Here is a 57671-nt window from a genome sequence, read left to right as displayed (position 1 = left end):
TGGCGTCTTTATCGTTGGCGGTGGTCAGAAAGCGATAGCAACTCAAGGTGTGGTTATTACTCATGGTTTGTTGCAGCAGCATGGCGATCGCCCACATCACAAACAGAGACGGCATCCTGATCTGTTCACCATAAATTGGCGTGGTGTACGCAAATACTTCGCTTGGTGAGTCAAAGCGTTGCAGTGCGGTATAGCCGATCACTAGAGTAATGGCGATCAGCAAAATTAATTGAATCACATTCGTCACAGACACTGTCCACGCGCCGCCACTCACGGCGATCAAAGTGACGATCACCCCCATAGCGAGAATGGTGGTCGACATCTCAATGGCAAAAACGGCAGAGAAAAAAGACGCCAATCCGTTCATCCAAATAGCACAGGCGATCAAAGTCAGTGGAAAGCTTAACCATGTAAATAGCTGTTCTGATGTGTGGCCAAACCGCACTCGAATCACTTCCATGGCGGTTTCTACGCGCAACCTTCGATAGCGACGCGCAAAAACCGCCGCCGCGACGAAAAATCCCAACGCATTTCCCCAAAAGATAAACATCACGCTGATGCCATCTTCATACGCTTTGGCTGCGGCACCCGTAAACGTCCACGCTGAAAATTGCGTCATGAATGCAGTCGCGCCAGCCATCCACCACATCATGGTTCCTCCACCCTGAAGGAAGTCATTTGACGAGGTGGAAAAGCGGCGAAATAGCCACGCAGCGATCCCAATAAAGAGCAGATAGATCATTACGATCATCGAATCCAATAAAGTCATGTGTCATAGCTCACGAAAAAATTAAAACACCGGTTTAAAGATCACAAAAATACCGATAAGAACTTTATCAGTACGTAATAATGAATATATTAAAACAAGATTTATTATAAAATAAAATGGTGTTTCAAAATGAAAGTTAGATACCTTACTTCTGCACTCTTACTTGCAATGACTTCTGGTTTAGCGGCTGCCGCATCGGTGGATATTCGTCATGAATATGTGCCTGATCGTGATGGTGACGAACATCGAGATCGTATTTACGTTTCTCACCGTTTTGACAACCAAATCGGTTTTAGCGTGGAAGCAAAATGGAACTACAAAGATGGTCACATGGGCAATGCAGGCCATGAAACTGGCGTGAGCTACCGTTGGAAAGCGACCGACAATTTCTCTCTAACGCCGGGCATTAACATTGATGCCAGCCCATCGGGTGCGTCAGTGTTCAAGTACAACTTGACGGGCGCGTACAAAATCAATGACGAGTGGGATGTCGCTGCGCGTATTCGTCATGGGTACAAAAACACGGACGACTCGCGTTACAACCAGCTCAACCTTTACGCAAACCGTAAGTTTGAATGGGGCAAGCTTGGCGTAGAAGCGGAGTACAAAGATATTCATGGTGGTGAAGGTGGCTGGAAAGACAAAGGTCATGATCAGCTGATCGACTTTAAAGGCGAATACACCAAGTTAGAAAGTGGTGTGATTCCATTCTTCGCTATCGCGGCGATCACGCACAAGGGTGACGGCTCAGAGTTTAAAGATGAATATGTTCCTCGTTTCCGTGTCGGTTTGAAATACAACTTCTAACAAGGAAAAGTGACCATGAAAAAACACACTTTAGCCTTGTGTCTGGCGGCCATATTGGCCCCAGCCGCACACGCTGCTGAGATTAAGGTCGAAGACCTGACTTGGAAAGCGATCACTTTTGGTCAATCGACCGACATGAACTTTGGCTCAACCATTTTGCCGGAAAAAGTCGGCGTGAACCAAGTGACGGTCAATGGTGATGTTGTCGCGGCTGGCAAGTTAGCGTCCACATTTACCATTGAAAGCCGCGGCGGCAAGTTAGCTAACTCGCATGAAGGACTCACCTTTTACTACACCGAGCTACCAACTGATGTGAACTTTACCCTCAGTGCCGATGTGGTGCTTGAACAGCTTGGCCCGGAAACAGGCGCGACACCCAACCGCCAAGAAGGCGCAGGTTTGATGGTGCGCGACATTCTAGGTGCCGAGCGTTTAGTGCCGCAACCTGAGGGCCATGAAGAGTTTCCGTCTGCATCGAACATGGTGATGAACCTAATGCGTTCTCACACCCGCACGAACGATGGCATGACCAACATCAACGCATCGTTTCGTGAAGGCGTTTATCAACCTTGGGGAACACCGGGTAACCGTTTAAGCCGTGTCGATTATGTGGAAGGGGTGCCTTATGGCACGGCTGAAACCTACCGCATGACGCTGACACGCACCAATGATGGTTTCAAAGTCAGCTACCGTAATGGCGAAAAATTCGTTGAGCAAGCGGTAAAAGGCGCGAATGCCAATATCGTTGAAATGCAAAACTCAGACTCGCAATACGTCGGCTTCTTTGCGTCACGCAATGCAAAAATGACGGTGAGCAATGTCGATTTGCAGCTTGCTGCGGCGGATACCGTGGACGCTCCAAAATACGCGGCCAAGCAGGGAGAATTGGTATTCCAAATTGCTTCTTCACCTCGCTCTGCAACCAAAGAGTATCCGGTTCAAGCTCGTGCCAACTACTCGGGCGAATTTGAAGTTCTGCACAATGGCAAAGTGGTAGCGAAGCAAACCGTGACGGCGGGCGAGCTGTTCAGCCAGTGGCTGACACTTGATAGCGGCGCGAATCAAATGGAAGTGAGATTCACCGCCATTGACGGCCCAAACAAAGAGACACAAGCGCACCGTTACAGCGTTGACGTTGTTTCTCTGCCAGACCCAATGACGCTGTATGTTGCACCAAACGGCAGCGACAAAGGCAACGGATCTCAAGCACAACCGCTTGATTTAGCTACCGCAGTAGAACTGCTTCCTGCTGGTGGCACCATCATTTTGAAAGATGGCGACTACCAAGGGATGGAAATCCCACTGACGGCGAGTGGCAGTGCCGACAAGCTCAAGCACCTACGTGCGGAAGGAGACAATGTTCGCTTTGTTTCGGAACTTCGTCACGAGGCAAATTACTGGCATTACCAAGGTATTGAAGTTGCGGGTGCGCAGTTCATTGTTCATGGTAGCCACAACACCTTCGAAAAAATGGTGACACACGGCGCGCCAGATACTGGTTTCGTGATCACCTCTCCTGAAAACATTGGCCGCGCACTGTGGGCAAGTTACAACCAAGTGATTGAAAGCGAAAGCTACAACAACATGGATCCTTCGCAGATCAACGCAGACGGTTTTGCGGCCAAGATGCGCATCGGCGATGGCAACACCTTCATCCGTTGTTTGTCTCACCACAACATTGATGACGGTTGGGACTTGTTCAACAAAGTGGAAGATGGCGCAAACGGTGCGGTGACCATTTTGGATTCCATCTCGTTCAGCAACGGTCGCACACTCGATGTTGCCAACAAGGGTGGCACGATTGGTAACGGCTTCAAGCTAGGCGGCGAGGGGATTCCGGTCCCACATGTGGTGAAAAACAGCTTGTCTTTCAATAACAATATGGACGGATTTACGGACAACTTTAACCCTGGTGCACTGGTATTGAGCGACAACGTGTCGATTGATAACAAGCGCTTCAACTACTTGTTTCGTAAGAGCCCATATTCTGGCGAGATTGAGCAAGGCACGTTCACCAATAACCGCTCTTACCGATTCCACGTCAGCAGCAAATATGACGACGTGATCAACAGTGCGAAATCGACTGGCAATGCGTTGGTCGAAAATGGCACGACTTACACCAGTGATGGCAAAGCGGTCGACAGCAAAACGCTCGCGCCATTAAAGCAAGCGTCGGTGATTGATACCCAGCAAGCCATTCCGGGTAAGCAAGAGGCGATGCAGCTTAAGCAACTTATTCACTAACGAGTAACTACGGGCTCTCAGGAGCCCTTTTTTTCGTCAAAACTCACCTTACAACGGTCGCATTTTTACGCTTTTCGACTTGTCAGTGACAATCTCTTTTTGGTTCTAAGATTAACTAAGGGAATGCAGCAACGACGAGTATGGATCCGCAGTTATTTACAAGACGCTCACTATTGATCTTCATCACGTTTGAGCGCAAAAAATAAAAAATGAACCGTTGTTTTGATTTTTGTCTCAGTTAGTTTTGTTTTTTGAAAATATAATTTATCTAAATTAAAACAGCGTTTCGAGGTTTCTATTATGGAATACGATTACTTAGTAATAGCAGGCTACTTTGCCCTGATGGTGGCAATCAGCTTGCTGTTCAAAAAAATGGCAAGCAATAGTACCAGCGACTATTTCCGCGGGGGCGGTAAGATGCTTTGGTGGATGGTTGGTGCCACAGCATTTATGACTCAGTTCTCTGCATGGACGTTTACCGGTGCAGCGGGTAAAGCGTTTAACGATGGCTTCGCAGTATTGGCTGTGTTTGTTGGCAACATGGTGGCGTACGTTTTCGCTTACTTCTACTTTGCTCGCCGCTTCCGCCAAATGCGTGTCGATACACCAACTGAAGGGGTAAAACGCCGCTTTGGTAACACTAACGAGCAGTTTTTCACTTGGGTAATCATTCCGTTAAGTGTGATTAACGCGGGTGTTTGGCTAAATGGTTTGGGTGTGTTTGCTTCTGCGGTATTTAATGCCGACATCGTGACTACCATTTGGGTGACTGGCCTTGCGGTATTGGCTATCTCATTGCTGAGTGGTGCGTGGGGCGTAGTGGCGTCGGACTTTATTCAAACGCTGGTTGTTGCGGTTATCTCCATTGCTTGTGCGGCAGTTGCATTGTACGTCGTTGGTGGCCCTGGCGAGATCGTTGAGAACTTCCCTGGTGGCTTCATCATGGGCCCAGATATGAACTACCCACTACTGTTAGTTTGTACGTTCATCTTCTTCGTAGTGAAACAGCTGCAAAGTATCAACAACATGCAGGAGTCTTACCGTTTCCTTAACGCGAAAGATTCGAAAAACGCAAGTAAAGCTGCGCTGATGGCGCTTGTGATGATGCTATTTGGCGCGGTAATTTGGTTCATCCCACCTTGGGCTTCAGCAATCTTGTACCCAGATGCAGCAACGCAATACTCATCATTGGGTGCGAAAGCAAGCGATGCGGTTTACCTTGTCTTCGCTCGTGAAACAATGCCTCTAGGCACCGTTGGTCTGCTCATGGCAGGTCTGTTTGCGGCGACCATGTCTTCGATGGACTCTGCACTAAACCGTAACTCAGGTATTTTCGTTCGCAGCTTCTACTCAAACATCGTGCGTAAAGGCCAAGCTTCGGATAAAGAGCTACTGCGTGCTGGTCAAATCGCATGTTTGGTGAACGGCATCCTCGTTATCATGATGGCTCAGTTCTTCAACTCACTGAAGCACCTAAGCTTGTTTGACCTAATGATGCAAGTGGCGACGCTACTTCAATCACCAATCCTAGTTCCGTTGTTCCTTGGCATCATCATTCGCAGAACGCCGAAATGGGCACCATGGGCAACAGTTGTGGTTGGTATGTTTGTCTCTTGGTCAGTGGTGAAAATCTTCACTCCAGAATTTGTTGGTAGCTGGTTCGGTATGGATGAGCTAACACGCCGCGAAGCCGGTGAAATGCGCACAATGATCACCATTGCTGCTCACCTTGTCTTTACTGCTGGTTTCTTCTGCCTATCGACTTTGTTCTACAAAGAAGAAACAGACACGCACAAAGAGACAACGGCGGAATTCTTTAAAGATGTGGACACCGAGTGTGTTGCAGAAGAAGGCCAAGACATTGTTGACCGCATGCAACGCGCGAAATTGGGTACGCTGGTTATCTACATGGCCGCAGGTTTAACACTGATGGTGTTGATTCCAAACCCACTATGGGGCCGCTTATTGTTCCTTGCTTGTGCAGCGTCAGTCTTTGCTGTGGGCTACGGCTTGAAGAAGAGTGCCAAGCTAGACACGCAGCCCTCTAAAGTAGCCGCGACAACGACCCAATAATCTGAATTTTTGTTTTGGCTGCCCTCGCTTGGGCAGCCCTTTTGTGGAGATATATTATGGCTAAAGGTGATGTGATTACTCTCAACTTCGAAACGTTTGTTGATAGTGATACCCAAGTGAAAGTGACGCGATTAACGCCAACGGACGTGATTTGTCACCGTAACTACTTTTACCAGAAGTGCTTTACTCAGGATGGAAAAAAGCTGCTGTTTGCAGGTGATTTCGACGGAAATCGCAACTATTACCTGCTTAACCTTGAAACGCAACAAGCAGTCCAACTGACGGAAGGTAAAGGTGACAACACCTTTGGCGGTTTCATTTCGACGGATGAGCGTGCATTTTTCTACGTGAAAAACGAACTGAATTTGATGAAAGTCGATTTAGAAACGCTGGAAGAACAAGTCATTTATACGGTCGATGAAGAGTGGAAAGGCTACGGTACTTGGGTGGCAAATTCTGACTGTACCAAGTTAGTCGGCATCGAGATTTTAAAACGTGATTGGCAACCGCTGACTTCGTGGGAAAAGTTTGCCGAGTTCTACCACACCAATCCAACTTGTCGCCTAATTAAAGTGGATATCGAAACCGGTGAGTTGGAGGTGATCCATCAAGACACTGCGTGGCTGGGTCACCCAATTTACCGTCCGTTTGATGACTCAACGGTTGGTTTCTGTCATGAAGGTCCGCATGATTTGGTGGATGCGCGCATGTGGCTGGTCAATGAAGATGGCAGCAACGTTCGTAAAATCAAAGAGCACGGAGAAGGTGAATCGTGCACGCACGAGTTCTGGATTCCAGATGGCAGCGCAATGGCGTACGTTTCTTACTTCAAAGGTCAAACTGATCGCGTGATTTACAAAGCCAACCCAGAGACATTAGAGAATGAAGAAGTGATGGTGATGCCACCTTGTTCTCACCTTATGAGTAACTTCGATGGTTCTTTGATGGTTGGTGATGGTTGCGATGCGCCAGTTGATGTTGCAGACGCGGACAGCTACAACATCGAAAATGACCCGTTCTTGTATGTATTGAACACAAAAGCGAAATCGGCGCAAAAACTGTGTAAGCACAGCACATCTTGGGATGTGTTGGATGGCGATCGCCAAATTACTCACCCGCATCCGTCATTCACACCGAACGATGATGGTGTGTTGTTTACCAGTGACTTTGAAGGCGTTCCTGCGATTTACATTGCGGACGTGCCGGAGTCTTACAAACACTGATTACGTCAAACATGATGATGAAAAACGCCCGGTGATGCCGGGCGTTTTTATTAGGATGAGAGCTGGAATCGAAAAGACATGAACCACTATTGGTTGGATTCCGCGTCTTCACGTTTAATCACTTTGTGCCCATCTTCAGACACGCCTTGCTTCCAATAGCTGCTGATGTAGATATTCTCGCGATCGACTTCTTTCTCATTGCGGAAATATTGGCGCAGTGCACGCATTGAATCGAACTCACACGCACACCATATCGAAGCGTTACCATCTAACCACTTGAGTTCGCGAACGCCATCAGCCAAGGCTTGCCCTTCGGTCAGCCAAATCAACTCCATGCCTGCTGGCGCGTGTAGGGGTTGGATGTCGGCTGGAGACATCACGCTGATCACTGCATAGCCTTTGGCCTCTTCTGGCAACGTACGAATTTTCGCAGAAAGCGCTGGAAGTGCCGTCATATCGGCAGCCATGAAGAACCAATCCGCCTCAGTATTTAAGTTGGAGATGCTACCCGGCCCCACGATGCTGATCGTGTCGCCTTTTTGCGCGGCCATTGCCCAATGTGCGGCAAATCCGCATTGCAGATCTTGCGTTACGTGTCGGACGAAATCCACTTCGATTGAGCTGGTTTCTGGATGAAAGCGTCGAATTGTGTAGGTGCGCATTATTGGTCGGTCGTCTTCTGACAGGATGCTCAGATCCGCGCCGCCCATATCGTTAAACAGTAATTTGATGTAACTGCCTTCGCAGTCACGAGGAAAGTGGCTCAGCGCCTCACCTTGCAAGGTAATGCGCTGCATGTTTGGAGTGATGGTTTCTGTGTCTGTGACAACAAGCATTTTAGGTTGAGGCTTCTTTTTCATTGTTACTTTACTCGATAATTATTCTCTTTCTCATTTAAAGGTTATCAAGTTCCCTAACAAGAGGGTAGCGTCTTTAAACAAATTTACACTGTGAATTAACGCCAAAGCCTCAAGAAAAATATTACCTTTATCCTTTCTCTAACCGCGTAAAGTGAGTCGTTTTTTAACCATAGATGGACTTATATCATTGGAATCGTAGACAAAAGCAACAGAGCGGCCATGCTGTAGTTGAACCCCTTAACGCGTTTATCGGTGGTCAACCAACGCTGCAATTGCATGCCTGCCGCCGTCCAAAATGTCACCGATGGCAAGTTGGCTAAACAGAAGATACCGGCGATAAAAGTCAGTTCAAGCCAAGAACCGCCGCTGGTGTATACCGTAATCGCCGTCAACGCCATCGACCAACCTTTTGGGTTCACCCACTGGAATGCGACAGCCCCTAAAAAAGACATCGGGCGAAAATCGTGTTTTGCTTCGGTTTTGTCGCTGGTGGCGATTTTGTACGTCAAGTACAGCAAATAACTCAAGCTCAATACTTTCAAAATGGAGTGGGTGAGCGGGTAGGCATGGAACAGGCTCATCAAGCCAATGCCCACCAAAATTAACATGGCACCAAAGCCGAAGGTAATGCCCAACATGTGTGGGATAGTGCGTTTAAAGCCGACATTTGCCCCTGAGGTCATCAACATAATGTTATTGGGACCCGGCGTAAAAGTGGAGACAAAAGCGAACAACGCCAAAGCGCCCAGTTGATGATATTCCATAGATTGTTCCTTGAATCAGTTCTCGATAAGTTGAGAACAACTATAAGTAGAACTGAGGTCAATATTGTGCTTTTATTTGATGATTAGAAACTAAATAAGCAATGAAACATCATCATGGATAGATTTGACGAAAGAATATTGCAAGTGATCAAACGAGACGGAAGAATCTCCAATGTGGAGCTGTCGGAACGCGTTGGTTTATCTCCATCTGCAACCTTACGCCGAGTGCAAGATTTAGAGCGTAAAGGCGTGATCAAAGGCTACCGAGCAGTACTGGATAATCAGCAACTTGGCGTGGGTTTTGTTGCTTATGTGTCGATTGGTTTGGCCTCGCACTCTAAGCAGGCACAGCTGGGTTTCGAAGAGCATGTGCGTTTTGTAAACGAGGTGGTGGAATGTCACAACATCACTGGCGCGAACGAGTATTTGCTGCGTGTGGAAACGCAAGATCTCGCCGCTTATAAAGCGTTTCACGCTGATGTGTTGGGTGAGTGCGAACACGTCAAGTCGATCACAACCATGGTGGTGATGGACACACCAAAAGACGAGCGCTAGCCAAACGAGAGTGACAGTTTTTGTGGCACACGAATTTGAAGTGACTCGAAAGAGTCAGTCGAGTATGAGAATGGTTCACAACAAATGCTGGAAAGCAGATGGCACTCTTACAATTTCCATATTTATTCTCACCTTCTAAATAATCCCATCCTGCTAGTTTTGCTTAAACCGCTTGTGTTTCAGAGCGGCGAGTCAGCAAAATTAAGGATGAACGATGAAATCACATGTAACACTTCCTCTTTTGAGCTTAAGCGCTGTTGCCGCATTGAGCTCATTTAACGTCAACGCCCATGGCTGGGTAGAGTTTCCAAGTGCTCGTCAAAATACGTGTTATTTAGACGGTGGCTTTTGGACCAACGAGATCCCTAACCAAGCGTGTAAAGCGGCTTTTGATGAATCTGGCGCGTACCCGTTTGTGCAACGCAGCGAAATCGCGGCGAACGTACCAAACTACCGCGACATGGCACACGTTCAGGCGGTGGTTCGTGACGGTGAACTGTGTTCTGCCGGCGATGCCGCTAAGAAAGGCTTGAACATTCCTTCTCCAAACTGGCAGCGCACCAATGTTACACCAGATGCAAACAACCAGATTGAATTGGTGTTTTACGGCAAAGCGCCGCACAACCCATCGTACTGGGAATTCTATCTCACCAAGCCAACTTATGATGATTCAAAGCCTCTTACTTGGAGTGATTTAGAGCTGATCGACACCGCAGGTGATGTGTATGTTGATGCGGAAAAACGCTACCGTATTCAGGTGACTTTCCCTGCTGATCGTTCCGGTGATGCGGTGCTTTATACTCGTTGGCAGCGCATTGATGTCGCTGGGGAAGGTTTCTACAACTGTAGTGACATTACGTTAAACGGAACGGGCACGACGCCACCGACTGACCCTGTTGATCCAACCGAACCGGGCAACAATCTGACATCTCTAGGCTACTTTGTTCAGCAAGGTTTTGGGCCAGTAGAGTCTGGCGATACGGTGCGTTTCCGTACGTTTAATGCGACGGGGAATGAAATTGTCGATATTTCACTACCAATCAACGCAAACAATACGGCGACTTGGGCGGCAGAAATTGCGGATCAATTTAACGCGCAGCAAACGGGCGATTGGTATGTGGGCATTTGGCATCAAGAGATGAACCACTACATGTTCGATAGTAAGAACGTGAATGCAAACCAAGTATTAGCGCCAAGTGCAGACTTCAGTTATGCGTTGTCACTGATCAAAGCGGATGTACCGCCACCAGTTGAACCAACCAACTTGTGGGACAAGACGGCCGTTTACAACCAAGGTGATGTGGTGACGCACAACGGCAAAGAATGGACTGCCCAGTGGTGGACGTCTGGTGAGGAACCAGGCACAACGGGTCAATGGGGTGTATGGCGTTAAGCCAGTTATTTGGGCCCTGAACAGTAAAACCCTTCTCATGTGAGAAGGGTTTGTTTTTTCAGTCTAAAACGACCACTTTGGTTGAGTGGTTGTCTTGAAAATCAGAGCACATATCGTTATTCGCTTGCTCTCCACTCGCTCCAGTTGAGCATCGCGTAGTCTGCCAGTTTTAGCATCGGAATGTCTTCGTGTGTATCACCGTAGGCATAAACAGACGCAAACTCGTCGAGCGAAAACGCCGCCTTAACGCGTGAGACTTTTCTTTCTAAACTGCAATCACCTTGCTGGTAAAAGCCACTCAGTTTTGGCTGTTCTGAGATCAGTTCACTGCACAGCAAGTGGTAACCGTTCGCCTCACACCAAGGCTTGAGATACGCATTGAGTGATGCCGACACCACCACAATGGTATCGCCTCTGTGTTGATGCCACGCCAACCTTTCCATCGCTTCTGGCCGTAAGTACAGCGGGATCACTTCGTGGGCAAACTGAGCGCCAATCGCTTCAATTTGCTGCGTTTCTTTCCCTGAAAATGCAATAAAACTGCTGAGTGGGCGCATAACACGAGCGGGTAACACTCCGAGTTTGTACAGCGCATAAAATGGCATGATAGCGACCTTTCCTACTCGTTTGCGCAGGCCATAAGCAGAATAGTGGAGGAAAAGGCTAAACATATCCTCTCGGGTGATGGTGCCATCAAAATCAAACAGTGCCAGTGACGGCTTAGTAGTATCGAGCAAATTCAGCGCCTATTTTTTGGTTTAAGATCGTTTTGTGTTTATTGATAAAACACCGCCAACCAGATGGTTTCTTGCGTTGGGTCAGTCCAGCTCACTTTGTGTTTGGTATGAGCTGGAATCGTAACGTGATCGCCTGTCTCAAGTCGTTGCACTACACCTGATTCAAAAGTCAGCTCTCCTGCTCCTTTAAGAACCAATACCCATTCATGTTCTTCTTGATCGTACCAGCCACTTTCGGGCGAGGTTTGCCCCGTTGAGACAATGCGTTCTATACGCAGGTTTTTGTGGGTCAGCAGGTTTTCGAACACTTCCTCGTCGAGGTTATTCGGTAAGTCTTCAAACAGGTTCATGGCCTTTCCTTAGAGAATGATCAGTCCAAAAGGCGCAAGCAATTGCTCTTGTTGCCAATCACAAATTTTAACACCAAACAGAGAAACGCGGCGAACATCCAGCCCGTCCAGTTCGACATGAGTCAGATCACACTGCTCAACGTTAAAGGTTCCCCATTGTTCTGGCGAGAATTCGCAGCGAGATAAATCCGAGCCTTTGAGAGTTGCCCCTGCGAGGTTCGCACCGTTCCAACGGTTTTCAAAGAGGTCACATTTTTCTAGTAACACTCGCTCGAAGTTACAGTAGGTGAGGTTGCAGCCAGTAATAAAAGCAGAACAGAAAAACATGGTGTTACTGACGCGATTAGCAAAGTTCGCACCTTGGAAGTTTGCCCCTTTGAGATCGCACTTACGCAGCTCCAAGCCCATACAATTTGCGCCGTTAAACAGGCTCATCGCCAACATACAGTTCGTGAAGCTGGCATCTTTTAAGTTCGCGAAGCGAAAACTACACCCTTCTAGCGCTTTGGATTCGATAAAGCGACAGTCGATGAACTTAGCATCGCGCAGATCGGCATGGTCGAAACTGCACATATAAAAGTGGCAGTTTTTAAAGGTGGCATTCTGAAAATCGTGATGAGAAAAGTTTTCTCGTTCAAAAATGAGATCGGTTTTTAACATGTCTTCTCCTTAGCTGCGAGCAGACTAGCACTCCAAGTGACTGATTTTCCAGAAAAATAACTTCTTGTATTTCAGTGTTTTACAAACCCCTCAAATCGCAATTTTAAGGGGTCAAATGAGCGTTTTAAGTGGGTTGTTTTTTGAAAATAGAAGACGTAGAAGAAGAAAAAAGTTTTTGCTGGCTACGAGCCTTAGCGAGAGGATTCGTGTTTTTGAGTAAGCATGGCTTCTCACACGCACAGTTTGCATTACAGGATTGTATCCGATTTGCATAATTTGTTGATCGCTATGGCGTTTCTCTATACAAAAAAACTATATTTTTCACAAATTGATTTCCATCAAAATAGTAGGGTTTCTATGTGCTAGATTGCGCGCAGCTCAAAAAAATATAGATGCCCGTGTGCTTCAAGGCGCTGAGTTTACTTGAAATCTAAGGCCAGTCAGCAGGCACACCTTTGGGTACGACATAACGAAGCCCTACAAAAGGAAATAAAAAATGAAAAAAACAATCTGCAGTCTAGCAGTGGTTGCTGCCCTCGTGTCACCAAGTGTTTTCGCTCATAAACAAGGTGACTTCGTTCTTCGTGTTGGTGCGGCGTCTGTCGTTCCAAATGACAGCAGCGATAAGATTCTTGGTTCTCAAGAAGAATTGAAAGTGGATTCAAATACGCAGCTTGGTTTGACGTTTGGCTACATGTTCACAGACAACATCAGCCTAGAGCTTCTAGCAGCAACACCATTCAGTCACGATATTTCAACAGACTTGTTAGGTCTTGGTGATATCGCGGACACCAAACACCTTCCACCAACGCTTATGGTTCAGTACTACTTTGGCGAGCCACAAAGTAAGTTCCGTCCATACGTTGGTGCAGGTCTCAACTACACCATCTTTTTTGATGAAGGCTTTAACAACAAAGCGAAAAACGTGGGCTTAACTGATCTTAAGCTAGACGATTCATTTGGTTTAGCAGCAAACGTAGGCGTGGACTACATGATCAACGATCAATGGTTCCTTAACGCATCTGCGTGGTATGCAAACATTGAAACAGAAGCAACATACAAATTTGGTGGAGCGAAGCAAAAAACCGACGTCAAAATTAACCCTTGGGTATTTATGATCAGCGGCGGTTACAAGTTCTAAGAAAAGCGGTAGTTACACACATTACACGCGCATTACAATTATTGGCATGACTTTAGGGGCGGTTACGGGGACTGCCCCTTTTTTTATCTGCATTTCCGTGTGTATTAGATTGCACACGATTCAAGCAATAGTTCAAGGTTTAAAACTGGATCTTAACCTTGCAGATCATTTTATTGTTCCAAGATCGAAAAGTCCTACACTGGTCACATAATTGAACAAGTGGACAATATAAATGAGCGGCGACATCGCGAAGCATTCTTCCGCCAGATCTAAGCTGGTAAAAACTCTTTTCTTCACTCTCTGTGTTATCGCATTTGGTGCGATGTATTGGTCTTGGCAGTATTCAGACAGTCACCCAAGCACAGAAGATGCCTATGTTAGGGCAAAAATTTTGTCGGTAGCGCCTCAGGTAAAAGGCCAAGTGGTTTCTGTGGATGTCAAAGACTTCCAATCTGTTAACAAAGGTGACCTACTGCTGAAGATAGATTCACGCCCATATTTGTTGGCAGTGAAGCAAGCAAAAGCGGCATACCAATTGGCGGTCCAGCAACATGACGTAGCCGATAAGCAGGTAACTGAAGCTGTTGCGGGCTTAGATGCGGCGCGCTCTAACCTGACAGAAGCGCAAGTAGAGTACAAACGTACGGATTCTCTAGTGAAACGCAAACTGGCGTCAGACCAAGATTTAGATACGGCGAAAAACAAACTAGCCAATGCTCAAGCGAGCCTAGAGCAAGCGCGCGCGACGGTAGAAAAAGCCATTGCGAACCGTGGTGAAGAAGGCGCAGAGGCTGCGGTTGTTCAACAAGCGGCGGCACAGTTAGCGCAAGCGGAGCTGAACTTGAGTTACACTGACATTACGTCACCAGTGGATGGCATTGCCGGTGAAATCAATACGCACGTAGGCTCGGTCGTTAGCGTGGGTCAAACGCTGTTCCCTGTGATTTTAAAAGACAGCTATTGGGTACGCGCGAATTTTAAAGAAACCGATCTTACTCATATTAAACCTGGCATGCATGCGGATGTGGTGATTGATATGTACCCAGACGTGGTGTGGAAAGCAACGGTAGAGCAGCTGTCGCCTGCGAGTGGTACATCGTTCTCCTTGATGCCACCAGAAAACGCAACGGGTAACTGGGTTAAAATCAAACAACGTTTCCCTGTACGTTTGGCATTAGAAGTACCGGCCGATGCGCCGCAACTTCGCGTGGGTGCGAGCTCAGAAGTCACCATTGATTTGCAAAGTAGCGTGCAATGAACCATCAAATTACGGCAGACAAACGGGGGATTGCCACCGTCGCCGTGATGCTTTCTGCCATCATGGTGTTAATCGATATGACCGTTGCGAACGTGTCGCTATCGCACATGATGGGCGCGTTGGGCGCAACGGCAGACCAAATTACTTGGGTGCTGACGGGTTACAGCATGGCGGAAGCGATCTTCATTCCGATGACCAGTTTCTGGGTGTCGCGCTTTGGTGAACGCAAAGTCATGCTGGTTGCTGTGATCGGTTTTGTGATTGCCAGTGCGCTTTGTGGGCAAGCACAGTCTCTTGAAGAGATGGTGCTATTTCGCATTATTCAAGGCGCTTTCGGCGCGTCGGTGATTCCATTGGCGCAGTCGACGTTAGTGCAGATTTATCCGTACGAACAAAAAGGCAAAGCGATGGCGATTTTCTCCATCGGCATTTTGCTTGGTCCTATTTTGGGCCCAGTCGTGGGCGGAGTTATCACCGACAACATCAATTGGCGCTGGATTTTTTACATCAACTTGCCATTCGGTTTGATTTGTACCTCTTTGATTTATCGCTATATCCACATCGACAACAAATCCAAACCTAACTTTGACTGGTGGATCATCGGTTACATGGCGTTAGGTGTGGGCGCGTTGCAGTTTGTGTTGGATAAAGGTAACGAAGAAGACTGGCTCAACTCACGCATGATCCAGACCGCGATATTACTCGCTGTCATGGGGTCGGTGATGTGGATTTATCGCAGCTGGAAAACCAAAAGCCCAATAGCGCCATTATGGCTGCTTAAAGACCGAAATCTTATGGTCTCGTCGTTGATGATTGCCGTGGTGTCGATGGCGATGTTTGGCCTGACGACTCAACAACCGATGCTGTTGGAAAGCTTGCTGGATTATCCGGTCTCAACCACTGGCTTATTAATGGCACCACGTGGGTTGGCGTCAGCGGCGATGTTGATTTTGGTGATTAAGCTCAATCCGCAATTCGATCCCAGAATCAAAATAGTCTTTGGCTTGAGCTGCATCGGGATTGGTAGTTATTTGATGACGCAATACTCACTGCAGATCGATACATTTTGGATTGTGATGCCGAGTATGATTCAGGGCATGGGGCTTGGTTTAACCTTCTCGACTCTGTCCACCTTGGCGTATTTAACGATTCCGAAAGAGCAATCTGTCGCGGCGGCAAGTATTTACAATCTGTTCCGTACGATTGGTAGTTCGTTTGGTATCTCTATCGCCACCACGTTCCAATATCGTGATAGTCAGCAGCAATGGCATGCGCTGGGAGAGGGTATTAATCCTTATAATCCTAACTTGCATTACTGGGCGGCCAATCAGGGGCTTTCCATTACCGACCCGGTTGCGTTAGACCAATACCAGCAGATGTTGCAGCAGCAATCGCAAATGGTCGCGTTTGTGCACACCTTCCAGCTTGTGGGAGTGATGTTCGTGATCATGATGCCGATGCTGGTTTTCATCCGGTCGCGTGAATAACAACAAGTTCCGGTGAACCGTGTAAGAGAACGCCTCTCAAGTTGTGTCAGCTTGAGAGGCGTTTTTTATTGGACGGTGTCAGTGAAAGAAGGACGTTTACTCAAACGTCACTTCGTCAAAATGCGGATTGGCTTTGAGCGCGCGCATTGCGACTAATTGTTCAGTCGGGAAGGCGGTGTGCTCACCATCCATATCTAAAAACAAGCACTCTTGTCGCTGCATGTCGTAGCCTGTGTCGAACGCGTTGCCCTGATGAGTTTCACCATTTTTTAGTGTGATCTCGATAGGGAGCTTAAACATACAGGCGATTTCAATAAAATCGTATTGGCTGCAAGTCACCATAGTTTTCTCCTTTCAAACCGACGCAGTATTCAGAAGGTTTGAGAACCGTATCCTTAAATAGAAGACGTTTGATTGAAACTGAATCTTCATCTTACACCTCATTTTGGTCACGAAATAGACATACACGCACGTTTTAATAAACCTACTGTTGAGCGTTCGCAAGCGAGACAAAACTACGATATGTCTGAGACGATACTTAAGCGCACATACCTAACGAGTGAACAAAAGACACAAAAGCCAAGTTCACTGATTCCGCCTCAAACCTACCATGCGCAGTTGGCGCACCGTATTCACTACTCGCCTCAATTTGAAAACGGCCGCGTTAAAAACGAGATGCCAAATGTCCCTAGTCCGCAATCATTCTGGCAGGTGTGTTGGAGTTATCTTGGTGGTAGAACGCCGTTGAGTCCTAACGAACATCTGCCACATTCCCCAATTCAACCTACGCAGTTTGCGCAGCGAAGTGAATCGATGCGCCTTACTTGGCTGGGCCATTCCACTATGCTGGTGGAGGTCGATGGCATTCGAATTCTGACCGATCCGGTATTTGATTACGCTTCTCCGTTCATCGCAAAAGCGTGGTTTGAACGCAATATTCCCAATACCCATGCCAGAGATTGTTTGCCGATTCCTGAAATCATCGTGATTTCGCACGATCATTACGACCATTTAGAAGCATCGACCATACGTTTCTACGCCGATAAACCCGTGACGTTTTATGTACCCTTAGGGGTTGGCAAGCATCTGATAAAGTGGGGCGTTTGCGCAGACAACATCGTGGAATTCGATTGGTGGGATAGCGTGCACTATGCTGGAATCGAATTGATTTGTACGCCTGCTAACCATAATTCGGGTCGTACTTATTTCGATAAAAACGCGACCCTGTGGGCTTCTTGGGTCATCAAAGGCAAAGAAGAGACGCTCTATTTTAGTGGTGATTCAGCTTACGATTCGCACTTTTCCGAGATCGCACAGCGATGTGGACCAATCGACATTGCCTGTTTGGAAGTGGCTGCCGATGTGAAAGGCCAAGGTTATCCGGTCGAAAACTGGGGGCACATGCAGGCTCATCATACCGTGCAAGCGTTTCACGATTTAAATGCGAAAAAACTGTTGCCAGTACATTGGGCTACATACGAGCTGTTTACTCACCGTTGGGACGAACCGATTTCAGATTTGCTTGCCCATTGTCAAAAAGAACATATAACGCTGCTGACGCCAATGCCGGGGGAGAGTTTTTACGTTCATCAAGAACATATAAATAAACAGTGGTGGCGAGAAAAAGAAATATGTGAGCCAGCTAGAATTTTGACTTAATAATATGATCTTACTTCAATAATTATTTTAGAAATTAACTTTGTTATTTTCAGAATATAACAAGGTTTTTACTGGTCATTGAAATTAAAAATTTCCATAGATTCACTTTCCAATTGTGATCTCACGCTTTTATAAATCGATTGGTGTCATTTTTTGATACTTTTCATCTGAAAATTTGCGCTCTTATCAGAAAAGTTTTAGTAAAAATCTTTGCCATCTTAATTTTACTCTTCAAAACAATTATACTGACTATTATCTTGATAAGCCCATAGAGCAATGGCTATAACTTGTTCTTGATGGGTAAAATGTATCCAGTTAAAGAAAAGTAAAAAAATCTAATGGATAAGACATGTTTTACGCCAACAAGATAGAATATTGAGACCAAAATCACAAGAGTAGGACTCTCTTGAATTTATCATCATGGATGCTGAATAAATAAAATACAGGCATTGTTAGATGAATAATTCTGCAACGTATTTACTTGCTGCTTTACGAGAAAAAATAAAAGAAAAAGGCATTGGATATTCCGAGCTTTCTATTGGACTTGGAATCCCGCTTTCTACCATAAAAAGGCAGCTTCACAATACGTCTCTTGGTTTAGATAAAATCTTGTTGTACGCCACGCACCTTGATACGGATTTGGTTGAGTTATCCATGCGAGGTAAGCAGCTGCAGCAAGAGAGTGAACAGTTTATCACCGACACCAACAGTGAGATTTTCCATCAATATCCTCACTTATTTGATTTTCTTTATCTTTTGCGTCGACCTGAGTGGTCTTTAGAAGAGATCGCACGGAGATACCAGCTGAGTGATACTTCCGTTGCGCTCTATTTACGCGCGCTAGAAATGATGGATTACATTGAACTGAAAGGGGATAAACACTATCAATTTAAAGATACAGGCCGCTTTATTTTTGAAGAAGGTTCAAATTTAGACACGCTATTTGCACAGCGCTTTCGTGAAGAAGTGTTTAGCCACGATATTCGGCCTCCAATTTGTGTTGGACGCATTGCGATTACCGAAGAACAAGAAGAAAAACTGGCAAATGAAGTGTACAACAAATTAATTGAGTTTGATGTTCAAAATAAAACCAGTGAAAACAGTCAACGACTAAAAAATGTTTTACTCACTTTTACGCCTGGTAATCAGATATTTTTGGCTGACACAATTCCGAATATTAATGGCGATTTATTAAAAGCCATCACTGTCGCTAAAGAAAAATAAAAGAATAATTATTGGAAGCTCGTGCTGATTTAGTGCGAGCCGGGCTTCTACACACTAAAAACACTCATTTATATAAATGAGAATATAAAAATAACGTAAATAATAGGGAAAAAGTATGTTTAAAAAGAGCACACTTGCCATTCTGATCGGGGCTACTATTTCGCTTGTTGGATGTGGTTCCAATGATAAAACTGAAATCCGTTTGCCACAGGCGCCAACTTCAGAATTTACTAACGTGATTGATCGTACTGGTAATCCAACTTACCTGCGTGATTACGACAGTTATTCGAACCTGAAGTACAACGCACTCACGGACAACGGCGCGTGGCATGGCCATTTGCTACCTGAAGATGCGGCGGGTTATGGCGCTTTCGGCGGTATTATGCAAGTGACGCAAGAGTATGCGCATTTTATGTCTGGCCAAACGTTCGACAAGCTCACGTTGACCGACAAAGTGAGTGGCCAAACTTACGATTTATCGAACGCAGAAGCGAAAGTCTATTCTATTCCAGGTGCGTTAGTGCAGGTGTTGGACTTGGGCGATATTCACGTGCAAATGGTGCTGCGCTTCGTGACTGACCGTTCTTCGCTGGTGGAAACGCTCATCACTAACAAAACTGATCGTGATATGAACTTGGCGTTGGAGTGGGACGGCGAGTTGGTGAAATACGCGCTGTCGACGCGCAAAGACCAAACCGTGGCGCAGTACTACCCAGATTACAAGCGCCAGATTTCGACCATTGAGAACGGCATTAAAATTAACTTTAGCGAGATGAAAGGCAACTGGGCGATCCGTAATGACCGCGATGCCGAGTTCCGCATTACTCGTTCTCTACCGACGAAGACGTTCACCAACGAAACCTCATTCAGTTCTACCGCGGAGATGAGCCTACCAGCTGAGCAAACATCGGCGGTTTATACGGCGTATTCTAACCTGCACAATGCGAAAGAAGTGCAGTCAGAATCGTTGAAATTGCAAGATGTGTTGGCGAATCCAACTCAATACATGGAAGCGTCGAAAGCGCGTTGGGACGGCTATTTAGCGAATGGCCTTATCAACAAAGAAGCGACAGCAGACCAAGCTCGCGTAGCGGTAAAAGCGATGGAGACCCTAAACGGTAACTGGCGCTCTGCGGCGGGCGACATTGAACAAGCGACAGTCACGCCATCGGTCACTGCGCGTTGGTTCTCTGGTAACTTAACGTGGCCGTGGGATTCGTGGAAACAAGCGTACGCGATGGCGCATTTCAACCCAGATGTTGCGATGGACAACATTCGCACGGTATTCCAAGAGCAAGTTCAAGCTGATGACAAGATTCGTCCGCAAGACAAAGGCTACTTGCTGGATGTATTGACGTACACCAAACCTGTTAGTCGTGGTGGTGCTGGCTCTGAAAACTGGAACGAACGCAATACGAAACCATCGTTGGCGGCATGGTCTGTGATGGAGGTGTATCACGCTCTCGTGAACCAGTTTGATCGCCCAGAAGACGCGCAAAAATTCATTGATGAAATGTATCCGAAGTTGGTGGCATACCATGATTGGTGGCTATCCAACCGCGACCACAACCAAAATGGTGTGCCTGAATACGGCGCGGCAGTGGACCCAGCACACAACACGGAAGAAGGCGTGATGTACGTTTGGGTAGAAACGCGTGATCCTAACTTCACGACCATTATTCCTGCAGAAGACATCATCGAGCAAAACGGCAATTCTTATAAAGTAAAAGGCATGGCGTCTTACAATAAGATTCTCGATGAAGTGGATTACATGACGATTCACGTCGGCGCACAAGAAGCGGCGGGCTGGGAATCGGGCATGGATAACGCGGCTCGTTTTGGCTTTATCTACAACATCCACAATATGAATTCGCAAGCTGAAGACATCAGCAATCCAGACAGAAATGTGGATCAACTTGGTCGCTACGCGGCAAGTGCGTACGGCTTTGATAACAGCATCAAGCTGGAAGGCGAAGAGTGGGTGTACAGTAATACGTCAGCGGAAAACTTAGCGAAACTCGATCTTGCGAAGAAAGATTGGGAAGTTCGTTTTGCAGAAAACCGCACCAACAATAACGCAGCGGACGGCGAGCTGCTTGGCTTCTCTATGCTGCAAGAATCGGTGGATCAAGCCTCTTACATGTACTCAGACAACAAATACTTAGCGGAAATGGCGAAGTTGGTGTCCGATGGCGTAGAAGGTAAAGACCGCGCGCAAGAATTCCTGAACGGTGCCGAGAAAATCAAAACGTACATTAACCAATGTATGTTTGATGAAAGCACAGGATTCTTCTACGACATTCACTTAAATGTGGCTGAAGATGGCACTACTCCTGCGCCTCTTGCAAATGGCTGTGCGGGTTTGCCGATTGTAGAGCGTGGACGTGGCCCTGAGGGTTGGTCGCCGCTGTTTAATGGTGCAGCAACGCAAGAGCATGCCGATAAAGTGATCGCGGTGATGCGTGATCAAGACGAGTTCAACACGCCAGATAAATTCCAAGGAACGGGAGTGCCTTTGCCGACCGCATCGCAAACCAACCCTGCTTACGGTAAAGATGTGTACTGGCGTGGTCGCGTGTGGCTAGACCAAGTGTACTTTGGCTTCCGTGCAATGGAAAACTACGGCTACAAAGAAGAAGCGATTGCAATGGCGAATGAACTGTTTAACAACGCAGAAGGTATGACGGGTGACATGCCAATCCGTGAAAACTACAACCCAGAGACGGGCGCGGTACAAGGTGCGTCGAACTTCTCTTGGTCTGCGGCGCATTTGTACATGATGTACAACGGATTCTTCAAAAACTAGATCGCACATATTAGGCGCTTTGGATGACCCCCTAGCATGCGTAGCGCTTAACGAACGATAATTCATTGATAAATAAGATAAACCGGACTGTATTGGCAGTCCGGTTTTTTTATGTCTCTTGTCACACAGATTTTAGTGCTGGGTCAGGGCGCGTTGCCAAATCGAAAGCATCTCTTCACTAAACAAGTAAAAGCGCATGTCGAGTGCCGCGTATTCCGGTCTTTGGCAAACGGCCATCGCGACTTCTGCTGCTTCTTGAGGTGGGTAACCATACACTCCGCAAGAAATCGCAGGCAGTGCCACACTTTGGCAATGGTTGGCGAGCGCGAGATCCAGCGAACGTTGATATGCAGATTCCAACACCGCTTTTGGATCGGCGAATTTATCGTAAATCGGGCCAACGGCATGAATGACGTAACGCGCGTTTAAATTGCCAGCCTCAGTAATGCGTGCATCACCAAATGGGCAGCGAATACCGTCAACATCATCAACGGCATAACACGCATTGATAAGCGCAGGCCCTGCTGCGCGATGAATGGCACCATCGACGCCACCTCCGCCGAGCATTCTCGGGTTTGCTGCATTCACGATGGCATCGACATGTGCGGTGGTGATGTCGCCTTGGACTAACGAGATCGCGTTCATTTTTTTGAGCCTTCTACAATGGTGAGAAACAAATGGTCAGTAACACAGTTAAGTGTAGCTTACTCATCAATCACTTGAGGTTTTAACTCGACGACATTTCCTTCCGGATCATGAATATAGAGTGAGCGACCGAACCCCTGTGCGCCGTAGCGCTTCGCAAACTCTTCGGTTTCAATGCCGTTCGAACGCAGATATTCCAGTATTTCATTTTCGCAAAAAGGCGCTAGTTGCACGCAAAAATGGTCAATATTACGACCATTTTGAACTGGTGGCTTTCCGCCAAGTTGCCCTAACTCGCTGTCCACCGTCACCACATCAATCAATGCGTTACCAGCCCTAAGCTGGGTTAAACCAAGCTCCATTACTTCGCGCTCGACTGGGCAACCCAAAATATCTCGATAGAAATGCAACATGGCGTCGAGGTTGCACGTTCTTAACACGACATGATCAAGGGCTTGGATTGCGATTGGGTTGTTGGTGGGCATGCTTCACTCCTTTTGTGCGGTTATGGAAAAGTATACGACCTGAACGTCCATATTGATCGTTAAGTCATTTTTAACATATGCACATTTGGTCATAAAGAGTGCGTTTAAGAAGAGAGAAAGAGTTTTTGGCGAAACGCCTTGATGTGCGACCGCGTCAGGCGTTTAGGCCTGTAGCAAATTGGTCACGCGCCCAAGCTCGCAAACGTTGATGGGAAGTACTCGATTCATCTCGTTTATGGAAAATCAGTTTATAGCTGACCGGCTCGGAAAACATTGGAGTTTGAATGACTTGCAGATTCAAAGCATCTTGCCATTTCTGCGCCAAAGACAGGGGAAGCACGCCTAAGCAATCGTGTTTCGCCACATAAAGCATCATGCCAGAGAGCGATGTTGTCATCATTTCCACATCACGCTCTTGTAGCCCTGGCTGGTGAATTTCGATGTTGCTAACGGGGAAGTCTTCGTCTCCGACAAATCGACAGTGCTTTTCAGAATAAAACTGTTCTTGTTCGATTTTTCCTGCGATACGTGGGTGATCTTGACGACAAATCACCACCATTGGCTCTTCAAAAACTGATTCACTGATAAATGATGGGTCATGAATGGTCGTTGGGCTAATAATCAAATCGATCTGTTTAAGTCGGAGATCATTCAATAACGAAGGTAAATCCGTATCGGCGCAAATGCTGATCGTGTTGGTTGGTGTTATGCGGTAGATCAGCGCTTCGTTACAGCTCAGGCGGAAAGTGCTTTGATCGGAAATGGCATCATTGATCATCGCAAACGCCTGATGAAATTTAGGTAGCAACTGATGCGCTACAGAAGTGAGTTTGATTTGTCGCCCATCCTTCACAAATAACGATTTGTTGGTTTCTTTTTCCAAACGCTTCATGGATGCGCTAATCGCTGGCTGAGTTAGCCCTAGGTGCTCTGCGGCGCGAGAGTAAGATTGATATTCAGCAACAATTAAAAAGGTTTGGATTAGATTAAAATCCATACGATACCTAAATAAAAATAATCACTAGATTGAGTGGGTGGCTCTTTGATTTTTGGGCTAGATGTTCGCCCTAGATACCCACCTTGAAATAAGCCCCCTTAACGCACTTACGAGCTAAGGAGGCGACAGAGCAGTGGTTCGTTAAAACGAATTATTTAACTACTTTGATTTCAGGCATTTGATACTCACCACTTTGGATTGCATCGTCTGCGCCGTAGAAACGCATGATGGCGTAGAACGGTTTTTCAGGTACTGGCAAGAAGTTTGGATCGTCTGCACGGCCTTTCTCGTTCGCACTCATGTAAATGGTGTAGTAACCGTCTTTGTCCGCTTTCATGGTTCGGTCGCCACGACTGTGACGGTTTAGGTCATTTTTCGCCATCAAACGGTTGTCGTTGCCGTAAATAGTAACAGACCAGAATTCGCTGACGTTCGGCGCCTTAAAGCGCATCACGTAATCATGCTTCGAACCATCCAGTTTTTGACCAGTGCTGTCGAAATCTGATTTACGGTAAGACGCTTCGATAGGTGGTAAGCCCCACTGACCAAGGTAAGTACCTTCTGCAAAAATATCGCGTGGCGCATCGCCCAAGGTATCGCGTGTACCAAGCAACGTACGAGCATCTGTCATTTTAGGTGCAAGTTCGACGAGGTGTTCCATGCCTTTCTTCTCACCAACTTTTGCCAGTTTTAGCTGCTCAGGTGTGAAGTCAGTTTTGCATGGTTCAACGCCGATAGATTGGTATTTGTCCAACCACTGTTTGTCCGCATTGCCCATCGAGCCATCACATAGCACGAAGTTCACGCGTTCAAGCCATGTTGAATTTTTTGGATCTGGATACGTTCTTTGTACTGGTTTTGGACCGTTCTTACCTAAATATTCCGATAGGGTACGAATGTTCCATTGGTCCATGTAGTTAAGCGCGACTTTTGCATCTTCGTCATTCACTGCCATGATGCGACCCATCAGCTTCACAAGGTTACTGTCTACGCGAACCACTTCGTCGACAGAAGCTGGCACTTCACCTTGCCAATCTTGTGCTGCAAACATGAACTGGCCGCCTTTTGTGCCACGAGTACGAGAACTGAACGCTGCGTTGGTGTAGTGGCCCATGTCCATTGTGTGCAAGATCCAGTAACGGCCTTCATCCATATCAGGCACGCTTACAATGACAGGTTCTGCAGCAACATCTAACCAGCCCATAAGGTGAAGCGTATCGTTATTAATGGTTGGGTGAGCGGTGTAAGAGTCATCAGCTAGAGCACGAATATTCTGAAAGCGGTTGAGTGGATAGTTGTTTTCTACCGCCGTGTGATAGAAAAACTTGTACGCTTCATCAATCGAGTAGCCGTAGATATAAGCATCTTCTGCAAGATCAACATTGGTGTTAGCCGCAAATACAGGGCTGGCTCCTAGCGCTGATAATCCCAATAGAGTAACGAGTAATTTTTGTTTCATGGCTGGTTTCATCCATTTGGTTGTGAGGATATGTTTCCAGCTAAGCTTAGTCGTTAACCCGTTTATTACAGAAATGAATTGTGAGTATTTAGTCTATATCAAAAGTGATATACTTTGAGAAAAGCTAAAGAGATAATGTTGATGAACTTTGATTACAATTTGCTCAAGGTGCTTGCAGTGATTCTTGAAACACGTAACACCACAACGGCTGCAGAGCGTTTGTGCACCAGCCAGCCTGCTGTGAGCCGAAGCTTGCGTAAAATTCGGGATTTGTTTAACGACGACATTTTAGTGCGTAAGGGCACCAATATGGAGCTCACGCCGAAAGCCGAAGAGATCAAAGCGCAGCTTTCTGGGATCATCAACGACATCGACAAGCTGGTGAATGTTTCTCATAGTTTTGATCCCGCGACCGAGAGCAGTGTGCTGCGTGTTGCGATCAACTCGTCCATTGCGCAATGGTTTTCTGCCGCGTTTACTCAGCTGCTAGCCAAAGAAGCGCCGTTTATGAACTTGGTGATCGAAGACTGGACGGAAACCACGCCAGACAAAATTGATGCGGGTGAAATCGCTTTTGGCATCAACTATTTCCCTATGGAATTGCCGAAGCATCTGGTTCAGAAAAAAGGCGGGCGGGACGACTTTGCTCTGGCCTGCCGCGCGATGCATCCGCATGGTGGCAAACGCATGTATTTGGATGACATTTCAGAGTACGCGTACGCGGTTCACATCATCCAACATTGGAATGAAAAAGAAGATCACATCTCGCGCTTATTACAGCCTTTTTCAGTTGTCCCAAGAATTCAACTGCGTACCACGCACATCAACACTATTTTGAATTTGGTTGCGGATAGCGATGTGCTGTTTCCTTGTTCGCGTCACTTGATCAATCAGTTAGATAAGCGTTTTTCTTTTATCGAATTTGATGACGCGCTGCCGAAATTAGAGGGTAACTTCGGTTACGTTTACAGCGTAAAGCGCCGTAATGATCCGTTGATATTGTGGGTTAACAATACCGTTGAATCGTTGATGAAGTCGTTAGGCATTGAGTCGTAACAATGGTTGGTGAAACGGTTTGAACAACCGGGTTCAATAACGCACTGATCCCGGTTGTGTTGCTTGATGCAATTACTCGTATTCAGAAGCGTAAGTTTCTTCATAAGTGTGCGAGTAAAGCTCGAACAGGTTGCCGAATGGGTCTTCTAGATAGACCATTTTCGCAGGCTTGTTATCGTCTTCTGGGTGGTAACGCATGATGTCCATACGCACTTTGCCCCCCAACGCTTCAGTGCGCTTGATTGCACCTTCAAAGTCGTCCGTCTGCAAACAGAAATGGAAGATACCGATGCGAGAAAAATCCACTTCATGGCGCGCTTGACGCTCTTTCATTTCAAATAACTCAAGTCCGATGCCATCACTTGTCACTAGATGCGCAATGTTGAAGCCTTTAAAGCCCTCACCAAAGACCGCAATACACATTCTGCCAATTGCGGTTTCACGTTCTTCAATCACTTTCGTGTTGCCCATAACGACTTTTAGACCAAGCGCTTGCGTGTAAAACTCAACCGCTTTATCCATATCTCCGACCATAATACCGACATGATTCATTTTCATTTGTTTGCTCCCAACATGTGTGCTTAAACGTTGTTTTGTTTCGATGTGGGAGAGTATATGGTGCGGTTTTAATTACATTAAATTATCATAAATTATAAAAATAATAATTTTATGTAATTGGTGTGGGCAAAGCTCGAGTTAATTGGCTAATGCCTCAACAGCTTGCTGTACCGAGGTGAAGTGAATTTTGATGATGCACCTTTGTGCGAGACTAAACTCATGCGACTGGATGAGTGACGTAACTTCCTCGACGGACAGAGTGCGTTCTTCCGGTTGTAAAACGGTGGTGTTCGAATCGTTGTATTGCAACCCGAACGTGTTGCCATTTGAGTCAATTACGTAATCATCTGGCCCCCAAATGAGCGCTTCGCATTCGGAATCAAGATCGGCATGAGAACGCAAATAGATAAGTTCATCGTCGCCATCGAGTTTCAATAAACATGGCCATGTAACCATGGGGCCTCCAGTGTAGTGGCTAAAATTGTTTCAATGTCTGAAAGGGCAAGGTGAGCGCTGGCATTCAAGGTGTTGACCTTAAACCGCAGTCAAAAATTACGTGTGTTGAGCAATAATCGAAAACAGCTCGTCAACCGTTCTTGCCACGTAATCTGGTTGCACGCTCCAATGCTCTGGCATCGCGCCGCTGTACGCTGCTGCAACGGCAATCACCTTACTTTGGCCACCCAACTGATGTTCGATGTTGCGTGCGAATTGTGTGTCGGCTTCATGGTCACCGATGTACATCAGCTGTCGATTTTCTGCGTGACCAAAAATCGACTCAACGCATTTGATGCCACTGTACGCATCGGGCTTTTGATGCCCGTTCGAGACGTCATCATACCCGACGATGGATTTAAACGGCGCGCTGATGCCGTTGTCGGACAGCACTCGATGAATATTGCTTTGTGAGTTTTGAGAGCAAATGCCGTGAGGCAGCTGCGCAAACTCTTTAATGACGCCATCAATGCCTTCAAACAGGGTTACTGGTGTTTGGTTTTTCTCTTGATGCTCTGCCCATAAACCACCAGCTTTTAGCATTTCATTATGGGACATGCCGTAGTAATCCACGTAGAGCTCTTGCCAGTTTTTCGCTGCGTGGTTTGCGTAGTGATAGTTGGCTTCTGAATGGAGATATTTCGGTAAATTATCGCCAGTTAAATGCGGGGCTACGATGGATAAGATCGCTTTGGTGATGTCGATGTTTTTCGGTACAGAGTTTACGAGTGTCCCATCGTAATCCCACAATATGGCGTCTAATTTCATTCAACGTTCTCGTTGTTATTGATGGTTAAAAGCTGGAACCGGGTTGCTGCAAAAATGCTAACTCTTCAGATGTGCTTTCTCTACCCAAGATGGCGTTGCGATGTGGGTAACGTCCAAATTGGTCGATGATGGCTTTGTGTTTTAGCTCAAAATCGTAGTTATTTTCAAGCCCTGATGCGCGAAACAATTTCTCAGCTTCGACATGAATACGTCGAGATTCGCTGTGCATAAACGGCATGTACAAAAAGCTTAGCTGCTCAGGCGCTAATTCTTGATCGTGTCCTAACCGAATTGCTTCTTGAGCCAATGCTAATGCGAGCGGGTCTTGAGCAAATGCTTTTGGGGTGTTGCGATACACATTACGTGAAAACTGGTCGAGGGCGATGATTTCGGCCAATCGTCCTTGTGCGCTGTCACGCCAATTAAACAGTTCACAACGAGCTGCTTGTTCTAGTACCGAGGTAAATCGTGACGCAATATGTTTGTCCAGTTCTGGGTTGTTTTCAAACCAGTTTTGAGGCGTTAGCTCTTCGAACCAGAACTTGATGATTTGTTGATGCATGGCGCTTCCTTTTGTTGTGCCTTAATAGTAAAAAGCCAGAAGCGTGGCTTCTGGCTCTTGGCGTGTTATCGACCGTAAGTCTCTACGATGTAACGTTCAAAATCGTCACACATTTGTTCGTCAGATATGACGTTGCTTGCCAGTTCTTTACTGCCGTCGACGACTTTAATCGTCGCGTTCAATGAAGCGACTGGTGCTCGTTCTCGCGTCGCAAGTGAGTCGATTTTCTTCTGCTGCACTTCCCACGCCTGTTCTGGGGATAGGTTACACACGTCTGCAAGGTACTTGGCGTTAAAGCCTTCACCAGTCAGGCTGACAATGGTTTCGTTGTGCGACAAGTGATTGCCTGCGTGCCAGTAGTGTTTTGCCAGCAGTGGGCCAATTTCTGGGTTATCCGTCAGATAGCCAAACTTCTCAAGGAAGTATGCGCGGGTCTGATACACCGCCATGTGCGCGAGTAGATAACCTTGATACGCGCAAGCCGCTTCGTCGGATAGCAAATGCGGAATCGCCATCAGTGGGCGAGGGCTGCATTCCAAACCAAGGATCTGTTTTTCACAATCGCGAGCCAGCTTAGTGATACGCTCTGGCGTTAACTCATCATCGCTCAGTTGATATAACGCGCGCTCAAAGTAAGGCACAACCAAGATGCTACGTTCTTCATAAGCTTTGAATGGCTGACGACTGTTGATCATCGCTTGAATTGTCTCATCAGGAACCGAATTCCCTTCATCATCCAGTGCGTACTGTTTTAGCCAATCGGCATCGGTTAACAGGCTGTCACAGAACATCGACTGAGTTTCTGCATAAGCCATCGACGTCGGCGCAAACTCCTGAGAAAAACAAGGCGCGTTCATTTTTACATTCGCAAAGTGTGCTGCGTGGCCACCTTCGTGGAACAGCGTGTTTATGCCATCGTAGCCGCTGCCCACTTGGTCTGGTTTGGCATTGCTGGTGAAGTTCACCTGTGCTGCGACCCATTCGCCTTGATTGTAGAAAGAAGGGATCGGGCCGTGGCAGAACCCGTTCGGGTACTTACCTTTGCGGTCTAACAAATCCAGCGTTAGCGTCGCGCCAGAGTAATCAATATTCAGACGACCAAACGATTCTACCCAGCGTCTCAGAGACTTAGAGAACGGCACGTATGGGTCAAGGTCACGCATGACGTCACCCGCGAACGAGTAAACAAAGTTGAAGCCAGTGAGTGCGCTTGCGCCTTTCTCTTTCGCCAAGTTTTCTAAGCTGTTTAGGTGCGCATCTCGCGTGCGTTGTTCGAAATCTTCCAAAATCTCGAATAGCTGCTCAGAGCTCATCTTTTCCGTTTTTTGCACGGAGTAATCAAAGAAGGTCGCATAACCCAGTGAGCGAGCGAACTGGTTGCGCAGTTTGATCAGTTCTATAAAGCCGTTTTGCAGTAGCCATTGTTCAAGGTTCAGCAACGCTTGATGAGCCGATTGGCGAACTTCTTCATGATTGCTGGTGCGAATGGTTGAGCTCAATACTGGCAGTGAACCTTCTACTTGCTTGCCGTTTTCATCGGTAAACGTTTGTACGTGGTTCTGTTTTTTCTCGAATAGCTCAGCTTCAAAGGCAATGAGCTGATTTTTCAACGCTTGTGCCTTTTCGCCCTCGATTGCGTGAGATTCAAACATCGCCAGCCAACCAGAAAGACCCGTAATGGTTTGCTGTTTCTCTTGTGGGTCGGTAATTGAGTCCGCGGCTTCAAGCTGTTGTTTGATGGCAGTAATTTGCTCGGCGTTGCTCAAAAAGCTTGTCCACGCCGTTTGTGCTTGCGTCGAGCCATCATGGTCATCGCTGATCCCCATGTAAGTTTCCCAAAAGAAATTTTCTTTGGTGCGGTGAATCGCGAGGTAACGTTGATTGAGGTCGTTGAGATAATCCGTTGCGGTCATTTTGATCCTTCAAATGGTTTCGTTATGTAGACAGTTGATTATTGCACGCTTGGCCGCGAGAAAGGAGCGACAATCTCATTTGTCGATTTTGCATCGCGTAAACGTGATTTTACTATTTGTTTACATTTTAAATGGTTAGTAGGTTATTTGTTGTGGAGCACCTTACGTTTGGGCGCTGATGGTATACAATTTATAAAATTTCTTGTTGCAGTCGTACAAAGCGGAAACGAAATGATAAATAAAGCAAAAGTAACGTTGCTGACGCTAGGAGTGGTTTTAGCGGGATGTTCGTCAGTGACGGCTCCTAAAAAGGATGCCATTGAGAGTATTCAGCAAAAATGTGCGGTCATTCTGAGTAGCGATGTTTCTGATGATCACCGTTGGCAGGTGTATAACGAGCTGATGCAAGAATATGCGGTACATGCCATTAAAACTCAGGCTCAACTTGACCGTTTTGAAGCGTTTGTTATGCGAGTGCAAAGTGATGATTCAGGTCAGCTGATTACTGAGCTGATTGAAGTCACTGACTGGGGATGCTCAAACGGCAATTATCTTGAAGAGATGGATATGTTCATTCAAGAGGTTCAAAAGTAAAAAACCGAGCGTTAAGTCGCTCGGTTTTTTGTTTTTATAGCACTCTTTTTTGTAGACTCTAGTGCGCTGGCTCGTCGGGACGTTTACTCTTCTGGGTACTCGCCCATACCCTCAGTTTTGCCTTCTGCTTTCCAGTGCTCATTGGCATCATAAGCTTCATCGCATAAGTCCACGGTGTAGCCCATTTCAGTAATTTCCTTCAAAGTGAGGTTGTCAGCAATTTTGGCAATTTCGCCCGCTTTATTACGCAATTCCATCGTGTTTCCTCCGTTATCGCTCACTTGCAGCAACGTGACTACAACGCCTAGTAACAAGGCATCGAAGTCTCTTTGCTTTAAGTATATATCCCTCTGTTCAAAATGACGGATTAAACCCTTTTTTATGTGTGGTTAAGGCATAATGATTTGAGCTACGCCTGCAATTTGCATCGACAGCATCGCGATAGCACGCTATTTGTGATTTATTGAGTGATTCATTTATAAGTTTGGAAAATCGAAATGGTGATTCTCGACCACTCCTTAGCACAGCAAATTGTTGATCGAACCATGTCCATCATTGGTCACAATGTGAATGTGATGAACTCAGCAGGCATCATTATTGGCAGTGGCGATCCCAAACGCGTTGGGCAAGTGCATGATGGCGCGGTATTGGCGTTGAATCACGGCGATTCGCTAGAGCTGAATGAGCAGCAATGTTTGACGTTGCAGGGTGTCAAACCCGGAATCAATATGCTGTTGAAATTGCATGGCGACGTGATCGGTATTGTTGGTGTGACAGGTGAGCCGGAGAAAATCCGAGATTTCGCCAAACTGGTCAAAATGACCGCTGAATTGACAATCGAGCAAGCTGCGCTGGTGGAAAAATTTCAGTGGGACAGACGTCATCGCGAAGAGTTTATTCTGGCTTGGATCAATGGCAAATTGACCGATGAAGAGCTGAAAGATTGGGCGATGCGTCTTTCTATCGATGTTACTCAACCACGGGTGGCAACGGTGATTGAAGTCTCGACGCCGTCCGCCTCAAAAAGCATGAAGAGTGTGCGCAATATTGTTGAGCTGCTTGAATACCCAGAGCGTAACAACCTAGTTGCGATTGTCTCAGTGAATGAAATTGTGGTGCTGAAACCGTGTCATTCCGCCAAGCAGTGGGATAGCCAAATCGAAAGTGAACGCATTGATAAGTTGATGTCGCGTTTAAGCGATCACGATTCACATACGTTTCACATTGCGCTAGGGCAGCTGTTTAATGAACCTAAAGATGTCGCGTTGTCATACCAAAGCGCGAAGCAAGTATTAGCCATTGGCAAGCAGTTCTACCCAGAGAAACGTAAGTACCTGTTCGATGAACTTCGTTTGCCTGTGCTGTTAGCGCCGTTGGCGGATATTTGGCAAGGTGAACAAATAATTGATGGCGTGAAACGGTTGAAAGAGAAAGACAAATCTGGGCAATTACTGAAAACCCTAGATGCATTGTTTGAATGCAATGGCAATGTAACGGAATGCTCTAAAATGCTGTTTATTCACCGGAACACTCTGCGTTATCGGTTAGAAAAAATCACCGAGATAACAGGGCTGCCAACCACCAATTTTGTGGGGTTAGCGGAGCTTTATATTGCGACTCGGCTCTCAAAAATGGCGTGATATTGTGCATTTGCACAATACGCATCATTTTTTGACCACATCATTTGTCACTCCGCCTAAAGGAATTTGAAAGCAAACGATTAATAATTCATGCGTCCCTACATGTTGAGTGAGCCAACACGGACTCGCTCAGCAAAATAAGAATAAATGGAGTTATCATGAACCTTATATTAATCCTGCTCGGGGTGATCGCATTTATTGTGCTCACGACCACCAAATTCAAATTACATCCCTTTTTAGCGCTGATCATCGCGGCGTTCCTTGCGGCATTTGCTTACGGCTTACCGGCAGATAGTATTGCCAAAACCATTGCTTCTGGCTTTGGCGGCATCCTTGGTTACATTGGCTTGGTTATCGTTTTAGGTACCATCATCGGTGTTATTTTGGAGAAAAGTGGTGCGGCGATCACCATGGCCGATACGGTTATTAAAGTGTTGGGTGAGCGTTTCCCAACATTGACTATGAGCATCATCGGTTACATCGTTTCTGTTCCGGTATTTTGTGATTCAGGCTTTGTCATTCTGAACTCGCTCAAAGAATCACTCGCGAAGCGTTTAAAAACCTCAAGCGTTGCGATGAGTGTGGCGTTGGCTACTGGCCTATACGCGACGCACACGTTTGTGCCGCCAACTCCTGGCCCGATTGCCGCTGCGGGTAACTTAGGCCTGGAATCTAACCTTGGTTTAGTGATTGGTGTGGGTGTGTTTGTTGCAGCGGTTGCGGCGCTAGCAGGTATGTTGTGGGCGAACCGATTCCAACATGTAGAACCAGATGGCATTGAAGCCGCAGATGAAATTCAGCATGACTGGCAAGCACTCAAAGCGTCTTACGGCAAATTGCCAACGGCGAGCCAAGCATTCGCTCCTATTTTTGTTCCAATCTTATTGATCTGTTTTGGCTCTATCGCGAAATTCCCAAGCCTACCGCTGGGCGAAGGTTTTGTGTTTGATGTTCTGACTTTCTTAGGACAGCCACTAACTGCATTGGTGATTGGCCTGTTCCTTTCTGTTCGCCTACTCAAGTCAGACAACAAGATTGAAGAATTTGGCGAGCGAATCAGCCAAGGTATTACGGCTGCTGCGCCTATTCTTTTGATTACCGGTGCGGGTGGTGCATTTGGCGCGGTATTAAAAGCAACGCCGCTAGGTGAATACTTGGGTACGACGTTATCGGCGCTGGGCGTGGGTATTTTCATGCCATTTATCGTTGCGGCTGCGCTAAAATCGGCGCAAGGTTCGTCAACGGTTGCGCTGGTGACCACATCAGCTTTGGTTGCGCCTATGCTTACGCAATTGGGGCTAGATTCAGAAATGGGCCGCGTATTAACGGTGATGGCGATCGGTGCAGGTGCGATGACGGTTTCTCATGCAAACGACAGCTTCTTCTGGGTAGTTTCGCAGTTTAGCCGCATGTCGGTGGGCTTAGCGTACCGCGCGCAAACCATGGCTACGCTCGTTCAAGGTGTCACGGCAATGGCATTGGTGTACATTTTGAGTCTCGTTCTCTTATAAGTCTCTGGAAATACGTATGAAAGTGGTAATTGCACCTGATTCATTTAAAGAAAGCTTAACCGCCAAACAAGTGAGCGAGGCGATCAAAACGGGTCTTGCTCGCGTATGGCATGATGCCGAGTTTGTTACAGTTCCGGTCGCAGACGGTGGCGAAGGCACGGTTCAATCTTTGATAGATGCAACTCAAGGCAAACAAGTCTTCACAACAGTGACTGCGCCATTAGGGAATGATGTTGAAGCGTTTTATGGCATCCTCGGCGACGGCGAAACTGCGGTTATTGAAATGGCGGAGGCCAGTGGGCTACACCTTGTGCCGAGTGACGCTCGCGACCCAAAACTGACCAGCAGCATTGGTACCGGACAGTTGATCAAACACGCGCTAGACAGAGGTATTCAACGCTTAATCATTGGTTTGGGCGGCAGCGCTACCAATGATGGTGGCGTGGGTATGTTGACCGCGTTGGGGGTGGCGTTTCTTGATGAATCTGGCCATGCAATTACCCCAAATGGAAGCGGGTTAGCGGCGCTTGCGTCCATCGATATTTCTGGTCTTGACCCTCGTTTAGCAACTTGCGAAGTGTTGGTAGCGTGCGATGTTGATAACCCACTCTGTGGTGACAAAGGCGCGTCGGCTATCTTTGGCCCGCAAAAGGGAGCGACGGCGTCAGACGTCACTCTGCTCGATAACGCATTGCGCAAGTTTGGCGAGTTGACGGAACAAGCGACGGGTAAGCATGTACTGACTCGTGAAGGGGCGGGTGCTGCTGGTGGTATGGGAGCGGCCTTGCTCGGGTACACGCCAGCACGTTTGCAACCGGGAATTCAGATTGTGCTAGAAACGGTCAAGCTTGCTCAGCATGTTGCGGATGCGGATATCGTATTCACAGGCGAGGGTCGCATCGATCATCAAACCGCACATGGCAAAACGCCGATGGGCGTTGCTAAGGTGGCAAAGCAGTTTGATTTACCAGTCATTGCATTAGCAGGCTGTGTGGGCGACAACTATCAGGCGGTTTATGAGTGCGGTATTGATGCGGTGTTTACTTGTGTACCAAGGGCGATGAGCTTATCTGAGGCCATGAAAGAGGCCGACGTCAACGTTGCCAATTTAGCCGAAAACGTCGCGAGAATGTGGCAAATTAAGTCGCACTGAGGGCGATAACGATACGAGAAAACTCCACCTTGCGTGGAGTTTTTTGTTGTTACCTGTTTGCGTGTGTGGGCATAAGTTCATTTAGCAAGAGCGAGTTAACAGGCATGCTTTGCTATCAACTTTGCCAGTGTTTGCATCGCGTGACTCCAATCGGTTTCATGACAAAAGTTTGCCACGCTGATGCGCACGCAATGTCGATATTGCTCTTGAGTGCCAAATACGGTGCCGGGAAGTAGGCTGATTCTGTGCTTATTGCACGCTTGATACAACGCATAACTGTCCGTGTCTTCGGGCAGTCGCAACCAAAGCAAGAACGAGCCTTGCACGGCGTTGATCTGATATCGATTTTTTAGAGATTCGTATTCATCCAAGCATTGATGAAGCATCTGGATAAATCGACGCATGTTGTTTTGATAAACCCGACCCATTCGCGCTGTATGCGTTCGATACTTGCCTGACGTTAGAAACGTTGCCACAGCTGACTGCATCAGGTTCAAACTGCCCATGTTCTCACACAGTAGATATTGCTCAATTTGGTCTCGATATCGGCCCGCCAACATCCAACCAATTCTCAAACGCGAATCGAGTGTTTTGGATAACGAATTCACGTAAATCACGCGTTGCTTGTCATCGAGCAAGCTCAAGCTTGGCAACGGCTTATCATAACTTAACCCGCCAAACACATCGTCTTCGATAATAGGAATATTGCCGGACGCCAATAGTAATTGTTGACGCTTTTCTAGCGGCATCATAGCACCAGTAGGGTTGGTGAAGTTTGGTGTTACGATGATCGCTTTTATGTCCCATGTCGCCATTGTTTTTGCTAAGGCTTCGGGGCACATACCGTCTCGTGGGCAACTCGGGATCTCCACCACTTTGAGGCCGAGTGATTCGAGCATCAATAAGTTGCCAAAATAACAAGGAGACTCCACCGCGACGATATCGCCTTTTTGTGTCGTTGCGCGCAGCGCTAGGCTTATTGCTTGTTGCGCGCCGTGCGTCACCATGATTTCATCCAACTTGGCTGGCGTGCCCAAATCTTGCGTGATTTTCGCCAGTTGTTTAATTAAGAGGTGATCACCGGGTGGCAACTGGTAATGGCTCGGTACATGCGTTTGCTGGCGGCTGTGACGGCCAATCTCGGCGTACAAGCTTTTGATCGCGGGGGAATCAATGTTTGGGTGGGCAGAGCCAGCGGGCAAACGCTCTTGGTATTCAGGGTACGTGAGGATTTCTTTACAGATCGAGAGCAAATCCACGCGAGTCGGATCCGGAATTGAGCGAGAGGTCGGCAAGGCGATTTTCACTCGATAACCCGATTTGGGAACCGAGTACACCAAGTTTTGCGCTTCCAGCTCTTGATATGCACGAATCACGGTATTTTTGCTGACGTTTAACTCTTGGCTCAATGAGCGAATGGAGGGCAGTCGATCATCCGCTTGATAAACGCCACCATTGATGGCTTGTTTGAGGTGTTTTTCCACCACGAGGTACTTATTCCCTTCACCGCTTCCCAATAAATCTGTACCCATAAAAACACTTCCATCTGTCACTTTTTGAAAACACTGTACCTAATTACATTAGCAGCATCTCAAAACATAAAACAAGCGTGAGTGAGGCGAACATGTTAATCCGAGCCATCCCTTTTGTATTTGTCATCCTTTGGGCTTCTGGATTTGTTGGTGCGCGTTTTGGTTTGCAATATGCTGAACCAGCGACACTACTTTCTATCCGTATGGCATTCAATGTCTTACTGTTTTTGGTTCTTGTGGCGGTATTGCGTAGAAGGTTGCCGACAGGGAAAGATTTTTGGCACAGCTGCGTAGTCGGGGTGATGATCCACGGTTTCTATCTGGGCGGTACTTATTTCGCTATCGCTTTGGGTATGCCAGCGGGGTTGAGTTCGTTGCTGGTGGGCATTCAGCCGATTTTAACCGCGGCTTTGCTGGTGGCGTTTGTTCGTGAGGAATTTAAACCCTCGCAATGGCTGGGTTTGGCTCTTGGTTTTGTCGGTATCGCTATGGTGTTGATGGGCAAAATGGAGTGGCAATCCGAGCAGCACAAAGTGTTGGCCATTGGTTTGTGTTTATTGGCTTTGGTTGGTATCACGCTAGGGACGCTGTATCAGAAAAAACATTGCCAACAAGTGGATATGGTTGGTGGTGCGACAGTGCAATATTTGGCCGCACTCATCATGTTTCTGCCTGTTGCGATGCAGTTTGAAACCATGCAAGTGCAGTGGGAACTGGAGTTTATTTTGACCGTGTTGTGGTTGGTCGTCGTGCTCTCTTGTGTGGCGATTCTATTGTTGCTGTACATGGTGAGAAATGGGGCGTCTTCGAGTGTGGCGTCTGTGTTTTACCTAGTGCCGCCAACGACGGCGATTCAAGCTTGGCTCGCGTTTGGAGAGTCGTTTGATTGGATGGGCATTTCTGGCTTTGTCCTAGCGGCTACGGCGGTGTATTTGGTGGTTAAAAAACCAGATCTGACGATAAAAAAGGCTATCAAAACGGAATATACCTAAATTAGGTAGGGACATTCACGTGCCAGTGAGTACAATTCTGCCTCATCTTAATCCGTGGAGCAGAGTGATGACGGCAAAGCCAGACCGAATGACCGCGATGCGTAATATCATCGACCAAGTAAAAGCTGAACTACCGATTTACGAACCGGAAACCTTTGTGTGTGGGCCGGAGGGGCAGTGCATCGGTTGTCCGAAGAAGTTACTGGAAATGGTGGATTCAGAGCTGAGCTATTGGGAATCGGCTATGGAGCGCGGCATTGTTCCGCAATTCGATGAAATTCGTCGTTTTGGCAAAATGTGCACGAATGTTCGTCGTGGTCTGGTGCGAAATAATGTGCCTTTACTCAATAGCTAGAGAGTGAAAATCGTCTAATATCTGATACATAGCGTCGTTTTGTTGCACTGCTCTTTGGCTGCTGTTCTCAAGTTTGAGTGGTGTTTGTCTCTTCTTACCCCTTGGGCCTTTAATCGTAAGAAATTGGCGATATATTGGCTCGGTCTCACATGGATGTGGGGCTATTGTCTTGGGCTAGTTGAGATAGGAAACGTGAAATCAAAGGGATTTACGCTGATGGAAATCACCATAGTGCTCACCACTTTGGCTTTCATCGCATTAGCTGCTTTACCAGTACTACTCGATATTCATCGCCAAGCATACGCTGCGATGCTGCACAGTTCTCAGTCTTCTTTAGGTACGGCTCTCAAATTCTTCCATGCTCAATCTGTGATTGATAACGCTTACGACCAAGAGCACGTTCACTACATTGACCGACAAGTCAAAACACGCAAAGGCATGCCAGAAGCCAGCGCCGACAGTATTCGTGCTTTATTAGAAATAGACCTGCCTGCCAGAGGCTACTCGAAAATTGACGTGCCGTGCAAAGGCAGTGATTTTTGCATCATCGGTCAGCAGCACCCAAACAGCGCTCATTTTGTCGCGATTCCTGATTATCAGTTCTTAGATAAATCGGGCGTTGATCGCGTGGTGTACATTTGGCCGCAGGGTTACACATTGGCAGAAGAAGCGTGCTATTTCTACTACGTGAATCAAGCCTCGACCGATTCAATTGTTCGAGGGCATGTGACGAAAGGATGTTAGTCCCAAATAAGTGGTGCGAACAACGGTTATCGAGAATCTACAAATCGGGGTTGTTCGAACGGCGTTGCGCTTTATTCAATACCATTTTTTGACTCATTAAGACTTTGCCATTTGGCAAGATCACTTCCCCAAGTTCTCCCTGATGTTCAAACCCAAAGCGTTCATACAAAGCAATCGCTGGTGTGTTGGTTTTGTATACGTTGAGTACGATTTGGTCGTAGCCAAACGCCCAACCGCGCGCGATTGCCATTGATAATAATTTCCGTCCTAATCCTTTGCTTCGATAGTTTTTGTCGATGTGAACACCAAGAATACCGACGCGAATGAGCTGCCCGCCTTCGTAACCGCACATTTCTGCAGGGAAGATTTCAACGCTGCCGATAAGCTCTTGGCGGTCAAACGCGACAAACTGAGGGATGGATTCGTTCTCAACACGTTGCAGGATGCTACGAAGTGTTGCGTTATCGGGGGCTGGAGAAATCAAAAACTCCCCCTCGGAGTACACCCGATTCCACAGCGCGGTGAAGCGCTCGAGATCGCTCACCTTGATGGGTCTGATTTGCATTCATCTTCCTTGATTAGTGCAGGTAACGGTTAGGGTATAAGCTCAGATAAACAGCGAATTTGATTGGGAATGGGCTCGGCTGGTGCATCAGCGCCCGTTGGGTTAAACCAAATTGTGTTTACGCCCGCTTGCATGGCGGGATAAATGTCTTTGTGAGGTAAATCGCCGACCATGGTTATTTCACTCACGTTAACCCCCAACTGTTTTGCGACGGCGAGATAAAACTCAGGTTGGTTTTTAGCGATACCGAGGTTGGCAAAACAAAAATAGCCATTTAAGAATTGGTCCAAGTCGACGCGGACGAATGCACGTTGAACCTCTTCCATGTTGGAGTCAGACGCGCTGGTCGCAATATAAATGGGATGATTTTGGGAAAGTACTGCCAGCGTTTCTGTGGCCTGAGGAACCGTTTCTACGTGTTCCCAATCGCACATTTTTCCTTGTGCGTGAGGGAAATCTACCATCAAGGTGTTCCCCCAATCGAAAAGATAAATCATGTTCGAATCTCCTTTATACCCAAGCATTTTGAAGTCACTTAGGTATATCAGTACATCATATCGCCTTTTCTAAAATCGGGGGACAAATCGAAGTGATAAATGCGATTTAGTCGGCTTTAGTCGTGAAAAGCGTTTAATTGCCGCTATCGTTACAAATGTTTCAGCATAATGCGTGAGTTAGTTTTAAAACCTTGATTATCGTAAAAACGCTGTGCTGGCTGATTGAATTCCATCACTTCCAATCGAACTTGCGTGGCATTGGCATCGCGCGCCCATTGCTCGCAAGCTTGGAGCAGTTGACGACCGATTCCTTGCTGTTTTTGCTCTTCATCGACAACGATCGTCCCCACGCGGCAAATTGGGTCTTTGATCAGAAAGCTGACGGTGTCGTTTTGGGTGATCATCGCGGTTAAGAAGCCGAGAATTTGCTGTTCGCGCTCGGCAACCAAAAAGAGTCGCTCTTTGTTCTCTAGTGCTTGTGCAAGAAATTCGCGATCAGCTTCTGAAGGCGCAACAAAGGCTTCTGGCGCATTCGCAAAATGCAGTGAATTGATCTGCAAATTAAGCTGAAAAATTCCGTCTAAATCATTGGGAGTAGCTTGTCGGATATGGATTTGCATTCTATCTGCCCCCAGCAATATCGATAAATGATCCTGTGACATAAGAAGCTTCGTCACTCAGTAGCCAAGCGATCGCATTCGCCACTTCTTCTACTGTGCCGCCGCGTTTAAGAGGAATTTGAGGGCTCAGTCTATCCACTCGGTTTGGTTCTCCGCCGTCGGCATGCATATCGGTATAAATGAAACCAGGTCGAACGCCATTGACGCGAATATTGCGCTCTGCCAACTCGAGCGAGAGCCCTTTAGTTAAGGTATCCATCGCGCCTTTTGATGTGGCGTAATCAACATACTCAAATGGCGCGCCTGAGCGTGACGCTCCAGAGGAGACATTCACAATGGCACCGCCCGCACTGAATCGCTTCGCCGCTTCTCGACAGCAGAGGAAACAACTGGCGACATTCGTGTTCATCACAGTTTGGAAGCGCTCCAAGCTGATGTCGGCCAAAGGCGATTGGATAAACAGCACGCCCACGTTGTTGACCAAGTGCGTCACTGCACCAAATTCGCGTTCTGTTTCATCAAACAAGGAGAGCACTTGCTGCTCATCGGCTACGTCTGCGGCGATGGCAATGGCTTTCCCGCCGTTTGCTTGTATTTCTGCTACAACTCGGTCGGCGGCCTCTTGCTGAGTTCGGTAATTAACACAAACGCGATAGCCTTGCTCGGCCAGCTTTTTCGCAGTTGCGGCTCCAATGCCTCGGCTTGCGCCGGTAACGATGACTACTTTATTCAAAATACGTCCTTATTGTTGTCGCGAGTAGATTTTATCGGCGTAGTGTTTGCCACCGATTTGGTATGCGTCTGGAATGACTTGAGAGAGTTCGAAGCCGCATTTTGTGAGTACGCGCTCTGATGCGATATTTCCTTCGGTCACTGTAGCGGAAAAGCGGCGGATATCGTGCGTGGTTTCTGCCCAGTGCAGCAAAGCCTCAAGTGTTTCTGTGCCGAATTGCTGGCCATGAAACTCGGGCAGCAGCAAATAGCCTACCTCGGCTTTGTCTTCCTCTAGTACAAACCCCGTAATCCCAATAGGTTGTTGATTATTTGCATCGAGAATGGTCAAGCACAACCAATGGTCACACTCTGGTGTCCAGCTCGCTAAACGAGATTCAAACTTGTCGCGTAACACTCGCTCGTCAGGTTTATCGAAGCAGAGAGCGATGACACTCGGCTCGATATGTAAACGCTGAAATAGCGCCCAATCTTCTGCTCTGATCGGGCCCATTTTGGTTCTGGGTGTAGATATGAGAGTCGACATGCACATCCTTAATGCATCGAGTTGAATTGCCAGTCTCTCATTCTCTTAGCTTATTGATCAAACCGTTCAATTTAGAAAAGTGATTTATGTTGTGAATGTCGAATTGTGCAAAAAATTTGCGTTAGATATGAATTCATGGGAGCTAAATAACGAAATTTCATTCTTGAGACGCAGAGAGCAACACGGTAATGATGTGGATCAAGAGTTATCTACCCACAAAGTAGTAATTTGCGACCTATAATTACATTTTATTTGGAAGTGTTGCGAATTATGTCAATAAAAAAACGATATATTGCATTGCTAGTTGCTGCTGGCGTTGGTGTGGGTTGGTTAACTTTGGGCGGCAGTGCAGCGGTGATGCACTACACGTCTGACACTGAGTTTTGTGTCTCATGCCACTCTATGGAAATCCCTTATAAAGAGTATCAAGGCTCAGTTCACTTCAGTAATGCAAAGGGCATTCGCGCGGAATGTTCTGACTGTCATATTCCTCAAGAACCAATGGATTACCTGATCACCAAAATTCGTGCGTCGAAAGACATTTACCACGAATTTGTGACAGGCAAGATCGACACGCCAGAGAAATACGAAGTACATCGTAAAGACATGGCTGAAACTGTATGGGCTCAGTTCCGTGAAAACGATTCAGCGACGTGTCGTTCGTGTCATGATTTCGATGCAATGGAAGAGTTTGAGCAATCACGCGATGCGGCGAAGATGCACGAATACGCGAAAGCGAACGATCAAACGTGTATCGATTGTCACAAAGGTGTGGCTCACTTTGCACCAGAAGCAGAGCTAGACAGCAAAGCATTCGAAACGCTGATGAGCTTCACGACGAAGACAGCTGCTAACGCGAAGGTAGTTTACCCAGTAACAACGATTAATATGGGTGAAATGGGTACCATCAATCCAACAACAAAACTGGAAGTGATGAGCGCGGAAGGCGATAACCGCACTGTTAAGTTGAATGCATTCCAAATGAAAGGCGCAGAACAAGTGCTTTACATGGGAGAAGGTCAACGTGCCATCGTAGCAACGCTAACAGAGCAAGGCCAACAAGCGCTTGAAGCTGGTGAATTTGAGGCGGATGTTTACGGCAACGAATGGCGCGCAGTTTCTCTAACAGGTGCTATTGATTCTCCAGTTGTAGACACGCTTGATCCAGTATGGTCATACGCAGAAGAGTTGGACAATGTTTACTGTGCAACTTGTCACGCGAAAATTCCTTCAAATCACTTCACAGTGAATGCATGGGGACCGGTAGCGAAAAGTATGGGTGATCGAACTGATATTTCAGCCGAGAACCTAGAAATTCTAACCAAGTTCTTCCAGCACCACGCGAAAGATGTGGTTGGTCACTAACGATAAATAGAAGGATAAGATTATGACTAATATGACCCGTCGCGGATTTCTAAAAGGCACTGGTATGGCGGCTGGTGCAATGGCATTCACTTCGTTTGCACCTATGTCTGTTGCGTCTTCTAATGCTCGCGGCAAAGGCATTCTAACGGCGGGCCGCATGGGCCCAATGTTGTGTGAAGTACAAGATGGTAAGTTGGTTTCGACCACCAATGCTCTGCCTCAAACTGTACCAAATAGCCTACAAAGCACTGGTCCTGACCAAGTGCACACTAAAGCGCGTGTTAAGTACCCAATGGTTCGTAAAGGTTACTTGGCAAACCCATCAGCTCCCGAAGGTGTTCGCGGCAGCGATGAATTTGTACGCGTGTCTTGGGATGAAGCTTACAAGCTGATCCACGAACAGCACATGCGCATTCGTAAAGAATATGGCCCGGCTTCTGTGTTTGCTGGTTCTTACGGCTGGCGTTCAAGTGGCGTGCTGCACAAAGCACAAACCTTGCTGCAACGTTACATGAGCATGGCGGGCGGTTATTCAGGCCACTTGGGTGACTACTCAACGGGTGCTGCGCAGATCATCATGCCGCACGTTGTGGGCTCTATCGAAGTGTACGAGCAACAAACCACGTACCCAGTGGTATTAGAGCACAGCGATGTGGTTGTGCTTTGGGGCTTAAACCCAATCAACACTCTAAAAATCGCGTGGAGCTCAACAGACTGTGCTGGTCTTGAATTCTTCCATCAATTGAAAAAATCAGGCAAGACGGTTATTGCGATTGACCCTATTCGTTCTGAAACCATCGAGTTCTTTGGCGAGAATGCGGAGTGGATTGCTCCTCACCCAATGACCGACGTGGCAATGATGATGGGTATCGCGCACACCTTGGTGAAACAAGGTAAGCACGATAAAGCCTTCCTCGATAAATACACCGCAGGTTACGACAAGTTTGAAGCGTACCTGATGGGCGAAGAAGACGGCGTAGAAAAATCAGCAGAATGGGCATCACAAATCTGTGGCGTACCTGCGAAGCAACTTGAGCTATTGGCTGACATCTTCAGTAAAAACCGTACCATGCTGATGGCGGGTTGGGGCATGCAGCGCCAACAATACGGTGAGCAGCGTCACTGGATGCTGGTTACACTGGCAACGATGTTGGGTCAAATCGGTTTACCGGGCGGTGGTTTTGGTTTCTCTTATCACTACTCAAACGGTGGTAACCCTGCTCGTGATGCTGGCGTACTTCCTGCGATTTCGGCATCGCTGGGTGGTGGCTCTTCTGCGGGTAACGACTGGGCAGTGTCTGGCGCGGTGCAAAGCTTCCCTGTGGCGCGTATTGTCGAGGCGTTGGAAAACCCAGGTCAATCCTACCATCACAACGGTCATGAACTGACGTTCCCGAACATTAAGATGATTTGGTGGGCTGGCGGTGCGAACTTTACTCACCACCAAGACACCAACCGCTTGATTAAAGCGTGGCAAAAGCCTGAGCTGATCGTGATTTCAGAGCCTTACTGGACGGCGGCTGCGAAGCATGCGGACATCGTTCTGCCAATCACCACATCGTTCGAGCGTAACGACTTAACGATGACGGGTGACTACAGTAACCAACACTTGGTGCCAATGAAGCAAGTGGTTGAGCCGCAAGGTGAAGCGCGTAATGACTTCGATGTATTCGCGGACATGGCAGAGATGCTAGCACCGGGTGGCCGTGATGTGTACACCGAAGGCAAAACCGAAATGGAATGGCTGTACGGCTTCTATAAGGCGGCGCAACAAGGTGGCCGTGGCTCTCGCATTGCAATGCCGAACTTCAGCAAGTTCTGGGAAGATAACCAACTGATCGAGATGAAGTGGAACGAGAAGAACGCACAGTTTGTTCGTTACGCGGATTTCCGTGAAGACCCGATCATGAACCCACTAGGTACGCCAAGTGGTAAGATTGAAATCTTCTCGAAAACTATTGAAGGTTACCAGTTGGAAGACTGTCCTCCACACCCTACGTGGATGGCACCAACCGAGTACACCGGCAATGCAAAAGATGGCGAGTTGCAGCTAATGACCGCGCACGCAGCGCATCGTCTACACAGCCAGTTTAACTACGCGAAGATTCGCGAAGAGTACGCAATTGCAAACCGTGAACCTATTTGGATTCACCCTGAAGATGCGAAAGCGCGTGGTATTAAAACGGGCGATCTAGTTCGTGCGTTTAACAACCGTGGCCAAGTATTGGTCGGCGCGGAAGTGACTGACCGAATCAAGCAAGGTTCAGTATGTATTCATGAAGGCGGTTGGCCGGATTTGGATCCGAAAACCGGCATTTGTAAGAACGGCGGTTGTAACGTGTTAACGTTGGATATTCCGACCTCTCGACTTGCAAACGGCTGTGCGGCGAACTCGGCACTGGTTCGTATTGAAAAATACACTGGCCCAGAATTAGAACTAACAGCGTTTGAACCACCAAAAAATGGCTAGAAAAAAGTAGCGCTTGAAAGCAAGAAGCCAGCGAATCGCTGGCTTCTTTTTTTCTAGTAATCGTTCACATTAGCGTGAAGCAAGAGAAACAAACGGCATCTGTTTCTTAATTTGAAATGTCGGGAGTAAAGTAAATACAATCGCGACAAACAAGACTGAGCCTATTAAATCTTCAGGGCGATGCATGCCCAGCCATAAGCGGCTATATGCTATGCTCATTCCCCACATCCATAATGACAGTGCAGAGATATAGCACTTGTTCTGTAAGAACAACCCACCAAAGAAAGCCAAACAAATCGAAACGAAAATCGTATGGCCCGACGGGAAAGAATAGTCTTTCTCGCCTTGCCAATGGCGCGTCCGCCAATCACTGACGTGTTCAGAAATCTGGTTAATTACGTTGGCTTGTTGCTTTGTATTTAACTGATAAAACGTTTCTGGTGTTTCAATTAATTGTTCTGCTGCGAGCAATTCCGTGTACGGGCGAGGGCTTTCTGTCATCAGTTTTAGCCCCGTTTTGCTGGCAAAGCCAATCACAAGTAACAGCCCTAACATTGAGAGTTTTTGCATCCACTCAGTGCGACTTGGCTTAAAGCGAAATAAAGAAAGCAGTAGCAGTGTTAAGGTAATTAAAAAGCCTTTGCTGCCAGCAGAGTCAGTGAGCAAAGTAAAAGTAATACCCAGACTTTCAGGCACCTGTGAAGTGAGATCGTGATAAGAGCCAAACAGCGACATTGGGATGATGCCAAGAACAAACAAGGCGAGCATCATCAATCCATATTTTTTGGTTTTCATTGAGAGCGTTTTGTTTTTATTGAGGGTTATTCAACCACGTGAAAATAAGGGACTTATCTTACGTTATCTGGCGTGAAAAACTTATCAACGCTTTGTCAATTTGACGAGAGAATGAAGGTTGAGTGATGAATTGATGACATTTATCCGGAAGGTAAAGGCGCTCATCCTTAAGCGCTGGGGTCTTAATCCATCAGAGAAAGTAAGTATTCTGCTGCTTTGGTTGGGTTTTCTGCATGACAAATGGCAGAAACCAAAGCCAAACCATGTACACCTGTCGCACTCAGGGCAGGAATGTTGGTTTCGTTGATGCCACCAATAGCGACGATTGGTAAGGACGTGGTGTTCAACGCCATCTTCAAACCTCCAATACCCCAGTGTTTTTTGGTGTTGGTTTTGGTCGGCGTAGCGAAGATGGCACTCAAGCCGATGTAATCAATGGGCAGAGAATCCGCCTCTGCCAGCTGATCTTCAGTCTCAATTGATAAGCCGAGGATCTTGTTTGGGCCAATCAATTGACGAGCGATCTCTGCTGGCATGTCTGACTGCCCGAGGTGAACACCATCGGCATCGACGGCAAGGGCAACATCAACACGATCATTGATGATTAACGGGACGCCAGTGCCTTCAAGGATCGTCTTCACGGCTTGAGCTCGTTCAATAAATGCACGAACGTCACCATGTTTTTCGCGCACCTGTACCATGGTGACCCCACCTTCTACCGCCTTTCTTACAACGTGTTTGAGAGTGGATAAATCTTGTTGGTCGTCGGTGACTAAATACAAACGATAGGCGTTCATTGTGTTTCCTTTCGCCTCCCACTTTCGTTGGAGTGAGAGGCGTTTAAAGCATTGAGAAGCGATTTATCTCACTTGTAATTTAAGACGTGTTGCCAGTGTTTCTTCATCCAGTTGGTAAAGCTCATCCAAAAGATGCATTTGCAAGCTACCTGGCCCTCGCGCTTGCTCTGCCGCAATTTCACCCACAACGCCAAGCACCGCTGCCGCAGCAAGGCCTGTTTCGTCGCTGATTGCTGCGAACGCGCCTGTCAGTGCGGTTAACGTGCAACCCATGCCCGTTACGTATGGCATCATCTCGTGACCATTATTCAGCTGGACGGTTTGTTCTTTTGTCACGATGTAGTCAGTTTCGCCGGAGATCACCACGCTCGCTCTGTACTCTTCAACCAAGAAGTGAGCCGCCCCAAGGGCTGCATCACTACTGTCGAGTGCATCTACACCTTTGCTTTGCGCTTGCTCACCAGCGAGAGCAATGATTTCGGAAGCATTACCACGAATGATTAACTTGTTTGCAAGGCGGGCGATTTCGCGCGAGGTTTCGGTGCGCAGTGAACTTGCACCGCAACCGACAGGGTCGAGCACAACGATTTTACCGTTCGAGTTGGCTTGCTCGACGGCATAGCTCATGCGCGGCGTCCAAACGCTGTCTAGGGTGCCGATGTTGATCACCAAAGCGCCTGCAAACGACATCATTTCAGCCATTTCTTGCTTTGAATGCGCCATGATTGGCGAAGCTCCGATAGCCAACAAAGCGTTCGCCGTGTTGTTCATCACCACGTAGTTGGTAATGTTCACGACTAAAGGCTTTTGCTGACGCACTGCGGTTAATGCTTGAGTGATTTGTTCTATTAACATGAGATTCTCCAATTAACCTTATTGTGCGTTTAGACCTTGTTGCCAAAACGCCACTTCCATACGCGTTGCAGTTTTGAAGACCTGAATCAGGTTTTGACCGCGCTGGCTGTGGATGTCGATTTCAGCCAGCAACTGGTTAAAGTGTTCGGCCCCACTTGCCACGCCTGATTGGAACTCTTCACCGCCGTACAAGTTAATCCAACTTGCGTAAGGATTGCCTTCGAATACCGTGTTTTCATCTTCAATCAGCATTTTACCAATGACGGCGTAGCCGATGGAGCAAGGGGCGAGCGCGGCATACAAGTCAACTAAGTCGCCCGTCATGCCTGCATCCAATACGTAGCGCGTGTAAGCCACCGTGCCAAAATCTTCCGGCTCGTTTTCGAGATCAGATTCCGTCAATCCCCACTGACCGCAGTAGGTAACATGGTGGGCAATCTCTGAATCTAAAAGCGCATGTACACTTGGTAGTGCGCGGCGCATGTCGTCTAACGTACGTGCTTTGTAGATTGCCAGCGCATAAGCTCGCGCGTACTGTTTTAGGAATAAGAAATCTTGCTTCAAGTAATGCAGAAAACAAGGTTGAGCCAGCGTGCCTTTGGCCAATTGCTGCACGAAGGCATGCTCAGTGTATTCTTGCCAATCTTGGCGGCAAGCGTCGATCAAATCTTGGTATTTCATAATGGGGCAGCCTCGTAATTAGTCAAAACTCGGTACGTAATCTTTTGCTTTTGGTAGCGTTTCGATGATTTTTTGTGAGTACATGAACTCGGCGTAATCGTCATAGCGTTTTAGATCGACTGCTGATGGGCGAAGCGCGAAACGAGTTAACGTGTCATTCCAAGCGCGTTGGTTGAGCTCGTTGTTTAGCGTGTCTGGTGAGTAAGCGACAAACTCTTTCCAAGACTCTTTCGGATGGTTGACGATGTAAGTGGTCGCTTGCTCCAGCGCTTTGTTGAACGCTTTGATAGCGGCTTTGTCGTAGGTTTTTGCATTCGCCACAAACACCAGTTCGTCATACGCTGGTACGCCGTGTTCTTCTGGGAAGAAGGCTTTGGCTTTGTATCCTTCTAGCGCAAGTTGGTTGGTTTCGAAGTTGCGCAAGCCGCCCCAAATAGCGTCTACTTTCCCTGATGCGAGAGAGGAAGAGAGTGCCCAACCGACGTTGATGATTTGCACGTCAGAAAACTTCACGTTCTCCTGCGCAAGCATGGTGCCGATTGTCGCCTCTTCGTTACCTGCGATAGCAATACCGATCTTCTTGCCTTTAAGGTCGCCAAGGTTGTCGTTCTTGCCATTATCCAACACCATCAATGTGTTGAGGGGAGTAGCAATCAAGGTCGCAGAGCGAATTAATGGCAAGCCAGCCGCTACGTCGATGGTCAGGCTAGGTTGGTATGAAATCGCCATATCGACTTTGCCAGCCGCAACTAGTTTGGGTGGAGTGCTTGGGTCGGCGGGTTCTTGGATATTGATCTTCAAACCTTGCTGTTTAAAGTAGCCGCGCTCTTGTGCGATCACGATAGGGCCATGGTTCGGGTTAACGAACCAATCCAGCATTAAAGTAAGCTCTTTTTCGGCAGCAAGTACGTTAGTTGAAACCATTGAAGCGAGCAGAGCAGCAGCGCTCATGAGTTTGTTTTTATTCACGGGGTTCTTCCTTTTTCTTTCCCTATTTGTTTTTCCAGGGAATGGCTTTTTTCAGTAATTTGTCAGTGGTGAAATAGAGTGCGATAGACAGCGCGGCGAGAATAAACAGTGCCGCGAACATCTCATCGATGATCATGCGAGCGTTGGCTTGCAGCATCAGATAGCCCAAGCCCTCACTTGAGCCGACCCATTCACCTACCACGGCACCAATCGGCGCAATAACCACGGCAACACGAATACCAGACGCTAACGTTGGTAGGGCGGCAGGGAGCCGAATATGGCGCAGTAATTGCCATTTCGATGCGCCCATGGTTTTGGCAAGATCGAGATAGCCGGTGGGGGTGTTGCGCAGTCCGTCATAACAACAAGTCGTTACAGGGAAAAAGATGATGATCGCCGCCATTACTACTTTCGATGCAATGCCGTAACCCAGCCAAAGCATGAGCACTGGCGCGATAGCAAATACTGGAATTGCTTGGCTAGCAATCAGAATTGGGAGTAACCAACGCTTCAGCGGCTCGAACATCAGCATTTGCAAAGCGAATAGCAAACCCATTGATAAGCCGAGTGCGAGGCCAAGTAGGATCTCTTGTGCTGTTACCCAAGTGTGTTTGAGTAGCACGTCGTATCGAGTCACTAATCTATTCAATACTTCAATTGGCGAAGGCAAGATGAAGCTTGGCATGTCAAATACCACTACAATGAGTTGCCACAAACCTAAGATCACGGCTGCGCTGATCAGCAGACGCAACGCCGGATGAGTTACGCGTTCCTTTTTACTAATACGCGCCGAAACGGAGTTGTACTGAGTCATATCACTCATAGTCTTTCTCCAACTGATCCAAAATCGCCTGCTGTAGCGCTGCGCACTCTCCATTGAGAGATCTTGGTGGCTTGGAGTCCGGAACAACCAAGTGCTGCGCTTGAGCAGGCGTGCCTTGCAACACATAGAGTTGGTGTGCCAATCGCACCGCTTCTTGCGGATCGTGCGTAATCAAGACAACGGTTTTGTCCTTAAGTAACTCGGCAGAGAGAGTTTGCAATTTGTGCCGAGTCACGGCGTCCAATGCCGAGAAAGGTTCATCCATCAAAACCAAAGGTTTGTCTTGCATCAGAGTGCGAGCAAGGGCTACGCGCTGCCGCATACCACCAGAGAGTTGAGCGGGTTTGGCGTAAGCGTAATCTGCCAACCCAACGTGCTCTAACAAGTTGAGAGCACGTTGTTTCTCTTCCGCTGAATTTGAGTTGGCGTGAGAAAAGCGCGAGCTAAGACAGACGTTATCCAGCACGTGAAGCCACGGTAGCAATAAATCCTGCTGAGCCATGTAAGCGACACGGTCATGCAGTGCGGCGCCATCGGTTGTGATGAGTTCGCCATGCCAGTCAACTTGGTCATCCAGTAGGCCAGCTAAGTAACGCAATATCGTGGTTTTTCCGCAGCCACTTCGCCCGAGTAATACCGTCCATTGACCGATAGGAATGACCATGTTCACTCCCGCTAAAGTCGGTGTTTGGCTGTCTTTGTATTGCAAACTGGCGTCGGCAAGCTGAATGCCAATCGCGTTAGCGAACATAGGTATGACCCGCAAAGAAATGATGTACTGGTCCGTGACCTTTCCCCACTTCCAATTCATCCGCATGAGCGATGGCTTGGCTGATGTACTGTTTTCCTAAATGCACGGCTTTGTGCAGGTTGTTGCCTTGACCAAGGTAAGACGCAATAGCGGAAGACAGTGTACAGCCCGTACCGTGGGTGTTTTTGGTCGGAAAACGCTTGGCGCTGATTAACTCCGCACTGTTTTGCATGATCAGCAGATCGTTGCTGTTTTCATCTTCTTCAAGGTGACCCCCTTTGAGCAAAATGGCTTTGGCACCAAGCGCACGAAGGTCGTCAATCATGTCACTCATTTCTGCCTCAGATTGAGGTACAGGCTTACCTGTCAGTGCTGCACCCTCTGGCAGGTTAGGAGTGATGATGTCTGCCAGTGGAATTAGTTCTTCTTTTAATGTGCTGATTGCTGATTGCTCAAGTAGCAAATCGCCGCTGGTGGCGACCATGACGGGATCTATCACAAGATGTTTAGGCTGGTACTGTCTGATCTTGCTGGCCACCACTTTGATGATGTTCGAATCCGCCAGCATGCCGACTTTTACCGCCACAATATTGAGATCGGTAAACACCGCATCGAGTTGGCTTTCAACGTGATCAAGTGGGATAGGGAAAATCGCAGAAACGCCTTGTGTGTTTTGCGAAGTGATGGCGGTAATTACCGAGCATGCAAAACTGCCTGTTGCCGACATCGCTTTGATGTCTGCTTGAATACCTGCGCCGCCGCCACTGTCGGAGCCTGCGATGGTCAATACGATAGGGGTAGGTAAGGCTGGCGTCTGATGTGAATAAGGCTGTGATTGCTGCGTCATGGTCGCTCCTATTACAAGACGTATAGGAACTGACTTTGACCGCTGTGGGCAGATCGATTGTTCGATCGTTTCACTCGCCAAAGAGAGGCGGCGAAAGGCAAAGTGTGCATAGTTCCCTACGTCAGTGCTAACTGAATCAGGTTCAACGGGTCTCGAATTTCGATCTCAGCCTACGCTTATCACGTGGCCCCCCGACTATTTCGCTCGGATGATAACAGGACGCTAACTCAAGAGATACGTTTTTTGAGAGTAATTATTATTGAGTATTCAATTATGCGAAGTGAGTGATAGAGTAAGCTTCTTAATACTTTGTTGCGCGGAATTTTCCAGTGCAACGCTCTGATGAAAGAGCAGAAACTGGAATATTAAATAAAGAGTCGTGGTCTCTTTTGGCAAGGATTAGCATAAAACAAGGTTAAAAAACTGTTAAAATTTAACGCGTTGCCAATTTAACTTTACGGAATTTATCGGAAGTTATTTAGGAAGGCTAAGACGATCATCGAGCAAGGAGACTTCATGCTTAATTCTGTAACAGCGAAGGCAGTGATCGATCATGCTCTCTTTTTAGGAGCTGATTTCGCTGAGCTATTCGTTGAACATCACCAAACCAACACCGTCCAGATCGCATCTGGTGAGGTGGATAATGTAAATTCAGGTATCGATTTTGGTATCGGTATTCGCCTCTTCTTCGGTCACAAAGTGCTTTACGGTTACACCAACAGCACGGACGAAACCGAACTAAAACGCGTAACATCACTGCTTGCCGCGAAAGACAAGCGTGAGCAAATCGCGTCAGCGGGTTCTTTGAATTTGAACCGCTACCCAATCCAACACGGTTGCCGCATGCCGCTAAGTAAGGATGCTAACCTAGATTCAAAAATCGCGTTTCTATTGAAAGTTGACCAAGCTGCGCGTGCAGAAAGTGAGTACATCAGCCAGTTCATTGGTAGTGTGCTTCAGCGCGAGCAGCAAGTGTCTATCTTCAACTCAGAAGGTTTGCATGTAGACGATACGCGTCACTACATTCGTGTTGCGGGTAACACAGTTGCCCAGAAAGGCAATGAGCAATCTTCTGGCATGGAAGGCCCGGGGGCACTTGCCGGTTGGGAGTTTAGCGAACAGATCGATGCGAAAGAGCTGGGTCAAACTATCGCTCAACAAGCGTTAGTGAAATTGGGCGCGGATGCTTGTCCATCGGGTGAAATGCCTGTGGTAATTGGTAACGGCTTTGGCGGCGTTATCTTCCACGAAGCGTGTGGCCACCTGCTAGAAACCACTTCGGTTGCGAAGAAGGCGTCGGTATTCCACGACAAAATGGGTGAGATGATCGCTCATACTGCAGTAAACGCAGTAGATGACGGCACGATGACCAACGAATGGGGCTCAATCCACGTTGATGACGAAGGTTTGCCAACGCAGCGTACCCAACTGATCAAAGACGGTAAGCTAACTAGCTTTATGGTCGACAAAATGGGCGGCATGAAGACTGGTTACGAGCCAACAGGCTCTGGTCGTCGTCAGAACTACAAGTTCGCACCAACCTCGCGCATGCGCAATACCTTTATCGAAGAAGGCGAGCATTCACTCGATGATATGCTTGCGGGAATCGAACGCGGTATTTACGCCAAGAAGATGGGGGGGGGCTCCGTTCAACCTGGAACGGGCGAATTTAACTTCGCTGTTCGTGAAGCGTATTTGATTGAAAACGGCAAAATTACCAAGCCTTTGAAAGCGGCGACACTAATCAGCACTGGTCCTAAAGTATTGAAAGAAATCAGTATGGTCGGTAAGGACATGGCACTTGCTCCAGGTATGTGTGGTTCAGTGAGTGGCTCAGTACCTACAACAGTCGGCCAACCAACCCTTAAAGTGGACAATATTCTGGTAGGAGGCGGTAACTAATGAGCCAAGAACAACAACTTCTAAAAGCGGTTGATTACATCCTGTCAGAAGCCAAACGCCAAGGTGCGGAAGCGGATGTGATTGTGAACCGTAACAGCAGCTTTTCGCTGAAAGCAAACCAAGGCAAGTTGGATGAGTACAAAGTCAGCTCAAGCCAAGTGCTGGGTGTTCGAGTCATTAAAGATGCCCGTGTCGCGACCAGTTATTCTGAATCACTAGAGCAACCAAGTTTAGATTTGATGCTCACAAACGCGCTGCAAAGTGCTCGTTTTTCTAAGCAAGATGAACATCAAACCATCAGCTGCGTAAACAGTAAAATCACCACTGATATTGCAGAAATTGCGCAAGACGATACCACATCGGTCGATGAGAAAATTGAACTGTCCCTTGCGCTTGAGCAAGGTGTTGTGGCTCTGCCTCACGCTTCAAGCTCACCATACAATGGTTACAGTGACGGTGAAACTCAGCTCATCATCGCGAATACTCAGGGTACGTTATGTCAACACTTCGAGCGATCGTTCACTTGTTACGCATATACCTTATTTGAAAAAGATGGCAAACAGTCGATGGCAGGTAGAATGTCGCTAGGTCGCCGTTTTGATGAGTTGAATCCAACTTACTGCATTGAAGGCGGTTACAACCTTGCTCGCGACCTCCTTGATGGCGCACCAGTTGCGACAGGTAACTATCCAGCCATCTTCCACATCAATGCGCTAAGCAGCCTGTTTGGTGCATTTGGCAGTGCGTTTTCTGGTGTGAGTGCGATGAAAGGCATCTCGCCACTGGGTGACAAGCTTGGTCAAAGCGTAGCAAGTGAACTTCTCACCTTTACCGATGCGGCATACATGCCAAATGGTATGGCTATCGCAGGGTTTGATAGTGAAGGTTTTGCCACTCAAGACAATGTGTTGATTGCCAATGGCCAACTGAATACGCTATTGCACAATAGCCAAACAGCGAATTATTTGGGTGCAGTGTCGACGGCAAGTGCATCTCGCAGTGCGAAATCGAGCTTAGACGTATCGGCAAATCATAAAGTGATTGCGACAGGCAACAGCAGTGCGTCAGAAGTCAAAGCAGGTGAATACCTAGAATTAGTGGAACTGCAAGGGGTTCACTCTGGTGCAGATGCTGTCAGTGGTGATTTCTCATTTGGTGCGAGTGGTTTCTTGTGCCGTGATGGTCAGCGTGTTCAACCTGTGCGCGGAATTACAGTTGCAGGTAACTTCTATAAGATGCTGCAAGAAGTAGAAGCTGTGGGTGATACGCAGCTTATTAATGATAGCCGCACTTTCTTCGCGCCAGATGTGCGTTTTGCTCGATTGAGTATTGGCGGTAAATAAGCGCGGCATAGAAAGTCAGAAACAAAAAAGAGGACTCAATCGAGTCCTCTTTCATCATCTAGCAAAGTGTAAGCGAATAACTAGAATTCGCGGATATCCAGTTCGTTGTGGATCAATACTACACACTGAGAAGCAAACAGCATCTTAGGTCCAAGGCTGATTTTCTCAGTACCTAGGCGCTTCAAGCTGTTGAACGACTTCTTTGGCATCGGAATGTGGTCGGTTAGCAAGAAACATGGGTTTTCACCAATTTCTGCATCACGAACAAATTCGCCTTTCTTGTCCAACATATAAAGTTGGTGGTCTTCCGCCAGTTCTTGAACCAAGCGTTCGAAGCTCACTGTACGAACCGTAATACCCGGCTCAACTTCACGAAGCTGCTCTTTACCCATACCAACAGATGCGTCCAACGCACGGGCAACGGCAGAGATCAACGTTGACTCGTGAAAACCACCAATATTGGTAATGTCGTTTGAACGAATGGTAATCGTGCGCGAGTAATCCTTCGTGCTCTCTAATACCAAGTGGACAACCACATCTTCACGGTGAGATTGTGCCACGAACATGGTGTTCATCATGGTATGAGCAAGGATCTCGGTATGTGCCTCGTTACCAACACCTTCTAATAGTGCTTTGCTGGTGGTTGGCGCCGCGCGAGCTCGTAAAACAAAAGAGCGCATGAATTTAGCCTCTGTATAGAAAGAGTGAATGCGCGGAAGTATATACCCAAGCAGGGAACGGATGCGAGTTTAATAGTAAATGTGAACTTACTTACAAAGCTTCGATTGTGGAGCTGGGTGTGCTCGTTAGAATAGGAGGCAACCCTGTTAGGAGTGGTATATGGAAATCAAACAGATAAATAAAGACATTTATAAAAAGAAAGTAAACTTTGTGATTGGCGGTTTTGTTGCGTTGCTCGCCATCTCCTCTCTTGCCTTTAGTACCTTGCTGATTGTTTTGTTTGGCAACACTGAAGTCGTACCAGAACAATCAACGGGCAATTTCCATTGGAATTTGATTGGTGTCGTTCTAGCAGTTGCAACTTCCCTCTCTTTATTGAATCAAATTAAAACTCGACCATACATGGAAGAGGTGCTGTACGTTTGGAAACTCAAGCAACTGCACAACAAAATCTTTCGTAAACTAAAAAGCATTAAAGCAGCCGCGAGCAATGACGATCTAAAAGCGCTCACTACGCTTAAGTTCTATTACACCACGCAACGCCAAGTGTTTGAGCTAGACAACAACACATTGACGATGAGTAGTGTAAATAAAGAACTAGAGGCAATAGATCAAATCGAAGTCGACAAATCACTGCACCTTGATATTGCAAGCTTTGAAGAGGGGTGGATAGACACATACTGATTGCTTATTTGCTACTTGAAGTTAACAACTGAGTGCTAAAAATAAGCGTTTGAATGAGATTTCATCACTCGACGCTTTTTTTTTGATTTTTTTCTAAAAAGGGGTTGCCAAGAAAACTCATCTCCCTATAATGCGCCTCCGTTGTCAGGGCAAAGCGGAAACGCGAAAGCAGCTGGCAATAAGGCGAAAAAGCTTCTAAAAATTAATTTAAAAAAGTGTTTGACACTGAAAAATAATTCCTTAGAATACGCCTCCGCTTCGATAGCAAAGCTTACGAAGCAAGCTCTTTAACAATATAG

Annotated in this window: 57 protein-coding genes and 1 riboswitch (1 of these 58 running past the window's edge); of the genes, 25 read left to right on the top strand and 32 right to left on the bottom strand. The window is 47.2% G+C overall.

The window, feature by feature from the left end; genetic code table 11:
- Positions 1-769, bottom strand: the beginning of a protein-coding gene (locus tag BIW15_RS02140) for a sodium:solute symporter family protein (RefSeq protein WP_077280485.1). Its footprint begins 971 nt before the window's first position; the window shows 769 of its 1740 coding nt (coding positions 1-769); its start codon is at positions 767-769; its stop codon lies beyond the left edge, outside the window.
- A gap of 129 nt (positions 770-898) precedes the next feature.
- On the opposite strand from BIW15_RS02140, the gene BIW15_RS02135 reads away from it, so the two are divergent.
- From BIW15_RS02135 to BIW15_RS02120, 4 genes are all read left to right on the top strand, one after another.
- Positions 899-1576, top strand: a complete 678-nt coding sequence (locus BIW15_RS02135) for an oligogalacturonate-specific porin KdgM family protein (protein WP_005482845.1) — start codon at positions 899-901, stop codon at positions 1574-1576.
- Between the two features lie 15 nt (positions 1577-1591).
- Positions 1592-3820, top strand: coding sequence for an exopolygalacturonate lyase (locus BIW15_RS02130; protein ID WP_077280484.1), 2229 nt, complete (start codon positions 1592-1594; stop codon positions 3818-3820).
- A gap of 300 nt (positions 3821-4120) precedes the next feature.
- Positions 4121-5893 carry a sodium:solute symporter family protein gene (locus tag BIW15_RS02125; protein WP_005487072.1) on the top strand — a complete coding sequence of 591 codons (1773 nt, stop codon included), beginning with the start codon at positions 4121-4123 and terminating at the stop codon, positions 5891-5893.
- A 56-nt stretch (positions 5894-5949) separates the two neighbouring features.
- On the top strand, positions 5950-7116 hold the full coding sequence (locus tag BIW15_RS02120) for an oligogalacturonate lyase family protein (protein ID WP_077280483.1): 1167 nt from the start codon (positions 5950-5952) through the stop codon (positions 7114-7116).
- Between the two features lie 86 nt (positions 7117-7202).
- Here the strand turns inward: BIW15_RS02120 and BIW15_RS02115 are convergent, their stop codons facing one another.
- Positions 7203-7976, bottom strand: coding sequence for a siderophore-interacting protein (locus tag BIW15_RS02115; protein ID WP_077280482.1), 774 nt, complete (start codon positions 7974-7976; stop codon positions 7203-7205).
- Between the two features lie 179 nt (positions 7977-8155).
- On the bottom strand, positions 8156-8740 hold the full coding sequence (locus BIW15_RS02110; protein WP_005482872.1) for a LysE family translocator: 585 nt from the start codon (positions 8738-8740) through the stop codon (positions 8156-8158).
- A 114-nt stretch (positions 8741-8854) separates the two neighbouring features.
- Between BIW15_RS02110 and BIW15_RS02105 the strand changes: the two genes are divergently transcribed.
- Together BIW15_RS02105 and BIW15_RS02100 are read left to right on the top strand one after the other, a co-directional pair.
- On the top strand, positions 8855-9295 hold the full coding sequence (locus BIW15_RS02105; RefSeq protein WP_031381613.1) for an Lrp/AsnC family transcriptional regulator: 441 nt from the start codon (positions 8855-8857) through the stop codon (positions 9293-9295).
- A gap of 214 nt (positions 9296-9509) precedes the next feature.
- Positions 9510-10688, top strand: a complete 1179-nt coding sequence (locus tag BIW15_RS02100; protein WP_021484189.1) for a lytic polysaccharide monooxygenase — start codon at positions 9510-9512, stop codon at positions 10686-10688.
- A gap of 116 nt (positions 10689-10804) precedes the next feature.
- On the opposite strand, the gene BIW15_RS02095 is transcribed toward BIW15_RS02100, so the two are convergent.
- From BIW15_RS02095 to BIW15_RS02085, 3 genes are read right to left on the bottom strand one after another with little or no spacing between them, the layout of a single operon-like run.
- Entirely contained in the window at positions 10805-11425 is a 621-nt protein-coding gene (locus tag BIW15_RS02095) for an HAD-IB family hydrolase (RefSeq protein WP_015312770.1), read from the bottom strand.
- 38 nt (positions 11426-11463) lie between these two features.
- Positions 11464-11775 (bottom strand): cupin domain-containing protein, encoded by a 312-nt coding sequence (locus BIW15_RS02090; RefSeq protein WP_029826317.1) that lies wholly within the window; start codon positions 11773-11775, stop codon positions 11464-11466.
- 9 nt (positions 11776-11784) lie between these two features.
- Positions 11785-12435 (bottom strand): Qnr family pentapeptide repeat protein, encoded by a 651-nt coding sequence (locus tag BIW15_RS02085; RefSeq protein ID WP_005460782.1) that lies wholly within the window; start codon positions 12433-12435, stop codon positions 11785-11787.
- 496 nt (positions 12436-12931) lie between these two features.
- Here BIW15_RS02085 and ompW point away from each other — a divergent pair, with 496 nt between their 5' ends.
- From ompW to BIW15_RS02070, 3 genes are all read left to right on the top strand, one after another.
- Entirely contained in the window at positions 12932-13576 is a 645-nt protein-coding gene (ompW, locus tag BIW15_RS02080; RefSeq protein ID WP_005460838.1) for an outer membrane protein OmpW, read from the top strand.
- A 232-nt stretch (positions 13577-13808) separates the two neighbouring features.
- Positions 13809-14834, top strand: a complete 1026-nt coding sequence (locus BIW15_RS02075) for an HlyD family secretion protein (protein WP_005460787.1) — start codon at positions 13809-13811, stop codon at positions 14832-14834.
- A complete protein-coding gene (locus BIW15_RS02070) occupies positions 14831-16321 on the top strand; it encodes an MDR family MFS transporter (protein ID WP_015312771.1) in 1491 nt (496 codons plus the stop codon). The genes BIW15_RS02075 and BIW15_RS02070 overlap by 4 nt, the downstream gene beginning before the upstream one ends.
- A gap of 96 nt (positions 16322-16417) precedes the next feature.
- Here the strand turns inward: BIW15_RS02070 and BIW15_RS02065 are convergent, their stop codons facing one another.
- The gene (locus tag BIW15_RS02065) at positions 16418-16663 is read right to left on the bottom strand and encodes a Rho-binding antiterminator (RefSeq protein WP_005460845.1); all 246 of its coding nucleotides are present in this window, start codon (positions 16661-16663) and stop codon (positions 16418-16420) included.
- A gap of 180 nt (positions 16664-16843) precedes the next feature.
- Here BIW15_RS02065 and BIW15_RS02060 point away from each other — a divergent pair, with 180 nt between their 5' ends.
- The 3 genes from BIW15_RS02060 (at position 16844) to ygjK (ending at position 22010) form a co-directional block, all read left to right on the top strand.
- Positions 16844-17980: an MBL fold metallo-hydrolase gene (locus BIW15_RS02060; RefSeq protein ID WP_029841692.1), complete on the top strand. Its 1137-nt coding sequence runs from the start codon at positions 16844-16846 to the stop codon at positions 17978-17980.
- A 456-nt stretch (positions 17981-18436) separates the two neighbouring features.
- The gene (locus BIW15_RS02055) at positions 18437-19204 is read left to right on the top strand and encodes a hypothetical protein (protein ID WP_017447041.1); all 768 of its coding nucleotides are present in this window, start codon (positions 18437-18439) and stop codon (positions 19202-19204) included.
- A 115-nt stretch (positions 19205-19319) separates the two neighbouring features.
- Positions 19320-22010 carry an alpha-glucosidase gene (gene ygjK, locus BIW15_RS02050; protein WP_017447040.1) on the top strand — a complete coding sequence of 897 codons (2691 nt, stop codon included), beginning with the start codon at positions 19320-19322 and terminating at the stop codon, positions 22008-22010.
- A gap of 132 nt (positions 22011-22142) precedes the next feature.
- Here the strand turns inward: ygjK and BIW15_RS02045 are convergent, their stop codons facing one another.
- The 4 genes from BIW15_RS02045 to BIW15_RS02030 form a co-directional block, all read right to left on the bottom strand.
- Positions 22143-22655 (bottom strand): O-acetyl-ADP-ribose deacetylase, encoded by a 513-nt coding sequence (locus tag BIW15_RS02045; RefSeq protein ID WP_023623100.1) that lies wholly within the window; start codon positions 22653-22655, stop codon positions 22143-22145.
- Between the two features lie 59 nt (positions 22656-22714).
- The gene (locus tag BIW15_RS02040) at positions 22715-23140 is read right to left on the bottom strand and encodes a VOC family protein (protein ID WP_077280481.1); all 426 of its coding nucleotides are present in this window, start codon (positions 23138-23140) and stop codon (positions 22715-22717) included.
- Between the two features lie 154 nt (positions 23141-23294).
- Positions 23295-24137 carry a LysR family transcriptional regulator gene (locus tag BIW15_RS02035; RefSeq protein ID WP_077280480.1) on the bottom strand — a complete coding sequence of 281 codons (843 nt, stop codon included), beginning with the start codon at positions 24135-24137 and terminating at the stop codon, positions 23295-23297.
- 151 nt (positions 24138-24288) lie between these two features.
- Positions 24289-25596, bottom strand: a complete 1308-nt coding sequence (locus BIW15_RS02030) for a DUF1254 domain-containing protein (protein ID WP_015312778.1) — start codon at positions 25594-25596, stop codon at positions 24289-24291.
- A gap of 141 nt (positions 25597-25737) precedes the next feature.
- On the opposite strand from BIW15_RS02030, the gene BIW15_RS02025 reads away from it, so the two are divergent.
- Positions 25738-26652, top strand: a complete 915-nt coding sequence (locus tag BIW15_RS02025; RefSeq protein ID WP_173670488.1) for a LysR family transcriptional regulator — start codon at positions 25738-25740, stop codon at positions 26650-26652.
- Between the two features lie 72 nt (positions 26653-26724).
- On the opposite strand, the gene BIW15_RS02020 is transcribed toward BIW15_RS02025, so the two are convergent.
- The 5 genes from BIW15_RS02020 to BIW15_RS02000 all read right to left on the bottom strand — a co-directional run bounded on the left by BIW15_RS02020 (position 26725) and on the right by BIW15_RS02000 (position 30948).
- On the bottom strand, positions 26725-27210 hold the full coding sequence (locus BIW15_RS02020) for a VOC family protein (RefSeq protein ID WP_017447031.1): 486 nt from the start codon (positions 27208-27210) through the stop codon (positions 26725-26727).
- Positions 27211-27348: 138 nt separating this feature from the next.
- A complete protein-coding gene (locus BIW15_RS02015) occupies positions 27349-27666 on the bottom strand; it encodes a DUF4144 domain-containing protein (protein ID WP_005460842.1) in 318 nt (105 codons plus the stop codon).
- 96 nt (positions 27667-27762) lie between these two features.
- Entirely contained in the window at positions 27763-28473 is a 711-nt protein-coding gene (locus BIW15_RS02010) for an HAD family hydrolase (protein WP_077280478.1), read from the bottom strand.
- Positions 28474-28498: 25 nt separating this feature from the next.
- Positions 28499-29035 (bottom strand): DUF924 family protein, encoded by a 537-nt coding sequence (locus BIW15_RS02005; protein WP_029862091.1) that lies wholly within the window; start codon positions 29033-29035, stop codon positions 28499-28501.
- A gap of 65 nt (positions 29036-29100) precedes the next feature.
- A complete protein-coding gene (locus BIW15_RS02000) occupies positions 29101-30948 on the bottom strand; it encodes a M3 family metallopeptidase (RefSeq protein ID WP_077280477.1) in 1848 nt (615 codons plus the stop codon).
- Positions 30949-31179: 231 nt separating this feature from the next.
- Between BIW15_RS02000 and BIW15_RS01995 the strand changes: the two genes are divergently transcribed.
- A complete protein-coding gene (locus tag BIW15_RS01995) occupies positions 31180-31542 on the top strand; it encodes a hypothetical protein (protein WP_025509446.1) in 363 nt (120 codons plus the stop codon).
- Positions 31543-31625: 83 nt separating this feature from the next.
- Here BIW15_RS01995 and BIW15_RS01990 read toward each other — a convergent pair whose 3' ends face one another.
- Positions 31626-31799, bottom strand: coding sequence for a hypothetical protein (locus tag BIW15_RS01990; RefSeq protein ID WP_005460772.1), 174 nt, complete (start codon positions 31797-31799; stop codon positions 31626-31628).
- Positions 31800-32039: 240 nt separating this feature from the next.
- On the opposite strand from BIW15_RS01990, the gene BIW15_RS01985 reads away from it, so the two are divergent.
- The 3 genes from BIW15_RS01985 (at position 32040) to BIW15_RS01975 (ending at position 35846) form a co-directional block, all read left to right on the top strand.
- A complete protein-coding gene (locus BIW15_RS01985) occupies positions 32040-33182 on the top strand; it encodes a sugar diacid recognition domain-containing protein (RefSeq protein WP_021821236.1) in 1143 nt (380 codons plus the stop codon).
- A 158-nt stretch (positions 33183-33340) separates the two neighbouring features.
- A complete protein-coding gene (locus tag BIW15_RS01980; protein ID WP_005482895.1) occupies positions 33341-34693 on the top strand; it encodes a GntP family permease in 1353 nt (450 codons plus the stop codon).
- 16 nt (positions 34694-34709) lie between these two features.
- On the top strand, positions 34710-35846 hold the full coding sequence (locus BIW15_RS01975; RefSeq protein ID WP_077280475.1) for a glycerate kinase: 1137 nt from the start codon (positions 34710-34712) through the stop codon (positions 35844-35846).
- Positions 35847-35941: 95 nt separating this feature from the next.
- Here the strand turns inward: BIW15_RS01975 and BIW15_RS01970 are convergent, their stop codons facing one another.
- Positions 35942-37378 (bottom strand): PLP-dependent aminotransferase family protein, encoded by a 1437-nt coding sequence (locus BIW15_RS01970; protein WP_179115213.1) that lies wholly within the window; start codon positions 37376-37378, stop codon positions 35942-35944.
- Positions 37379-37470: 92 nt separating this feature from the next.
- Here BIW15_RS01970 and BIW15_RS01965 point away from each other — a divergent pair, with 92 nt between their 5' ends.
- The 3 genes from BIW15_RS01965 to BIW15_RS01955 all read left to right on the top strand — a co-directional run bounded on the left by BIW15_RS01965 (position 37471) and on the right by BIW15_RS01955 (position 39469).
- The gene (locus tag BIW15_RS01965; protein ID WP_077280473.1) at positions 37471-38370 is read left to right on the top strand and encodes a DMT family transporter; all 900 of its coding nucleotides are present in this window, start codon (positions 37471-37473) and stop codon (positions 38368-38370) included.
- 67 nt (positions 38371-38437) lie between these two features.
- The gene (locus BIW15_RS01960; RefSeq protein ID WP_005459922.1) at positions 38438-38725 is read left to right on the top strand and encodes a hypothetical protein; all 288 of its coding nucleotides are present in this window, start codon (positions 38438-38440) and stop codon (positions 38723-38725) included.
- Between the two features lie 153 nt (positions 38726-38878).
- Positions 38879-39469: a type II secretion system protein gene (locus BIW15_RS01955; protein ID WP_257971892.1), complete on the top strand. Its 591-nt coding sequence runs from the start codon at positions 38879-38881 to the stop codon at positions 39467-39469.
- 37 nt (positions 39470-39506) lie between these two features.
- Here the strand turns inward: BIW15_RS01955 and BIW15_RS01950 are convergent, their stop codons facing one another.
- From BIW15_RS01950 to BIW15_RS01930, 5 genes are all read right to left on the bottom strand, one after another.
- A complete protein-coding gene (locus BIW15_RS01950; RefSeq protein WP_029829067.1) occupies positions 39507-40034 on the bottom strand; it encodes a GNAT family N-acetyltransferase in 528 nt (175 codons plus the stop codon).
- 29 nt (positions 40035-40063) lie between these two features.
- Complete coding sequence (locus tag BIW15_RS01945; RefSeq protein ID WP_005497792.1) at positions 40064-40531, bottom strand: HAD family hydrolase; 468 nt, start codon at positions 40529-40531, stop codon at positions 40064-40066.
- A 149-nt stretch (positions 40532-40680) separates the two neighbouring features.
- Complete coding sequence (locus BIW15_RS01940; RefSeq protein WP_020841670.1) at positions 40681-41151, bottom strand: GNAT family N-acetyltransferase; 471 nt, start codon at positions 41149-41151, stop codon at positions 40681-40683.
- Position 41152: 1 nt separating this feature from the next.
- Positions 41153-41884 (bottom strand): glucose 1-dehydrogenase, encoded by a 732-nt coding sequence (locus tag BIW15_RS01935; protein WP_077280471.1) that lies wholly within the window; start codon positions 41882-41884, stop codon positions 41153-41155.
- Between the two features lie 9 nt (positions 41885-41893).
- Positions 41894-42409 (bottom strand): GNAT family N-acetyltransferase, encoded by a 516-nt coding sequence (locus tag BIW15_RS01930; protein ID WP_077280470.1) that lies wholly within the window; start codon positions 42407-42409, stop codon positions 41894-41896.
- 270 nt (positions 42410-42679) lie between these two features.
- On the opposite strand from BIW15_RS01930, the gene BIW15_RS01925 reads away from it, so the two are divergent.
- On the top strand, positions 42680-43774 hold the full coding sequence (locus BIW15_RS01925; RefSeq protein WP_077280469.1) for a NapC/NirT family cytochrome c: 1095 nt from the start codon (positions 42680-42682) through the stop codon (positions 43772-43774).
- Positions 43775-43796: 22 nt separating this feature from the next.
- Positions 43797-46244, top strand: a complete 2448-nt coding sequence (locus BIW15_RS01920; protein WP_005459941.1) for a trimethylamine-N-oxide reductase 2 — start codon at positions 43797-43799, stop codon at positions 46242-46244.
- A 69-nt stretch (positions 46245-46313) separates the two neighbouring features.
- Here BIW15_RS01920 and BIW15_RS01915 read toward each other — a convergent pair whose 3' ends face one another.
- The 8 genes from BIW15_RS01915 to thiD form a co-directional block, all read right to left on the bottom strand.
- Complete coding sequence (locus BIW15_RS01915; RefSeq protein ID WP_025793815.1) at positions 46314-47039, bottom strand: phosphatase PAP2 family protein; 726 nt, start codon at positions 47037-47039, stop codon at positions 46314-46316.
- A 182-nt stretch (positions 47040-47221) separates the two neighbouring features.
- On the bottom strand, positions 47222-47836 hold the full coding sequence (thiE, locus tag BIW15_RS01910) for a thiamine phosphate synthase (protein WP_021821247.1): 615 nt from the start codon (positions 47834-47836) through the stop codon (positions 47222-47224).
- 63 nt (positions 47837-47899) lie between these two features.
- Positions 47900-48691, bottom strand: a complete 792-nt coding sequence (thiM, locus tag BIW15_RS01905) for a hydroxyethylthiazole kinase (protein WP_025793812.1) — start codon at positions 48689-48691, stop codon at positions 47900-47902.
- A gap of 18 nt (positions 48692-48709) precedes the next feature.
- Positions 48710-49372 (bottom strand): thiaminase II, encoded by a 663-nt coding sequence (gene tenA / locus BIW15_RS01900; protein ID WP_006740999.1) that lies wholly within the window; start codon positions 49370-49372, stop codon positions 48710-48712.
- 18 nt (positions 49373-49390) lie between these two features.
- Positions 49391-50341 (bottom strand): ABC transporter substrate-binding protein, encoded by a 951-nt coding sequence (locus BIW15_RS01895; RefSeq protein WP_005391857.1) that lies wholly within the window; start codon positions 50339-50341, stop codon positions 49391-49393.
- Positions 50342-50363: 22 nt separating this feature from the next.
- On the bottom strand, positions 50364-51164 hold the full coding sequence (locus BIW15_RS01890; protein WP_077280468.1) for an ABC transporter permease: 801 nt from the start codon (positions 51162-51164) through the stop codon (positions 50364-50366).
- On the bottom strand, positions 51157-51915 hold the full coding sequence (locus tag BIW15_RS01885) for an ABC transporter ATP-binding protein (protein ID WP_077280467.1): 759 nt from the start codon (positions 51913-51915) through the stop codon (positions 51157-51159). Before BIW15_RS01885 ends, BIW15_RS01890 begins: the two co-directional genes overlap by 8 nt.
- Entirely contained in the window at positions 51905-52762 is an 858-nt protein-coding gene (thiD, locus tag BIW15_RS01880) for a bifunctional hydroxymethylpyrimidine kinase/phosphomethylpyrimidine kinase (protein ID WP_025541949.1), read from the bottom strand. The genes BIW15_RS01885 and thiD overlap by 11 nt, the downstream gene beginning before the upstream one ends.
- A gap of 96 nt (positions 52763-52858) precedes the next feature.
- Positions 52859-52966, bottom strand: a riboswitch (TPP riboswitch).
- A gap of 312 nt (positions 52967-53278) precedes the next feature.
- Between thiD and BIW15_RS01875 the strand changes: the two genes are divergently transcribed.
- Positions 53279-54664, top strand: coding sequence for a TldD/PmbA family protein (locus BIW15_RS01875; protein ID WP_021821252.1), 1386 nt, complete (start codon positions 53279-53281; stop codon positions 54662-54664).
- Complete coding sequence (locus tag BIW15_RS01870) at positions 54664-56007, top strand: TldD/PmbA family protein (protein WP_025442448.1); 1344 nt, start codon at positions 54664-54666, stop codon at positions 56005-56007. Before BIW15_RS01875 ends, BIW15_RS01870 begins: the two co-directional genes overlap by 1 nt.
- Before the next feature lie 80 nt (positions 56008-56087).
- Here the strand turns inward: BIW15_RS01870 and trmY are convergent, their stop codons facing one another.
- On the bottom strand, positions 56088-56687 hold the full coding sequence (trmY, locus tag BIW15_RS01865) for a tRNA (pseudouridine(54)-N(1))-methyltransferase TrmY (protein ID WP_020841684.1): 600 nt from the start codon (positions 56685-56687) through the stop codon (positions 56088-56090).
- Between the two features lie 160 nt (positions 56688-56847).
- Here trmY and BIW15_RS01860 point away from each other — a divergent pair, with 160 nt between their 5' ends.
- Positions 56848-57372 (top strand): DUF3087 domain-containing protein, encoded by a 525-nt coding sequence (locus BIW15_RS01860; RefSeq protein WP_024702320.1) that lies wholly within the window; start codon positions 56848-56850, stop codon positions 57370-57372.
- The last annotated feature ends 299 nt before the right edge of the window (positions 57373-57671 follow it).

It is taken from the genome of Vibrio sp. SALL6 (genome assembly GCF_002002385.1).
Taxonomy (GTDB): domain Bacteria; phylum Pseudomonadota; class Gammaproteobacteria; order Enterobacterales; family Vibrionaceae; genus Vibrio; species Vibrio parahaemolyticus.
This window is presented reverse-complemented; position numbering and strand designations above follow the sequence as displayed.

Coding starts and splice junctions, on each gene's coding strand:
- BIW15_RS02015 (WP_005460842.1), bottom strand. CDS start 27,666: ATGGTTACATGGCCATGTTTATTGAAACTCGATGGCGACGATGAACTT.
- BIW15_RS01985 (WP_021821236.1), top strand. CDS start 32,040: ATGGTGATTCTCGACCACTCCTTAGCACAGCAAATTGTTGATCGAACC.
- BIW15_RS01860 (WP_024702320.1), top strand. CDS start 56,848: ATGGAAATCAAACAGATAAATAAAGACATTTATAAAAAGAAAGTAAAC.
- BIW15_RS02035 (WP_077280480.1), bottom strand. CDS start 24,137: ATGGATTTTAATCTAATCCAAACCTTTTTAATTGTTGCTGAATATCAA.
- thiM (WP_025793812.1), bottom strand. CDS start 48,691: ATGTTAATAGAACAAATCACTCAAGCATTAACCGCAGTGCGTCAGCAA.
- BIW15_RS02005 (WP_029862091.1), bottom strand. CDS start 29,035: ATGCATCAACAAATCATCAAGTTCTGGTTCGAAGAGCTAACGCCTCAA.
- BIW15_RS02070 (WP_015312771.1), top strand. CDS start 14,831: ATGAACCATCAAATTACGGCAGACAAACGGGGGATTGCCACCGTCGCC.
- BIW15_RS02055 (WP_017447041.1), top strand. CDS start 18,437: ATGAATAATTCTGCAACGTATTTACTTGCTGCTTTACGAGAAAAAATA.
- ygjK (WP_017447040.1), top strand. CDS start 19,320: ATGTTTAAAAAGAGCACACTTGCCATTCTGATCGGGGCTACTATTTCG.
- BIW15_RS01875 (WP_021821252.1), top strand. CDS start 53,279: ATGCTTAATTCTGTAACAGCGAAGGCAGTGATCGATCATGCTCTCTTT.
- BIW15_RS02000 (WP_077280477.1), bottom strand. CDS start 30,948: ATGACCGCAACGGATTATCTCAACGACCTCAATCAACGTTACCTCGCG.
- BIW15_RS02025 (WP_173670488.1), top strand. CDS start 25,738: ATGAACTTTGATTACAATTTGCTCAAGGTGCTTGCAGTGATTCTTGAA.
- BIW15_RS02115 (WP_077280482.1), bottom strand. CDS start 7,976: ATGAAAAAGAAGCCTCAACCTAAAATGCTTGTTGTCACAGACACAGAA.
- tenA (WP_006740999.1), bottom strand. CDS start 49,372: ATGAAATACCAAGATTTGATCGACGCTTGCCGCCAAGATTGGCAAGAA.
- BIW15_RS01970 (WP_179115213.1), bottom strand. CDS start 37,378: ATGGGTACAGATTTATTGGGAAGCGGTGAAGGGAATAAGTACCTCGTG.
- BIW15_RS01990 (WP_005460772.1), bottom strand. CDS start 31,799: ATGGAATTGCGTAATAAAGCGGGCGAAATTGCCAAAATTGCTGACAAC.
- BIW15_RS02065 (WP_005460845.1), bottom strand. CDS start 16,663: ATGGTGACTTGCAGCCAATACGATTTTATTGAAATCGCCTGTATGTTT.
- BIW15_RS01890 (WP_077280468.1), bottom strand. CDS start 51,164: ATGAGTGATATGACTCAGTACAACTCCGTTTCGGCGCGTATTAGTAAA.
- BIW15_RS02120 (WP_077280483.1), top strand. CDS start 5,950: ATGGCTAAAGGTGATGTGATTACTCTCAACTTCGAAACGTTTGTTGAT.
- BIW15_RS01920 (WP_005459941.1), top strand. CDS start 43,797: ATGACTAATATGACCCGTCGCGGATTTCTAAAAGGCACTGGTATGGCG.
- ompW (WP_005460838.1), top strand. CDS start 12,932: ATGAAAAAAACAATCTGCAGTCTAGCAGTGGTTGCTGCCCTCGTGTCA.
- thiE (WP_021821247.1), bottom strand. CDS start 47,836: ATGAACGCCTATCGTTTGTATTTAGTCACCGACGACCAACAAGATTTA.
- BIW15_RS01870 (WP_025442448.1), top strand. CDS start 54,664: ATGAGCCAAGAACAACAACTTCTAAAAGCGGTTGATTACATCCTGTCA.
- BIW15_RS01925 (WP_077280469.1), top strand. CDS start 42,680: ATGTCAATAAAAAAACGATATATTGCATTGCTAGTTGCTGCTGGCGTT.
- BIW15_RS01930 (WP_077280470.1), bottom strand. CDS start 42,409: ATGTCGACTCTCATATCTACACCCAGAACCAAAATGGGCCCGATCAGA.
- BIW15_RS02105 (WP_031381613.1), top strand. CDS start 8,855: ATGGATAGATTTGACGAAAGAATATTGCAAGTGATCAAACGAGACGGA.
- BIW15_RS02060 (WP_029841692.1), top strand. CDS start 16,844: ATGTCTGAGACGATACTTAAGCGCACATACCTAACGAGTGAACAAAAG.
- BIW15_RS01915 (WP_025793815.1), bottom strand. CDS start 47,039: ATGAAAACCAAAAAATATGGATTGATGATGCTCGCCTTGTTTGTTCTT.
- BIW15_RS02030 (WP_015312778.1), bottom strand. CDS start 25,596: ATGAAACAAAAATTACTCGTTACTCTATTGGGATTATCAGCGCTAGGA.
- BIW15_RS02135 (WP_005482845.1), top strand. CDS start 899: ATGAAAGTTAGATACCTTACTTCTGCACTCTTACTTGCAATGACTTCT.
- BIW15_RS01960 (WP_005459922.1), top strand. CDS start 38,438: ATGACGGCAAAGCCAGACCGAATGACCGCGATGCGTAATATCATCGAC.
- thiD (WP_025541949.1), bottom strand. CDS start 52,762: ATGACGCAGCAATCACAGCCTTATTCACATCAGACGCCAGCCTTACCT.
- BIW15_RS02075 (WP_005460787.1), top strand. CDS start 13,809: ATGAGCGGCGACATCGCGAAGCATTCTTCCGCCAGATCTAAGCTGGTA.
- BIW15_RS02110 (WP_005482872.1), bottom strand. CDS start 8,740: ATGGAATATCATCAACTGGGCGCTTTGGCGTTGTTCGCTTTTGTCTCC.
- BIW15_RS01885 (WP_077280467.1), bottom strand. CDS start 51,915: ATGTTCGCTAACGCGATTGGCATTCAGCTTGCCGACGCCAGTTTGCAA.
- BIW15_RS02130 (WP_077280484.1), top strand. CDS start 1,592: ATGAAAAAACACACTTTAGCCTTGTGTCTGGCGGCCATATTGGCCCCA.
- BIW15_RS02085 (WP_005460782.1), bottom strand. CDS start 12,435: ATGTTAAAAACCGATCTCATTTTTGAACGAGAAAACTTTTCTCATCAC.
- BIW15_RS01950 (WP_029829067.1), bottom strand. CDS start 40,034: ATGCAAATCAGACCCATCAAGGTGAGCGATCTCGAGCGCTTCACCGCG.
- BIW15_RS01995 (WP_025509446.1), top strand. CDS start 31,180: ATGATAAATAAAGCAAAAGTAACGTTGCTGACGCTAGGAGTGGTTTTA.
- BIW15_RS01975 (WP_077280475.1), top strand. CDS start 34,710: ATGAAAGTGGTAATTGCACCTGATTCATTTAAAGAAAGCTTAACCGCC.
- BIW15_RS01980 (WP_005482895.1), top strand. CDS start 33,341: ATGAACCTTATATTAATCCTGCTCGGGGTGATCGCATTTATTGTGCTC.
- BIW15_RS02100 (WP_021484189.1), top strand. CDS start 9,510: ATGAAATCACATGTAACACTTCCTCTTTTGAGCTTAAGCGCTGTTGCC.
- BIW15_RS01945 (WP_005497792.1), bottom strand. CDS start 40,531: ATGATTTATCTTTTCGATTGGGGGAACACCTTGATGGTAGATTTCCCT.
- BIW15_RS02125 (WP_005487072.1), top strand. CDS start 4,121: ATGGAATACGATTACTTAGTAATAGCAGGCTACTTTGCCCTGATGGTG.
- BIW15_RS02020 (WP_017447031.1), bottom strand. CDS start 27,210: ATGAAAATGAATCATGTCGGTATTATGGTCGGAGATATGGATAAAGCG.
- BIW15_RS02090 (WP_029826317.1), bottom strand. CDS start 11,775: ATGAACCTGTTTGAAGACTTACCGAATAACCTCGACGAGGAAGTGTTC.
- trmY (WP_020841684.1), bottom strand. CDS start 56,687: ATGCGCTCTTTTGTTTTACGAGCTCGCGCGGCGCCAACCACCAGCAAA.
- BIW15_RS01965 (WP_077280473.1), top strand. CDS start 37,471: ATGTTAATCCGAGCCATCCCTTTTGTATTTGTCATCCTTTGGGCTTCT.
- BIW15_RS01940 (WP_020841670.1), bottom strand. CDS start 41,151: ATGCAAATCCATATCCGACAAGCTACTCCCAATGATTTAGACGGAATT.
- BIW15_RS01955 (WP_257971892.1), top strand. CDS start 38,879: ATGTGGGGCTATTGTCTTGGGCTAGTTGAGATAGGAAACGTGAAATCA.
- BIW15_RS02045 (WP_023623100.1), bottom strand. CDS start 22,655: ATGAACGCGATCTCGTTAGTCCAAGGCGACATCACCACCGCACATGTC.
- BIW15_RS02010 (WP_077280478.1), bottom strand. CDS start 28,473: ATGAAATTAGACGCCATATTGTGGGATTACGATGGGACACTCGTAAAC.
- BIW15_RS02040 (WP_077280481.1), bottom strand. CDS start 23,140: ATGCCCACCAACAACCCAATCGCAATCCAAGCCCTTGATCATGTCGTG.